Here is a 55,096-nt window from a genome sequence, read left to right as displayed (position 1 = left end):
CTGCCCGATCTGGCCGCGCCCGAGTCCCTGATCGGAGAGTCGTCGTCCGCCTGCGGGCACGAGCTCTCCTTCGAGCGACTGCTGCATGAGGCAGTCCATGGCATCGCCGCCGCGCGCGGCGTGCGCGACACGTCCCGTGCCGGCCGGTACCACAACCGGAGATTCCTCGCGATCGCCGAGGAGCTGGGCCTGGACCACCAGGAGGAGCCGCACCCGAGCAGCGGTTTCTCGCTGGTCACGCTCAACCCCGAGGCCAAGCGCCGGTACCGCCCGACCATCGAGCGGCTCCAGCGCGCCCTCAAGGCCCACACCGCGGCCACGTCCTCGGACACCGGCCGCTCCTTCCGCGGTCCGGCCGCCCGCCACGGCTCCTCCGGGGGCGGCGTGCGGGTCAAGGCCGTGTGCGACTGCGGGCGGAACGTGCGGGTGGTCCCGTCCGTCCTCGCCCAGGCGCCGATCGTCTGCGGGGGCTGCGGGAAGCCGTTCCGGATCCCGGAGGTCGTGGGCGCGGCGGCCGGCTGACGGGTGCGGCTGCTCGTGGCGGCCGCACTCGGGACGGCGTAGTGGCGTGCGCAGCCCGAGGGCACCCGGCATGCCGGGTGCACCTCAGGCATGCCCCCGCACGCCCGGGGGCGAAGGGACCCGCAGGGTGTGGCACAATGGCTAGCTGTACTCGACAGCCGCACAGGAACCCTCTCGCCTCCGGCTGACGCGTCCATCGGGCACTCGGGTACCGCAACCCCACGCGGCCATCTGCCGTGCCCAACCACGTCAAATCCAGGAGAACCCACTCCCGTGGCAGTCAAGATCAAGCTGAAGCGTCTGGGCAAGATCCGTTCGCCTCACTACCGCATCGTCGTCGCCGACTCCCGTACCCGCCGTGACGGCCGGGCCATCGAGGAGATCGGTCTGTACCACCCGGTGCAGAACCCCTCGCGCATCGAGGTCGACACGGACCGCGCGCAGTACTGGCTGGGTGTCGGCGCGCAGCCGACCGAGCCCGTGCTCGCCATCCTCAAGCTGACCGGCGACTGGCAGAAGTTCAAGGGCCTGCCGGCCCCGGCGCCGCTGCTCGTGGCCGAGCCGAAGGCCGCGCGCCCGGTGTTCGACGCCCTCGGTGGCGACGACGAGGGCAAGGGTGAGGCCATCACCCAGAAGAAGAAGGCCGACAAGAAGGACGAGGCCGCGGCCGAGTCCTCCTCGTCCGAGTCGACCGAGGCCTGAGCATGCTCGAGGAGGCTCTCGAGCACCTCGTGAAGGGCATCGTCGACAACCCCGACGATGTGCAGGTCGCCTCGCGCACCCTGCGCCGCGGGCGCGTGCTGGAGGTCCGGGTCCACCCGGACGACCTCGGCAAGGTGATCGGCCGCAACGGCCGCACCGCACGCGCTCTGCGTACCGTCGTGGGCGCCATCGGCGGTCGCGGTGTCCGCGTCGACCTCGTCGACGTGGACCACGTCCGCTGACGCCAAAAGCAGCACCGGCTCGGGCCGGGGAGGGCCACTGGGCCGTCCCTGGCCCGTAGTCGTATCTGCAGTCGTAGAGGCTGCCGTAGATCAGGAGAAGCAAGCACGTGCAGCTGGTAGTCGCTCGTATCGGCCGGGCCCATGGGATCAAGGGCGAGGTCACCGTCGAGGTCCGCACCGACGAGCCGGAGCTCAGGCTCGCCCCCGGCGCCGTCCTGGCCACCGAACCCGCCTCCACCGGCCCCCTCACCATCGAGACCGGCCGGGTCCACAGCGGCCGTCTCCTCCTGCGCTTCGAGGGCGTGAAGGACCGCACCGGCGCCGAGGCCCTGCGCAACACCCTCCTGATCGCCGAGATCGACCCGGAGGAGCTGCCCGAGGAAGAGGACGAGTACTACGACCACCAGCTGATGGACCTGGACGTGGTCACCAAGGACGGCACCGAGATCGGCCGGATCACCGAGATCTCGCACCTGCCCTCCCAGGACCTCTTCATCGTCGAGCGGCCCGACGGCAGCGAGGTGATGATCCCCTTCGTCGAGTCGATCGTCGTCGAGATCGACCTGGAGGAGCAGCGGGCGGTCGTCGACCCGCCCCCCGGGCTGATCGACGACCGGGCCGAGGTCGCGTCCTCCAGGGACGAGGAGGCGTGATGCGGCTCGACGTCGTCACGATCTTCCCCGAGTACCTGGAGCCCCTGAACGTCTCCCTGGTCGGCAAGGCACGCGCGCGTGGACAGCTGAACGTGCACGTGCACGACCTGCGCTCCTGGACGTACGACCGCCACAACACGGTCGACGACACCCCTTACGGCGGCGGCCCCGGCATGGTCATGAAGACCGAGCCATGGGGCGACGCCCTGGACTCGGTCCTGGCCGACGGCTACGAGAGCGGCTCCCGCGCCCCCGCCCTCATCGTCCCCACCCCCAGCGGCCGCCCCTTCACCCAGGAACTCGCCGTCGAGCTCTCCGAGCGCCCCTGGCTGATCTTCACGCCCGCGCGCTACGAGGGCATCGACCGCCGGGTGATCGACGAGTACGCGACCCGGATGCCGGTATACGAGGTCTCCATCGGCGACTACGTGCTGGCCGGCGGCGAGGCGGCCGTACTGGTCGTCACAGAGGCCGTGGCCCGGCTGCTGCCCGGAGTCCTGGGCAACGCCGAGTCCCACCGGGACGACTCGTTCGCGCCCGGCGCGATGGCGAACCTCCTGGAGGGGCCCGTCTACACCAAGCCGCCCCTGTGGCGCGGCCGGGACATCCCGGACGTGCTGCTCAGCGGGCACCACGGGAAGATCGCCCGCTGGCGCCGCGACGAGGCACTCCGGCGCACGGCCGCGCACCGGCCCGACCTCATCGAGCGCTGCGAACCCAAGGCCTTCGACAAGAAGGACCGCGAGATGCTCTCCATCCTGGGCTGGGCACCGGACCCGGAGGGCGAGCCCTTCGGCCGATTTTGGCGCAGGCCCGAGGGCGTGGAAGAATAGGCCGCTGTTGTGCGCCGTCCGGCGTGCGCCCCTGCCACAGGGGGACACGACGCCCGCCCCGACCCGGACAACATCCTTCAGAGAACCTAGTACCGGTGATGACCTGTGGCATCAGCGAAGAAAGCAGACGAAATGTCCAACCTGCTCGACATCGTCGACGGCGCCTCGCTGCGCACCGACATCCCCGCCTTCCGCCCGGGCGACACGGTCAACGTGCACGTCCGCGTCATCGAGGGCAACCGCTCCCGTGTCCAGCAGTTCAAGGGCGTGGTGATCCGCCGCCAGGGTGCCGGCGTCCGCGAGACCTTCACGGTCCGCAAGGTCTCCTTCTCCGTCGGCGTCGAGCGCACCTTCCCGGTGCACACCCCGATCGTGGAGAAGATCGAGCTCGTCACCCGCGGTGACGTGCGTCGCGCGAAGCTGTACTACCTCCGTGAGCTGCGCGGCAAGGCCGCGAAGATCAAGGAGAAGCGCGACAACTGAGCGTCTTACGGCGGTCATATCGGGGCCGGATAACATCTGGCTCCGATGGACACCGAAGCACAGTCGACGGAGCGCGACCGCTCCTCCAGCCCTTCCGACTCCCCGGGAACATCCGGGGAGATCTCGGACACCGAGGGTGTGGAGGGCCGGTCGCGCTTCGCGTTGGTGGCGCGGATCACCGACTGGCTGCCCGGCGGGTTCATCACCCTGACCGCACTGGTCTGCCTGGTGTTTTTGCTGCTCCTCAACGCTTTCGTGGTCCAACCCTTCCAGATTCCCAGCGGATCCATGGAAAACGGATTGAGGATCGGCGACCGCGTTCTCGTAAATAAGTTGGCGTACCGTTTTGGTGCCGAGCCGCGGCGCGGTGATGTCGTCGTGTTCGACGGAACCGGGTACTTCGGGCACGCCGACTACATCAAGCGGGTAGTGGGTGTGGGGGGAGACCACGTGGTCTGCTGTGACAAGGAGGGGAGGCTCCAGGTGAACGGCCGGTCGGTCGACGAGTCGACGTTCCTGTTCCCCGGCGACGGTCCGTCCACGGTTCCCTTCGACGTCCGTGTGCCCGCCGGCACCCTCTTCGTCCTCGGCGACCACCGCAGCGACTCCAGCGACTCCCGCGACCATCTGGGCTCGCCCGGCGGCGGCATGATCCCCGTGGGGGACGTCGTCGGCCGCGCCGACTGGATCGTCTGGCCCACCGCCCACTGGACCCGCCTGCACCGGCCGAGCGCGTACGCGCGCGTGCCCGCCGCGGAGGCGACCGCGTCTGAGAAGGGGGACGGTGCGCATGGGTAACCGCGGCAGACCACGGGGCTCGGTGCCCAGCAACCCTTTCGGCACCGAGAACCTGCTTCCCACCGGCTCCCGGCGCACCAGCAGCGGCCCCGCGGTCGACGGCCGCTCCCGCGCCGACCGACGCAAGCTGCAGCGCAAGGTCAAGCGCCGACGACGGCGCAGCGCGGTCAAGGAGATACCTCTCCTCGTAGGCGTCGCCGTCCTCATAGCCCTGGTCCTGAAGACATTCCTCGTGCAGGCGTTCGTGATCCCGTCCGGCTCCATGGAGCAGACGATCCGGATCGGCGACCGGGTCCTGGTGGACAAGTTCACCCCGTGGTTCGGCTCCGAGCCCAAGCGTGGGGACGTCGTCGTCTTCAAGGACCCCGGCGGCTGGCTCGACGACGAGCAGACCACCACCAAGAAGAGCGACCCGATCGTCATCAAGCAGGTCAAGGAAGGGCTCACCTTCATCGGTCTGTTGCCGTCCGACAACGAGAAGGACCTGATCAAGCGGGTCGTCGGCGTCGGCGGCGACAACGTCAAGTGCTGTGACACGCAAGGCCGGGTCACCGTCAACGGCGTTCCCCTGAGCGAGACCGACTACCTGTATCCCGGAAACGCCCCCTCCATCCAGCAGTTCGACATCACCGTCCCCAAGGGGCGGCTGTGGGTGATGGGCGATCACCGTGCCAACTCCGCCGATTCCCGGGCACATCAGGACACCGACTACGGCGGAACCGTGTCCCTGGACTCCGTGGTGGGCCGCGCCAAGGTCATCGCCTGGCCCATGGGGCACTGGACCAGCCTCGACGAACCTAAAACTTTCGCCTCCGTTTCCAACTCGGTGCCGGGGACGACCGCCGCTCCCCAGCTGTCGCATAGGGTTGCCTCCGACGATCCGAACGGAACGATCCAACTCCCGAGCCCTGCGGAACTCCCGCTCGTTATGGGAGTGGTGGGCCTGCGCCGTAGATGGGGCAGGCGGCGGCACAGAGTAAGGAGTTGGCGTGGGGGATGTGGCGGTTGGCGCACGGTCCGGACACGACGGCGAGGAGCACCGCGGGCAGCCCGCGGAAGCAGCCGTCCCGGCCGCGGACAGCGCCGTGACCCCCGGGAGTGACTCCGGGGCGACCAGTGACGCCCCGGCGTCCGGCGAGCGGACCCGGGCCGATGACCAGGGTCCGGGCGATCCGACATCCGGACGAGGTCCTGGGGATCCGGCGCCGGGGCCGAAGAAGCCCCGCTCCTTCTGGAAGGAGCTGCCGATCCTGATCGTCATCGCGCTCGTGCTCGCGCTGCTGATCAAGACCTTCCTGGTGCAGGCGTTCTCGATCCCCTCGGACTCGATGCAGAACACCCTCCAGCAGGGCGACCGCGTCCTCGTCGACAAGCTCACCCCGTGGTTCGGGTCGGAGCCCGAGCGCGGCGAGGTCGTCGTCTTCCACGACCCGGACAACTGGCTGGCGGGCGAGCCCACGGCCGACCCGAACGCGCTGCAGAAGGTCCTCAGCTGGATCGGCCTGATGCCGTCCGCCGAGGAGAAGGACCTCATCAAGCGCGTGATCGGCGTCGGCGGCGACACGGTCTCCTGCAAGGGCACCGGGCCGGTGAAGGTCAACGGCAAGGCGCTGAACGACAGTTCGTTCGTCTACGCCGGCAACACGCCGTGCAGCGTGGACGATCAGGGCGGCCAGTTCACCGTGAAGATCCCCAAGGGCTACATCTGGGTGATGGGCGACCACCGCCAGAACTCCCGTGACTCCCGCTACAACCAGGACGACGCGCACCACGGCATGGTCCCGGTCAAGGACGTCGTCGGCCGCGCCATCGTCATCGCCTGGCCGATCAACCGCTGGGACACCCTCCCGGTCCCGGACACCTTCGACCAGCCGGGCCTGGGCGACCAGTCCTCGGCCTCCGGCGCCCTGACGAACGCGCCCGACGCGATCGCCGTCGCCGGGCTGGTGCCGGTGGCCCTGTGGCGCCGGCGGCGGATCGCACCCGCCGAGACTCGCTGAGGTGACTCGCCGGGGGCACTCGTACCGCCCCTTCGTGAAGCCATCGTGGAGCTGTGACCCCGGTCCCCTGGAGGGGCTGACCGGGTCAGGTACCGCCGGGTAGGGTGCGGATCCATGGGTGGCGAGAGCATGACGCGTACGGCCCCGCACAGCGGTGGCACAGGCACGGGCCCGGTGGGCAGCAAGACCGGACAGCGACTGTCCGGACTGGCGGTCGCACTGGGCATTGTGCTGTTCCTGGGAGGGTTCGCCTGGGGAGCGGTGGACTACCGGCCCTACACCGTGCCCACCAGCTCGATGACACCGACGATCGACGCCGGTGACCGGGTGCTGGCGCAGCGCGTCGACGGCGGCGACATACGCCGTGGCGACGTCGTCGTCTTCAACGACACGAGCTGGGTGACGGGCTCGGCGGTCGTCAAGCGCGTGGTCGCGGTCGGCGGCGACAAGGTCTCCTGCTGCACGGACGGCAAGCTGACCGTCAACGGCAAGGAGATCGACGAGCCGTATCTGCCCAAGGGCAGCCTCGCCGAGATCACGGACTTCCCCTCCGTCACCGTCCCCGAGGGCCGCCTGTTCCTGCTCGGCGACGAGCGCCAGGGCTCCCTGGACTCCACCGCCCACCTCACGGACACCGCGAACGGCACGGTCGCGCGCTCCGCGGTGACGGCCCGCGTCGACGCGGTCGTCTGGCCCATGAACGGCATGCTGAAGAAGCCGACCGGCTTCGAGAAACTGGGCGCCCTCTCCACGCCGGGGCCGCTGCGCCTGATCGTCGTCCTGATCGTCGTCGGCGCGGTGCTCGTCCTCGGCGGTGGCGCGTACGGCCCGATCGCCAAGCGGCTGGGCGGCCGGCGCGCCCGGACCCGGACGGAGCCCGTGGGTGCCCGCTGAGGCGACGGACACCTACGAGGGCGGACTGCGCAAGGTCGCCCGGGTCGTGCTCCTCGACCCCGACGACCGCATCCTGCTCCTGTACGGCCATGAACCGGACGACCCCTCCGACGACTGGTGGTTCACCCCGGGCGGCGGCGTCGAGGGCGAGGAGACCCGCGAACAGGCCGCCGTACGGGAACTCGCCGAGGAGACCGGCATCACCGAGGTCGAACTGGGCCCGGTGCTGTGGCGGCGGATGTGCTCCTTCCCGTTCGCCGGCCGCCGCTGGGACCAGGACGAGTGGTACTACCTGGCCCGTACGACACAGACGGCGACGCAGGCCCTGGGGCTGACCGAGCTGGAGCGGCGCAGCGTCGCCGGAGCGCGTTGGTGGACCTGTCAGGAACTGACCCGGGCCCATGAGACGGTGTATCCGACCAGACTCGCCGAGCTGCTGCGCAGGCTGCTCGACGAAGGTCCCCCGCCCGGCCCGGTGACCCTTGACCCAGAAATCGTCTAGGTGCATACGGGACTGGCGCACAATGGTGGGATCGCACGGCTGAAGGGGAACATGCCATGAGCGCCGAGGACCTCGAGAAGTACGAGACCGAGATGGAGCTGAAGCTCTACCGGGAGTACCGCGATGTCGTCGGTCTGTTCAAATACGTGATCGAGACCGAGCGGCGTTTCTACCTGACCAACGACTACGAGATGCAGGTGCATTCGGTCCAGGGTGAGGTGTTCTTCGAGGTGTCGATGGCGGACGCGTGGGTCTGGGACATGTACCGGCCCGCCCGCTTCGTGAAGCAGGTCCGCGTCCTCACGTTCAAGGACGTGAACATCGAGGAGCTGAACAAGAGCGATCTGGAGTTGCCGGGCGGGTGACGGGGGCTGTCGCCGGTGCGGGGGACGGTGACGGTCGTCCGTGCGGTGACGATGGATGCCGTCCGTGCGGGTGAGGGTCGCTCGTGTGGGTGACGGAGTTTTCCACAACCGGTGAGTAGCGCACCAAGATCAACTTGATCTGCCCGGTTGCGTGAGCGTTGGCGCCGGAGGTGGTGCCGACATGAACGCACGAAGCGCACTCGGCAAGTACGGAGAAGACCTCGCCGCACGGCGACTGGGCGAGGCCGGCCTGACCGTCCTGGAGCGCAACTGGCGCTGCGGGCGGACGGGCGAGATCGACATCGTGGCCCGGGACGGGGACGTCCTGGTGGTCTGCGAGGTGAAGACCCGCAGGGCGGGTCCCTTCGAACATCCCATGGCCGCGGTCACGCCGGTCAAGGCGGACCGGCTGCGCACCCTCGCGGAGCCTTGGGCCCAGGAACACGGGGGCGCACCGCCGGGAGGCGTCAGGATCGACCTGATCGGCGTCCTGCTGCCCGACCGCGGCGCACCCGTGGTCGAGCACGCGCGGGGGGTGGCCTGAGATGGGGTTCGCACGCACGTGCTCGGTAGCCCTGGTGGGCGTCGAGGGAGTGGTCGTCGAGGTCCAGGCCGACCTCGAACCGGGGGTCGCGGCGTTCACGCTGGTCGGCCTGCCGGACAAGAGCCTGACGGAGAGCCGGGACCGGGTACGGGCGGCGGTGGTGAACTCCGGGGGCGAGTGGCCGCAGAAGAAACTGACGGTCGGACTCAGTCCGGCGTCGGTACCGAAGGCGGGCAGCGGGTTCGACCTGGCTGTCGCGTGCGCCGTCCTCGGCGCCAGCGAGCGCATCGATCCGCGGGTGCTCGCCGACATCGTGATGATCGGGGAGCTGGGCCTGGACGGGCGGGTACGTCCGGTCCGGGGCATCCTGCCCGCGGTGCTGGCCGCGGCCGACGCCGGCTACGAGCAGGTGGTGGTGCCGGAGTGCGCCGCGGCCGAGGCCACGCTGGTGCCGGGGGTGTCCGTGCTGGGTGTCCGCAGTCTGCGCCAGCTGATCGCGGTGCTGACGGACGAGCCCGTGCCTGAGGAGGCGCCCGACGAACTGGGCCGCCCGGATCCGCTCCTGGCGGGGCTGCGGGTACCGGGCACGGGAGCGGCCACGGGCATGCACAGCATGGGCGCCGCGCAACACGACCACGGCCATGACCTCGCTGATGTCGTGGGTCAGATGTCGGCGCGCACGGCCGTGGAGGTGTCTGCGGCGGGCGGACATCACCTGTTCCTCGAAGGCCCGCCGGGCGCGGGCAAGACGATGCTGGCGGAGCGGCTGCCGGCCGTGCTGCCCCCGCTGGCCAGGGAGGAGTCCCTGGAGGTCACGGCGGTGCACTCGGTGGCGGGGCTGCTGCCGCCGGGCAAGCCACTCGTCGACACGGCTCCCTACTGCGCCCCGCATCACTCGGCGACGATGCAGTCGCTGGTGGGCGGCGGCCCGGGCATCCCACGGCCCGGCGCGGTCTCGCTGGCTCATCGCGGAGTTCTCTTTCTGGACGAAGCGCCGGAGTTCCACAGCCAGACGCTCGACGCCCTGCGGCAACCGCTGGAGGCGGGGCATGTGGTGATCGCGCGCAGCGCCGGGGTGGTCCGGTTCCCGGCCCGCTTCTTGATGGTGCTGGCGGCCAATCCATGCCCCTGCGGACGCTTCTCGCAGCTGAACTCCCTCTGCGACTGCCCGCCCTCGGCGATCCGCCGCTACCAGGCACGGCTGTCCGGCCCGCTGCTGGACCGGGTCGACCTGCGGGTCGAGGTCGACCCGGTGACCCGCGCCCAGCTCACCGCGCCGGGTGCCCGGGGCGAGTCCACGGCGACGGTCGCCGACCGGGTCAGGGCGGCACGGGAGCGAGCGACGGAACGGTTCATGGGCACGCCGTGGCGCAGCAACAGCGAGGTCCCCGGGCGCGAACTGCGCAGCCGTTTCCATGCGACCCCGGGGGCGATGGATGAGGCCGAGCGCAGCTTGGAGAGGGGAGTGCTCACTGCGCGGGGCATCGACCGGGTCTTGCGGGTGGCCTGGACTGTGGCGGACCTGGTGGGCCACGACCGGCCGGATGCGACGGATGTGGCTTTGGCGCTGCAGCTCCGTACCGGGGTGCCGCGAGGGGTGCCGATGGCTATTGGGGCGTTGGCGTGAGGGCGGGGGAGGAACCTGGGGCTGGGCTCGCGGGCGGTGGCTCTCGGGCGGCGCCTGCGGGCAGTGGCTTTGGGGTCGAGTTGACGGGCGGGGGTGCCGGGGGCGGGGCTGCGGGCGGTGGTTCTTGGGCTGAGCCGGCGGGTGGCGGCCCCGAAGGCGGGCAGGCGGGCGGCGGTGTCGGGCCCGAGTCTGCGGGCGGCGGCCCCGGAGCCGGGCAGGCGGGCGCCCGCCTTGGGGCCGGGCAAGCGGGCGGAGGTGCTGGAGGCGGAGGTTTGGCAGCCGGTGGTTCTGTGGCCGGGTCGGCAGGCGGCTGTCCCGGGGCTGAGCCTGCGGGCGGCCGCCCCGATCCCGAACTGCTCGCTCTCGTTCATCTCACCCGGGTCATCGAACCGGGGGACGAGACCTGCGGGCGGTGGGTGCGGGAGTTGGGTGCAGAGGAGGTGGTGGAGCGGTTGCGGGGGCATGGGGCGCAGTTGGCCGGGGTGACGCATAAACGGTGGGGCGGGTTGCGGGCTCGGGCCGAGCGGGCCGAGCCTGAGCGGGATCTTGCCGTGGCGCGGGACGCCGGGGTGCGGTTCGTGCGGCCCGGCGGCGCCGAGTGGCCCGCGCAGCTCGATGACCTCGGGGACGCGCGGCCGCTCGGGCTGTGGGTGCGCGGGCCGGCGAGCCTGCGGATGTGGGCGCTCAGGTCTGTTGCCGTTGTGGGAGCGCGGGCCTGCACCGAGTACGGGGCGCACATGGCCGCCACCCTGGCCTCGGGGCTCGCCGAGCGCGGCTGGGTGGTCGTGTCCGGCGGTGCCTACGGGGTCGACGCCGCCGCACACCGGGGCGCGCTCGGTGCGGGCGGTGCCACCGTCGCGGTGCTGGCCTGCGGGGTGGATCGGCCCTACCCGCGCGGGCACATCGAGTTGATCGGGAGGATCGCGGAACAGGGGCTGGTCGTGGGCGAGTTGGCGCCCGGTGAGCATCCGACCGCGAGCAGATTCATCGTCCGCAACCGCGTGATCGCCGCGTTGACCCGGGGCACCGTGGTCGTCGAGGCCGCCTACCGCAGCGGCTCGCTGGTCACCGCACGGGCCGCACGGCGGTTGGGGCGCCACACGATAGGAGTGCCGGGGCCGGCGACCAGCGCGCTCTCGGCCGGCGTGCACGAACTGCTGCGCGGCGACGCCGTGCTGGTCACCGACGCCGCGGAAGTCGTCGAACTCGTCGGCGACATGGGGGAGCTGGCTCCGGAGCGGCGCGGGCCGGTGCTGCCCCGGGATCTGCTGGACCCCGGGGCCCGGCACGTCCTCGCCGCGCTGCCCGCCCGCGGCGCCGTGCCTGCCGACGGAATCGCCCGCGACGCGCAGACCACGCGGGACGACGCGATCGCGAGACTGTACGAACTCCGATCACTCGGTTACGTCGAACGACACGGCGACGGCTGGAAGTTGACACGCCAGGCGATGTCGTCCGTCGGAGCGGATCGGGGCCGATGCTGACCGAGCGTGTTCGGCCGTCCGGGGGAAGCCGGACACCTTTGGAAATCCCGGCAGTTGGCGCTCCGTGATGATCACTTAGAGCGACTGTCGTGACGCGGTGAGTCGTCGACGGGACGCCTTCGGGTGCACCTCGACCACCCGTCCTCGCTCACCGCGACACTCCAGTCACGCTACGCTCACCTGAATTCCGACGCAGACAGGCAACTCGACATCAGACCGACAGCTCACCCACGCAGCCCCGATTCGCGGCAGAACGGCACAAGGCGACGAATGCCCCAGCACACTTCCGGGTCCGACCGGGCGGCGATCCCGCCAGCCGCCCGCGACGGTGGCAGCGTGCGACCGCCCGCTCCCTCGACGCTCGACGAGCTGTGGCGGTCGTACAAGTCGACGGGAGACGAGCGGCTGCGGGAGCAGCTGATCCTGCACTACTCGCCCTTGGTGAAGTACGTGGCGGGACGGGTCAGCGTCGGGCTGCCGCCCAACGTGGAGCAGGCCGACTTCGTCTCCTCGGGAGTGTTCGGGCTCATCGACGCGATCGAGAAGTTCGACGTCGACCGGGAGATCAAGTTCGAGACGTACGCGATCACGCGGATCCGGGGCGCGATGATCGACGAGCTCCGGGCGCTGGACTGGATCCCGCGGTCCGTGCGGCAGAAGGCGCGGAACGTGGAGCGGGCGTACGCGACCCTGGAGGCGCGGCTGCGGCGGACCCCGTCGGAGGGGGAGGTGGCCTCCGAGCTGGGCATCCAGGTGGACGAACTCCACGCGGTGTTCAGCCAGTTGTCGCTGGCGAATGTGGTGGCGCTGGAGGAGTTGCTGCACGTCGGCGGCGAGGGCGGCGACCGGCTCAGCCTGATGGACACCCTGGAGGACACCGCCGCGGACAACCCCGTGGAGGTGGCCGAGGACCGGGAGCTGAGACGGTTCCTGGCGCGGGCGATCAACACCCTGCCCGACCGCGAGAAGACCGTCGTCACGCTCTACTACTACGAGGGCCTCACCCTCGCCGAGATCGGGAACGTGCTCGGCGTCACCGAGAGCCGGGTCAGCCAGATCCACACCAAGTCGGTGCTGCAACTGCGCGCGAAGCTGGCGAGTTTCGGCCGCTGAGGGGTGGGGTGCCGCCCGCTGGACCGAGCCGCGAGTGACGTCCGTCCCGGCGGAGAGACTCCCGCCCGGGGAGGCACGTCCGTAGAGTGGTTGACGTGCCAAGGATTCGAGCGGCCTCCGTGGCCGAGCACCGGTCGATGCAGCGAGCCGCCCTGCTGGACGCGGCGCGGTCCCTGTTGTCCGAGGGCGGCACGGAGGCGCTGACCTTCCCCGCGCTCGCCGAGCGGACGGGGCTCGCGCGCTCGTCCGTGTACGAGTACTTCCGTTCGCGGGCCGCCGTGGTCGAGGAACTGTGCGAGGTCGACTTCCCGGTCTGGGCCGCGGAGGTCGAGGCGGCCATGGAGCGCGCGGGCTCGCCCGAGGGCAAGGTCGAGGCGTACGTCCGCCGGCAGTTGGCCCTGGTCGGCGACCGGCGCCACCGGGCCGTCGTGGCCATCTCCGCGAGCGAACTGGACGCGGGTGCCCGGGAGAAGATCCGCGCGGCACACGGTGGCCTCGTCGCGATGATCGTCGAAGCGCTGGCGGAACTGGGCCACGCCCAGCCCCGCCTCGCGGCGATGATGCTCCAGGGCGTCGTGGACGCGGCCGTCCGCCGGATCGAACTCGGCGCGGCGGAGGAGCCGTCGGTGATCACGGACGCGGCGGTGAGCATGGCGCTTCGGGGCGTGCGGGGCTGACAGGTCCCTGCGGGGCTGAGAGGTACGTGGCGTCCGAGTCCATGGGTTGACCAGGCGCGACGTCCGTCACCCCGCGTACGAGACCGACTCCGGCGGCAGCGGTACGCCCAGTACCGGCAGCAGGCGGGACGGGCCCGTGCGTAGGAGCCATGGTGGTAGCAGGGTGAGTGGGTCCAGGTAGGCCTCACCTCGCAGCAGGCCCCAGTGGACGCAGGTGACCGGGCAGTGTGTGGTCGTCGGTTCCACCGTCCCGACCGTCTCGCCGGGTGCGACCTCGTCGCCCTTTTTCACCGACGCTCGTACCGGCTCGTAGGTCGTGCGTAAGTCCGTGCCGGTCAGTTCCACGGAGACCACGCCTCGGCCGGCCACCCGGCCGGCGAAGGAGACGCGGCCTGCGGCGACCGCGCGTACCGGAGTGCCCGGGGGCGCGGCCAGGTCCACGCCCCGGTGACCCCGGCCGTACACCGTCGCCGGTGGCTGCCAGCCTCGTAGGACGGAGGGGCGGGTGCCCACCGGCCAGGCGCGGGCGATCGTCGGCGCCCGCTCGCCCGGGGCGGGGGGTGGTGGCTGGGTGTCCGCTCGGGCCCACGGGGCCAGGAGGGCTGTTGCCGAGGCCAGTAGCAGGGCTCCCACCAGGCGCACGTATCGCTTCCACTGCCGTACATCTCGCGTCTCTCGCATGCGAGAACGGTCTCGTGATCCCGCGATCATGGCCGGGATCTGTGGACTACTCACCGGTTGTGGACAGCGGCGTCACCCGGTACCTCCGGGGTCCCGTACACTTCTTCTGGCGATCCGGGTCACCGGGTCGACTTCGCACGCCCCGACACGCGGCCGGCAACGGTCCCTGTCAGCGCCCCTCGGTCCCTCGTGGCACGGCGCATGTGGGCGTCAGGCGCGGAAGCCGTCCGGCATCCGCGGCACAACCGAGAACACCAAGGAGTACGGCCATGGCCGTCGTCACGATGCGGGAGCTGCTGGAAAGCGGCGTCCACTTCGGTCACCAGACCCGTCGTTGGAACCCGAAGATGAAGCGCTTCATCTTCACGGAGCGCAACGGCATCTACATCATCGACCTGCTCCAGTCGCTGTCGTACATCGACCGCGCCTACGAGTTCGTCAAGGAGACCGTCGCCCACGGCGGCACGGTCATGTTCGTCGGCACGAAGAAGCAGGCGCAGGAGGCCATCGCCGAGCAGGCCACCCGCGTCGGCATGCCCTTCGTCAACCAGCGCTGGCTGGGCGGCATGCTCACCAACTTCTCCACCGTCTACAAGCGTCTGCAGCGCCTCAAGGAGCTTGAGCAGATCGACTTCGAGGACGTCGCCGCGTCCGGTCTCACCAAGAAGGAGCTTCTCGTGCTCTCGCGCGAGAAGGCCAAGCTGGAGAAGACCCTCGGCGGTATCCGCGAGATGTCCAAGGTGCCCAGCGCCGTCTGGATCGTGGACACCAAGAAGGAGCACATCGCGGTCGGCGAGGCCCGGAAGCTCAACATCCCGGTCGTCGCCATCCTCGACACCAACTGCGACCCCGACGAGGTCGACTACAAGATCCCGGGCAACGACGACGCGATCCGCTCCGTCACCCTGCTCACCCGTGTGATCGCGGACGCGGTCGCCGAGGGCCTCATCTCCCGCTCCGGTGTCGCCACCGAGGGCAAGGGCGACAAGGCCGCGGGCGAGCCGCTGGCCGCGTGGGAGCGCGACCTGCTCGAGGGTGAGAAGAAGGCGGACGAGGCCGAGGTGCAGACCTCTGCCGAGACCGAGAAGGTCGCCGACGCCGAGCAGGCCGAGGCTCCGGCTGCCGCCGAGGCCGCTGTCGAGGCCCCCGAGGCGCCGGCCGCCGAGGCTGCTGCTGAGGCCCCTGCGGCCGAGGCTCCGGCTGCCGAGGCCCCGGCCGCGGACGCCGAGCAGGCCTGACCGTAAGCGTCAGTGTTGACGGCGGGAGCGGTACTGCATCGGAAGCGCCTTCGGGCGCGGTGAAGTCCGCTCCCGCCGTTCACCTGTAGGTCGGCGGAGAGTCAGCGGCCCCCGACTAGATGGGGGCCCTAGACCCCGTAGATCTTCGATCTTCCAGACTTCCAGAAAGATTCACAGACTCATGGCGAACTACACCGCCGCCGACGTCAAGAAGCTTCGTGAGCTCACCGGCGCCGGCATGATGGACTGCAAGAAGGCGCTGGACGAGGCCGACGGCAACGTCGAGAAGGCCGTCGAGGCGCTCCGGATCAAGGGCCAGAAGGGCGTCGCCAAGCGCGAGGGCCGCTCCGCCGAGAACGGCGCCGTGGTCTCCGTCATCGCCGACGACAACTCCTCCGGCGTGCTGGTCGAGCTGAAGTGCGAGACGGACTTCGTCGCCAAGAGCGAGAAGTTCCAGGTCGTCGCCAACCAGATCGCCGAGCACGTCGCCAAGACCGCTCCGGCCGACCTGGCGACCCTGCTCGCCTCCGAGATCGAGGCCGGCAAGACCGTCCAGGCGTTCGTGGACGAGGCCAACGCCAACCTCGGCGAGAAGATCGTCCTGGACCGCTTCGCGGCCTTCGCCGACGGCTTCGTGACGGCGTACATGCACCGCACGATGCCCGACCTGCCCCCGCAGATCGGTGTCCTGGTCGAGCTGGACAAGCCGAACGCCGAGGTCGCCCGCGGTGTCGCCCAGCACATCGCCGCCTTCGCGCCGAAGTACCTCTCCAAGGAGGACGTGCCGGCCGAGGTCGTCGAGTCCGAGCGCCGCGTCGCCGAGGAGACCACCCGCGCCGAGGGCAAGCCCGAGGCCGCGATCGCGAAGATCGTCGAGGGTCGCGTCAACGGCTTCTTCAAGGACGCGACGCTGCTCGGTCAGCCCTACGCGCTCGACCCCAAGAAGTCCGTCCAGAAGATCCTGGACGAGGCCGGTGTCACCCTGAAGCGCTTCACGCGCATCAAGGTCGGCATCTGAGTCCGTGCCGCGATCGGCGCCCGGCCCCGATAGGGTCGGACGCAGTCGTCCGGTACGCCGTCACGCGCGCGCGTGACGGACGACAGCAGATCTGACGAGGAGGCCATTGCCGAGCATGGGATGCGATCGACACCCCACCGGCAGTGGCCTTCTTTGTATGTGCACGACGTGAAAGAGGCGGGATCTCCCATGACCACCAAGCCCCAGAAGAGCGACGACGGCAAAGTACGCGGCCGGTTCATGTTGAAGCTGTCCGGAGAAGCCTTCTCCGGCGGCGGGGGCCTGGGCGTCGACCCCGACGTCGTGCACAAGATCGCGCGCGAGATCGCGGCCGTCGTGCGGGACGGCGCCCAGGTCGCCGTCGTCATCGGCGGCGGCAACTTCTTCCGCGGTGCCGAACTCCAGCAGCGCGGCATGGACCGGGCCCGCTCGGACTACATGGGCATGCTCGGCACGGTCATGAACTGCCTCGCCCTCCAGGACTTCCTGGAGAAGGAGGGCATCGACAGCCGGGTGCAGACCGCCATCACCATGGGCCAGGTCGCCGAGCCCTACATCCCGCTGCGCGCCGTGCGCCACCTGGAGAAGGGCCGCGTGGTCATCTTCGGTGCCGGTATGGGCATGCCGTACTTCTCCACCGACACCACCGCCGCCCAGCGCGCCCTGGAGATCGACGCCGAGGCGCTGCTGATGGGCAAGAACGGCGTGGACGGCGTCTACGACTCCGACCCGAAGGCCAACCCCGAGGCCGTCAGGTTCGACTCCCTCAGCTACGGCGAGGTCATCACCCGCGACCTCAAGGTCGCCGACATGACCGCCATCACGCTGTGCCGCGACAACAAGCTTCCGATCCTGGTCTTCGAGCTTCTGGCCGAGGGCAATATCGCCCGCGCCGTCAAGGGTGAGAAGATCGGCACCCTGGTGGGTGAACAGGGCAGCCGGGACTGACGGGCAACACCACCCACGGACCCTGACCGGGGGATGGACAATGTCCTGCCGGTCGGGAACCGTGCAGAAAGAAGACGCGACGCAGCCGGCCGCCGCCCCATCAAGGAACCGCAGCCGGGCCTCACTCAAGACACGCAGGAGCAAGTGGTGATCGAAGAGACCCTCCTCGAGGCCGAGGAGAAGATGGAGAAGGCCGTCGTGGTCGCCAAGGAGGACTTCGCCGCGATCCGTACCGGTCGAGCGCACCCGGCGATGTTCAACAAGATCGTGGCCGACTACTACGGTGCGCCGACGCCGATCAACCAGCTGGCTTCGTTCTCCGTGCCGGAGCCGCGCATGGCCGTGGTGACCCCGTTCGACAAGACCGCCATGCGCAACATCGAGCAGGCGATCCGCGACTCGGACCTGGGCGTCAACCCGAGCAACGACGGCAACATCATCCGGGTGGTGTTCCCCGAGCTGACCGAGGAGCGCCGCAAGGACTACATCAAGGTCGCCCGGACCAAGGCCGAGGACTCCAAGATCTCGATCCGCTCGGTGCGCCGCAAGGCCAAGGACACCATCGACAAGCTGATCAAGGACGGCGAGATCGGTGAGGACGAGGGCCGCCGTGCGGAGAAGGAGCTCGACGACACCACGCACAAGTACGTCGCCCAGGTGGACGAGCTCCTGAAGCACAAGGAAGCGGAGCTGCTCGAGGTCTGATGAACGACTCTTCCTGGGGGGCGCCGCCACAGACCGGGTACTGGGGGCCGTCCGACCAGGGGCCTGTCCAGGGGGCTGCCCCGGCGGGTCCCGCCTACGATGCGCCTGAGGCGCAGCAGACTCGCCCCATGCCCATCGTGCCCGACGGACCCGCGTACGGCGGAGACCAGGATGACGACCAGGGGGCCGCTCGCACGGGCGGTCCCTTGTTCCGCGACGAATCGCCGCAGGCGCAGCCCTACGCCGCGCCGCAGAATCCGGAGCCCATGTCCGACGCCCCGCAGCCGGCGCCCCGCCCGCAGAAGAAGAGCGCGGGACGCGACCTGGGTGCGGCCATAGGAGTCGGCGTCGGGCTCGGTGCCGTGATCGTCGCGTCCCTGTTCGTCGTCAAGGCCGCCTTCGTCGGGGTGATAGCTGTCGCCGTCGTCGTCGGTCTCTGGGAGCTGACCAGTCGGCTCCAGGAGCGCAAGGGCATCAAGGCACCCTTGGTCCCGCTGGCGCTCGGCGGCGCGGCGATGGTCGTCTCCGGGTACGTCCGGGGCGCCGAGGGGGCCTGGGTCGCCATGGCGCTCACGGCGCTCGCCGTCCTCGTATGGCGTATGACGGAGCCGCCCGAGGGTTACCTCAAGGACGTCACGGCGGGTGTCTTCGCGGCCTTCTACGTGCCTTTCCTGGCCACGTTCGTCGCGATGATGCTGATGGCCGACGACGGGCCCTGGCGGGTCCTGACGTTCCTGGTGCTGACCGTGGTGAGCGACACGGGCGCGTACGCCGTCGGCTGGCGCTTCGGCCGGCACAAGCTCGCCCCGCGCATCAGCCCCGGCAAGACCCGCGAGGGGCTGCTCGGCGCGGTGGGCTTCGCCATGGTGGCGGGCGCGCTGCTCATGGAGTTCCTGATCGACGACGGCACCTGGTGGCAGGGCCTGCTGCTGGGTCTCGCGGTCGCGGCCAGCGCCACGCTGGGCGACCTCGGCGAGTCGATGATCAAGCGGGACCTCGGCATCAAGGACATGGGCACGCTGCTGCCCGGCCACGGCGGCATCATGGACCGCCTGGACTCCCTCCTGCCGACGGCTCCGGTGGTGTGGCTGCTGCTGGTGCTGTTCGTGGGGTCCGGCTGACGGATCGAACCGCTGGAGCCCCTGCCCTGTTTGCCGGGCGGGGGCTCCCGTGCGTTCTACGAGGCGTTCCAGAGACGTTCTACGAGCAGACGTCCTTGAACTTGTCGGCCGCCTTGTCGATCTTGTCGGAGTCGGGGTGCTCGCCGTCGAGAATCGCCTTGTTGTAGTCGGCGATCGCCTTGTTCAGGTCGCGCACGGCCTTCCCGACCTTGCTGTCGTCGCTCCTGACCTCGATCTCGTCGAGCTTCTCGGAGTCGGGTGCGTCATGGATCGCTCTGAGGCTGTCGACGAAGTCGTCGTAGCTCCGCGCGCAGTCCAGGGAGTTGTCGATGGAGTCGGGGTCGTCGGGGTCGCATCCGGTGGCGAGCCCGGCGGTCAGGGCGACCGCTGCCACGGCGGTGGCGATGGTGGTGATACGGCGTCGGCGTCGGAGGTCGGCGGCCATGGGAGGGTCCCCTCGTGGATGGCTCGGGTGCTGCTCTGTGGGGTCCACGATTCCGGGGCGAGGGGTGCCGGGACGATGGCGTACGTACCCGTATCCACAGTGGAGCGGGCTACACCGGGGGATCTGCGACACTGGATGGGTTATGCCTGCACCCGGAGAACTCACTTTCGTCGCCCCGCGCGGAGCCAAGAAGCCGCCGCGGCATCTCGCCGATCTCACTCCCGCCGAGCGCAAAGACGCTGTGGCCGAGGTCGGGGAGAAGCCGTTCCGTGCCAAGCAGCTCTCGCAGCACTACTTCGCGCGGTACGCGCACGACCCGGCGGAGTGGACCGACATCCCGGCCGGCTCGCGGGAGAAGCTGCGCGAGGCGCTGCTGCCCGAGCTGATGACCGTCGTACGGCATCTGTCGACCGACGAGGGCACCACGCGCAAGACGCTGTGGCGGCTGTTCGACGGGACGCTCGTCGAGTCCGTGCTGATGCGGTACCCGGACCGGGTGACCATGTGCATCAGTTCGCAGGCCGGGTGCGGGATGAACTGTCCGTTCTGCGCCACCGGGCAGGCCGGGCTCGACCGGAATCTGTCCAGTGCCGAGATCGTCCACCAGATCGTGGACGGGATGCGGGCGCTGCGAGATGGAGAGGTGCCTGGGGGGCCCGCGCGGCTGTCCAACATCGTCTTCATGGGGATGGGCGAGCCGCTCGCCAACTACAAGCGGGTCGTGCAGTCCATTCGCGCGCTCACCGACCCCGCCCCCGACGGGCTCGGGCTGTCGCAGCGCGGGATCACCGTGTCGACGGTCGGCCTTGTGCCCGCGATCCACCGGTTCGCCGACGAGGGCTTCAAGTGCCGGCTCGCGATCTCGCTGCACGCGCCCGACGACGAGCTGCGCGACACCCTCGTCCCCGTGAACACGCGGTGGAAGGTGCGCGAGGTCCTCGACGCCGGGTTCGAGTACGTGCAGAAGAGCGGGCGCCGGCTGTCCATCGAGTACGCGCTGATCCGGGACATCAACGACCAGGCGTGGCGCGGGGACCGGCTGGGCCGGCTGCTCCGGGGCAAGCCCGTGCACGTCAATCTGATTCCGCTGAACCCGACCCCGGGCTCGAAGTGGACCGCGTCCCGGCCCGAGGACGAGAAGGCGTTCGTCGAGGCCATCGCGGCGCACGGGGTGCCGGTCACCGTCCGGGACACCCGCGGTCAGGAGATCGACGGGGCCTGTGGCCAGCTGGCGGCCACCGAGCGGTAATCTTTACTCCGTACGTACATCTTCATATCCGACAGGGGAGCGCGACAGCGCTGAGAGTGCGGCAACCGGGCCGCAGACCCTCTGAACCTCGCCCAGGTCATTCTGGGTAGGAAGTTCGGTCATCACCGTGAACACCAATAAATATTGGGCTGCCGTCGTCTGTCTCGGTCTCGGCGCGCTCTCCGCGTGCGGGTCCTCCGACGGCGGCAGCGGCTCGTCCGCCGACTCCAAGAGCGTCACGCTCGTCAGCCATGACTCGTGGGCCGTCTCCAAGAGCGTGCTCCAGGACTTCGAGAAGAAGTCCGGCTACAAGGTGCGGGTCCTCAAGGACGGCGACGCCGGGCAGGCCGTCAACAAGGCCATCCTCACCAAGGACAACCCCCAGGGCGACGTCTTCTTCGGCGTCGACAACACCCTGCTCTCCCGGGCGCTCGACAACGGACTGTTCCAGCCGTACGAGGCCAAGGGGCTCGGCCAGGTCGACACCGCGTACCAGCTCGACGCCGGCAAGCACCGGGTCACGCCGATCGACTACGGCGACATCTGCGTCAACTACGACAAGAAGTACTTCGCCGACCACAAGCTGGCCCCGCCCACGTCCTACGACGATCTGGTCAAGCCCGCCTACAAGAACCTCCTCGTCACCGAGAACGCGGCCACCTCCTCGCCCGGCCTCGGCTTCCTGCTCGGGACCGCCGCGAAGTACGGCGACGACGGGTGGGAGGGCTACTGGAAGAAGCTCAAGGCGAACGGCGTGAAGGTCGTCGACGGCTGGGAGCAGGCCTACAACGAGGAGTTCTCCGGTTCCGCCGGCGGCAAGAAGGCCAAGGCGGACCGGCCGCTCGTCGTGTCGTACGCGTCCTCGCCGCCCGCCGAGGTGATCTACGCCGACCCGAAGCCGACGACCGCGCCGACCGGTGTCGCGACGGGCACCTGCTTCCGGCAGATCGAGTTCGCGGGCCTGCTCAGCAACGCGAAGAACACCACGGGCGGCAAGGCGCTCATCGACTTCCTGGTCACCAAGGAGTTCCAGGAGGACATGCCGCTGAACATGTTCGTCTACCCGGTGCTCAAGGGGGCGGCCGTGCCCGCCGAGTTCACCAAGTACGGGCCCGCCGCGAAGGATCCCGAGACCGTGGCCCCCGACAAGATCGCCGCCGACCGCGACCAGTGGGTCAAGTCGTGGACCTCACTCGTACTGAAGTAACCGATGTAGCCGGCCCGGCGGTTCACGCGAGCTGTACGGGGAACGCGGCGCGGCTCGGGCTGATGGCCCTGCCCGTCGCGTTCTTCGGCGCCTTCTTCGCCTGGCCGGTCGCCGCGATCGTCGCGCGCGGCCTCAAGGTCGACGGGGTATGGCAGTTCGGCCGGATCACGGACGTCCTCGGACAGTCCGACATCCGGCACGTGCTGTGGTTCACCACCTGGCAGGCCCTCGCCTCCACCGCGCTCACCCTCGCGATCGCCCTGCCCGGCGCCTACGTCTTCGCCCGCTACGACTTCCCCGGCAGACACGTCCTGCGCGCGGTCGTCACCGTCCCCTTCGTGCTGCCGACGGTCGTCGTCGGCACGGCGTTCCTGGCGCTGGTCGGGCGCGGGGGAGTGCTCGACGAGTGGTGGGGCGTACGCCTGGACACGACCGTCTGGGCCATCCTGCTGGCGCACGTCTTCTTCAACTACGCGGTCGTCGTACGGACCGTGGGCGGGCTCTGGGCGCAGCTGGACCCGCGGCAGGAGGAGGCGGCCCGGATGCTCGGGGCCTCGCCGCTGCGGGCCTGGCGCAAGGTCGTGCTGCCCGCGCTGGCGCCCGCCGTGGCCGCCGCCGCGCTGATGGTCTTCCTGTTCACCTTCACCTCCTTCGGGGTGGTGCAGATCCTCGGCGGGCCGACCTTCTCCACCCTGGAGGTGGAGATCTACCGGCAGACCTCCGAGATCTTCGACCTCTCCACGGCCGCCGTCCTCACGATCGTCCAGTTCGTCGCGGTCGGCGCGATCCTCGCCGTGCATGCCTGGACCGTACGGCGGCGGGAGACCGCGCTGCGGCTGGTGGACGCGTCGACGACGGCACGCAGGCCGCGCGGAGCCCGGCAGTGGGCGCTGCTGGCCGGGGTCCTCGCCACCGTCCTGGTCCTCCTCGTGCTGCCGCTGGCCGTGCTGGTGCAACGGTCCCTGGACGCACCGGACTTCGGCTACTACCGGGCCCTCACCTCCGACGACGGCGGGACCTTCCTCGTCCCGCCGATCGAGGCCATCGGCAACTCCCTCGAATACGCCCTCGCCGCGACCGGGATCGCCGTACTGATCGGAGGCCTGGCCGCCGCGGCCCTCGCGCGCAGGGACGCGGGTCGACTGGTGCGGGGCTTCGACGCGCTGCTGATGCTGCCGCTCGGGGTGTCCGCGGTGACCGTCGGGTTCGGCTTCCTGATCGCCCTGGACGAGCCGCCGTTGGACCTCAGGAGCAGCTGGATCCTGGTGCCGCTGGCGCAGGCACTGGTGGGCGTGCCGTTCGTCGTACGGACCATGCTGCCCGTGCTGCGGGCCGTGGACGGACGATTGCGGGAGGCGGCGGCGGTGCTCGGGGCCTCGCCCTGGCGGGTGTGGCGCGAGGTCGATCTGCCGTTGGTGCGGCGGGCGTTGCTGGTCGCGGCCGGGTTCGCGTTCGCGGTGTCGCTGGGGGAGTTCGGCGCGACGGTGTTCATCGCGCGGCCCGACAACCCGACCCTGCCGGTCGCGGTGGCGCGGCTGCTCGGGCGGCCCGGCGACCTCAACTACGGGCAGGCGATGGCCCTTTCGACGATTCTGATGGTGGTGTGCGCGGTGGCGCTGCTGGTCCTTGAGCGGCTCCGCACCGACCGGACGGGGGAGTTCTAGATGCCGCCGAACACGCAGGTGAACATGCCGCCGAACATGCTGCTGAGCCTTGAGGACACGACCGTGCGGTTCGGCGAGCGGGCCGTGCTCGACGCCGTCGGGCTCGATGTCGCCGAGCACGAGATCGTGTGCGTGCTCGGGCCCAGCGGCAGCGGCAAGTCGACGCTGCTGCGGGCGGTGGCCGGGCTGCAACCCCTTACCGCCGGGCGCGTGTTGCTCGACGGGAGCGACCAGGCGGGTGTGCCGGCGCATCGGCGGGGCGTCGGCCTGATGTTCCAGGACCACCAGCTGTTCCCGCAGCGGGACGTCGGCGGAAACGTAGCCTTCGGGTTGCGCATGCACGGCGCCTCGAAGAGCGAACAGGCGGAGCGTGTAAGGGAGTTGCTCGACCTCGTCGGGCTGCCGGGTGCGGGGCGCCGGGCCGTCGGCTCGCTCTCCGGCGGTGAGCAGCAGCGCGTGGCGCTCGCCCGTGCGCTGGCGCCCCGGCCCAGGCTGCTGATGCTGGACGAACCGCTCGGACAGCTCGACCGCTCGCTGCGGGAGCGGTTGGTCGTCGAACTCCGGGAGCTGTTCGGCCGGTTGGGCACCACCGTGCTCGCCGTGACCCACGACCAGGGCGAGGCCTTCGCGCTCGCCGACCGGGTCGTGGTGATGCGGGACGGGCGGATCGCGCAGTCCGGTACGCCCCTTGAGGTGTGGCAGCGGCCGGTGGACGAGTTCGTGGCCCGGTTCCTCGGCTTCGACAACGTGGTCGAGGGCACGGTGGCCGGGCAGGTCGCGGTCACGCCCTGGGGCAAGCTCCCCGTGCCCGAGAGCGCCCTCCAGGGGCCGCGCACGCTCCTCGTACGGCCCGCCGGCGTACGCCTGTTGCCCGCCGACGAGGGCCTGCGCTGCACGGTGACCGCGCGCACCTTCAAGGGCACCCACGTCGCCCTGCACCTGCAGCCGGCGGACGCGCCCCGGCTGGAGGCGGCGTGCGCGCTGCGGGAGGCGCCGGAGGTGGGGGACGCGGTCGGGGTGGAGTTCGACGGGGCCGAGATCGTCGTGCTCGGCTGATCCTCGTACGTGGTCGGTCGTCGTGCTCGGCCGACCCTCGTACTCGGCCGATCCGCGTACCCGGAAAATTGTCGTGCTCGGCCGATCGGAGTCTCCGTAGGGTGCGGGGCATGACGCTGCTCGCACATGACCGCTACTGCGCCGAGATCGCCCACCAGGTGGCCGAGTTGAGAGCCGTGGTGACGTCCGCCGCCGACCTGTCCGCGACCGTACCGACCTGCCCGGACTGGTCGCTGGAACAGCTCGTACGGCATACGGGCGTGGCCCTGCGCTGGACGGAGTACCTGGTGCGCACGCGGGCCCAGGAGCCCGTCCCCGGCGAACAGGTGCCCGGGGTCGGCGGCCCCGAGGCGCGGGGGGATGCCGCCGCGCTGGACGCGTGGCTCGCGGAGACCGGTGAGAGGGTCGTGGAGACGCTGCGGGAGGCCGGGCCGGACACGGAGGTCTGGGGGTGGGCCGGAGTCCTCGACGCGGGCTTCTGGGCCCGTCGTATGACCCACGAGATCACCGTCCACCGTGCCGACGCCACGCTCGCCGCCGGGCTGCCCTACGAGGTCGCTCCGGAGGTGGCCGCCGACGCGCTCGACGAGTGGCTGGACATCGTGACGTACATCCAGCGGAACCGGCCGCACCCGGCGGCCGAGGAGCTGCGCGGACCCGGCCGCCGCAGCCTCCACCTGCACGCCACCGACACCGCTCCCGAACTCGACGCCGAGTGGCTGGTCGAGCTGACCGAGGACGGGGTGTCCTGGCGGCGCGGGCACGAGCGCGCGACGGTCGCCCTGCGCGGGCCGCTCACCTCCGTGCTGCTCGGCTTCTACCGCCGGCTGCCGCTGGACAGCCCGGAGTTGGAGGTGCTCGGCGAGCGGGAGCTGCTGGAGTTCTGGCTGGAGCGGGCGACGTTCTGAGACCGCGGCCCGCCCCTGGCACCGGGACATGCCGCGGGCACCGTGACATGCCTGTGGCCCGCCCCCTCGATGTTCGGGGACGGGCCACACACATGACCTACGGGAGGCTTCAGCGACCGCTGTTGGCCCCACGACGGCGCATGCCGAAGAAGACGGCTCCGCCACCGACGACGACGAGGGCACCGGCGACACCGGCGATCATCGGGGTGTTGGAGTTGGCACCGGTCTCGGCGAGGTTGGAGTCACCGACCGCCGGGGACGGCGCGTTGCTCGACGTGTCGGCCGGAGTGGTGGTGCTCTCCGACGGCGACGGAGTCGGGCTCTCGGACTCCTCGGCCGGGGGAGTGGTCTCCTCCGACGGCGGCGGCGTGGTGGCCGGCGGGGTCGTCTCGTCCTTCGAGCAACCGGCGGACGGGGTGGTCAGGGGCGAACCCTTGACGTCCTCGTCGATCTGGGTCCGGCCGCTGTCGACCTTCACGTGGACGCGGTACTGGGCGTTGGGCTTCCAGTCCTCGTCGAAGGTGACGGTCGTCCCCTGGGCCGAGCCCTTGACCTCCTGCGGCTGACCGACCGGGGTCTCGCTGCCGGCGGGGCTCTTCAGGAAGACGGTGATGGTCGCGGGGGTACCGGAGGCGTCCTTGTCGGTGACGGTGATGACGCCCTTGTTGCCGTCGCACTTGGCTTCGGCGGAGAACTCACTGATGTTGCAGGCGAGCGCGTTACCGGCAACACCCAGCGCGAGAGCGGTGGTGGCGGCGGCAACGCCCAGGACGCGCGCTGAACGGCGTGCGGTGCGGCGAGATATGGACACGTTTGCCCTTCACGGATGAGCAACTGCGGGGGGCTTGAAAGAGAACTGGGGCGACGTGGTGATGAGTCTTCACGTTCCCCAGGAGACTCACAGGTCTATAAGCGTTCCATAAGGAGTGTCAATGCATATGCACACTTGGAGCGTTGGCTTTGCCGTCTTATTAACCTGCGAGACGTTTCAAGGCCTCCGGAGCCTCCTCGATCCGGTCAACGAGGGCGATACGGGACTCCATCGACCGTTCCCGGGCGAGCGCCCGCAAGAGGGGCCACGCCGGCAGCCGCTCCGTCCAGTGCGCGCGATCGACCAGCACCATGGGCGTCGGTTCGCCGCGCGACTCGTAGTAGTTGGGCGTCGCGTTGTCGAAAATCTCCTGTACGGTCCCGGCGGCGCCCGGCAGGAAGACCACGCCCGCGTTGGAGCGGGCCAGCAGGCCGTCCTCGCGGGTGGCGTTGGCGAAGTACTTGGCGATGTGCGAGGCGAAGGGGTTCGGCGGCTCATGGCCGTAGAACCACGTAGGGATGCCGATCGAGTGGTTGCCCTTGGGCCAGCGGGCGCGCACCTCGAAGGCGCGCTGGGCCCAGTCGGTGATCGAGGGGCTGAACGACGGGGAGGCGGCGAGCAGTTCGCACGCCTCGACCAGCATGGCGTCGTCGTAGGGCGCCGCGTACGCGCCCAGGTTGGCCGCCTCCATCGCGCCGGGTCCGCCGCCGGTCGCCACGGTGAGGCCGGCGCGGCTCAGCTCGCGCCCGAGGCGCGCGGCACCGGCGTACGCCGTCGTCCCGCGCGCCATCGCGTGGCCGCCCATCACGCCCACCACCCGCGCGCCGCGCAGGAGTTCGTCGAGGGCGTCGGAGACCGAGTCGTCGTGGACGGCGCGCAGCATCGACGCGTATATGTCGCCGTCGGCCTTGGTCCGCTGGAACCAGGCGTACGCGAGCGCGTCCGGGGTCCGCTCGTACCCCTTGTCGAGCGAGGCGAACAGCTCGTCGGGTGTGTAGAGCCGGCCGCGGTAGGGGTCGAAGGGCAGGTTCGGGACCGGCGGGAAGACCAGGGCGCCGTCGGCGCGGACCTTCGCGGCGGCCTCCTCGCGCATCGGGCAGCCGAGGAACACGGCGCCCGCGGTGTCGGTGGCGAGCAACTCCCGCGTACGGTCCGTCAGATCGACGGCCTGGACACGGTGTCCGGCGAGGGTGCCGCGGGCCGAGACGGTCGCGTCGAAGTCCTCGACCGTCTCGATCTCGCGTTCGTCGTGGGGGGCCGCATGGGCCGGGCTCGTCTGCACGGGCCCATGCTAGGGGCGTCGATCAGCCCTCGATCGCGGCCGGGTCCATCCACACGATCTCCCAGGAGTGGCCGTCGAGGTCGTCGAAGGAACGGCCGTACATGAAGCCCTGGTCCTGGACGTCGTCGTTGGCGGTGCCGCCGGCCGCGACCGCCTTGTTCACCAGTTCGTCGACCTTCTCGCGGCTCTCGGCGCTCAGACACAGCAGCACCTGGGTGCTCTTGGTCGCGTCCACGATCTCCTTCTTGGTGAAGGTCGAGTAGAACGGCTTGGTGAGCAGCATCGCCACGATCGTCTCGCTGATCACGACGGAGGCCGCGTTCTCGTCGCTGAACTGGGCGTTGATCGAGTAGCCGAGCTCCGTGAAGAACTTCTTGGAGGCGTCGAGGTCGGACACGGGCAGGTTCACGAAGATCATCTGCTGGTACATGGCTGGAAGGCTCCCGTCGAGTGTGTGTCGTTCGGTGGGGTAGACCGGGGGCCGGCGCACAACTCATCGGTGCCGGGAGATTTTTTTCGCGGGTTCGTGGGGCAGCGGGTCAGTGGTCAGCGGGTCAGCGGCAGTGCCGCCAGTTCGGCCACGACCAGGGTCAGCGGGACGAACAGCGTCAGCAGGGCGCCGGCCCGGATCGCGGCGGCGCTGCGCAGCATCGTGGCGGGGGCGCCGAGGCGGACGAGTGCGGCGGTGGTCTCGGCGCGGGCGTGTTTCGCCTCGACGGCTGCCGTCAGCAGGGTCGCCATGGTGCAGCCGGTGACCAGGAGGGTGCCGAGGGTGGTCAGGGGGCCGAAGTCGGGGCCGTTCGTGTCGTAGAGCGCGGTCATGGCGTACGCGCCGGCGGCTACCGCGCAGACGATGCCGAGGGGGCGGCCGATGCGGGTGGACTCCTCCATGAGGACGCGGCCGGCGAGGAGGCGGAGTGCGCCGGGGCGGGCGGACTGGAGCAGGCGTCCGCAGAGGTGGGTGAGGCCGGGGGCGGCCAGGGCGAGGCCGAGGGCGGCGAGTGCGAAGCCGGTGAGGATGGCGGGGGTGCCGGTGGTGACTCCGCCGGGGAGGGCGAGGCGGGGGGTGGGGGTGGTGCGGCTTGCGTATGCCTCTACTGCCAGGCCTGCGGCGAGGATGGCGATGCCCCAGGGGAGGCCGGCGGTTGCGCTGCGCGGTGGGGTGGAGGAGAGCTGGGAGGGCGTTGGGGTGTCCGGCGTTTCTGTGGTGCTGTCCGGTGACGCTGTGGGGGTGGGTTCGCTTGCCCGCGCTTGCGGGGTGCCGCCTCTCTGTGGGACGGGTGCCGCCCTAGCGGCACGACTGCCCGCAGGCTCAGGGGAGTTGGGGGCCGTGGCCTCCCCGTCGAGCGCCGCCCCAGCGGCACGACTGCCCGCAGGCTGAGCCTGTGCTCGCAGACGGGCGCCGAAGCGGCCGTAAGCGCCGAAGGTTTCTCGGTCGTTCGAGCGGGTGTACGCGCCGAAGCGGCCGTATGCCCGGCCAGGGGTGCGGTCCTGGGGTGGGCGGACGTCTCGCGGGCGTAGGACCAGTGCCACCGTCGCCGATGCGAGTGCCGGGACCAGGGACAGCAGAGTCAGGGCTGCCGGGAGCGGCAATGAGCTGTCAGCCGCGAGGAATTGGGAGGCCGCGCCGTCGAACGGCATACCCGTGAGGTCGCCGCGGAGGTGGAGGAAGACCAGGAGCGCGAGCAGCGAGCCGAGGACGCAGGACAGGGCCGTGGTGAGGGCCGAGACGGCCATCAGGCGGGCCGGGCCCAGGCCGATCGCCGCGAGGCCCGGGCGCGGCCTCGTGCCGGGGTCCGTGCGGGCCACCGCCACGGCGAAGTGGACGGTGGCCGCGAGCGGGGTCAGGCACCAGGCCAGCCGCAGCAGCGAGGCGCCGGGGTCGCCCGGGTGGGACATCGCGTAGCCGAGGGTGCACAGGAGCAGGAACCCGGTGCCCGCCGAGGCCACCGCGACCAGCAGACGGCGCAGTTGTACGGCCGGGTGGGCGCCGCGGCTCAGACGGAGAGCGAGCACTCGGGCCGGCCTTCCGACTCGGTGACCGGGGGCAGGTGGACGGTGTTCACGCGCCGTCCGTCAAGGAGGGTGACCGTGCGGTCCGCCAGGGCGGCCGTGTCCGCGTCGTGGGTCGCCAGGACGACCGTGATGCCGTGCGAACGGGCCGCCGTGGTGAGCGTGCGCAGCACCTGGGCGCGGTCGGCGCGGTGCAGCGGGGCCGTCGGCTCGTCCGCGAACAGGACCGTCGGGGCCGGCGCGAGCGCGCGGGCGATGGCGACGCGCTGGCGTTCCGACTGGAGGAGTTCGTGCGGGCGTTTGCGGGCCCGGTCGCCGATGTCCAGGCGCTCCAGCCACTCCAGTGCGGCGACCTTGGCGCGCCGGCGGCTGGTGCCGCGCAGCATCAGGGGGAGGGCGGCGTTCTCCCAGACGTTCAGTTCGGGCACCAGCAGGGGTGCCGGGTCGATCCAGCCGAAGCGGTCGCGGCGCAGCCGTTCGCGGGTCATCGGGCCCATGGTGTGCACCGGCACGCTGTTGAACCACACCTCACCGCGCTGCGCGGGCACCAGCCCCGACAGACAGCGCAGCAGCGTCGTCTTGCCGCTGCCCCGGGGGCCGCTGACGGCGAGGATCTCGCCCTGCTGGACGCCGAGCGAGACACCGCTGAGCGCGGGCGAGCCGTCCTTGTGCTGGAAGTGCAGGGCGCGTGCCCAGAGCACGTCGTTGTCCGGCGGGGCCACCATCCGCGTACACCTCGTTCAGATCCGTATTTCCCGTGCGAATCCCCCGTGCGGGGGAACGAGAGGAGGGCCGATCGGTTACCAGGCACGCTAGGGAGCCGGGCGTACGACCCCGGACAGCACACGGCCCGGGGTGCGCCCATCTCACTCGCATGGGCGCACCCCGGGCCGTATAAACGGCTGAACGGCTGAACTGCCGGAGGCTAGAGCTTCGTCCACGCCTCCGTGAGGACCTGGCGGACGATTCCCTCGATCTCGTCGAAGGTCGACTGGTCGGAGATCAGCGGCGGCGACAGCTGGATGACCGGGTCACCGCGGTCGTCGGCGCGGCAGTAGAGGCCGTACTCGAAGAGCTTCTTGGAGACGAAGCCGTAGAGCACGCGCTCCGACTCCTCGTCCGTGAAGGTCTCCTTGGTGGCCTTGTCCTTCACGAGCTCGATGCCGTAGAAGAAGCCGTTGCCGCGGACGTCGCCGACGATCGGGAGGTCGTGCAGCTTCTGCAGGGTCTGCAGGAAGTTGGCCTCGTTGTCGAGGACGTGCTGGTTGAGGCCCTCGCGCTCGAAGATGTCGAGGTTGGCGAGGCCGACCGCGGCGGAGACCGGGTGGCCGCCGAAGGTGTAGCCGTGCAGGAAGGTGTTGTCGCCCTTGTAGAACGGCTCGGCCAGGCGGTCGGAGATGATGCAGGCGCCGATCGGGGAGTAGCCCGAGGTCATGCCCTTGGCGCAGGTGATCATGTCCGGTACGTAGTCGAACTTGTCGCAGGCGAACATCGTGCCGAGGCGGCCGAAGGCGCAGATGACCTCGTCGGAGACCAGGAGTACGTCGTACTGGTCGCAGATCTCGCGGACCCGCTGGAAGTAGCCGGGCGGGGGCGGGAAGCAGCCGCCCGCGTTCTGGACCGGCTCCAGGAAGACCGCGGCGACCGTCTCCGGGCCCTCGAACAGGATCTGCTGCTCGATCTGGTCGGCGGCCCAGCGGCCGAAGGCCTCCGGGTCGTCGCCGAAGAGCGGGGCGCGGTAGATGTTGGTGTTCGGGACCTTGTGCGCGCCCGGGACGAGCGGCTCGAACGGGGCCTTCAGAGCCGGGAGTCCGGTGATGGACAGGGCGCCCTGCGGGGTGCCGTGGTAGGCGACCGCGCGGGAGATGACCTTGTACTTGGTCGGCTTGCCCTGGAGCTTGAAGTACTGCTTAGCCAGCTTCCAGGCGGTCTCCACGGCCTCGCCGCCACCGGTGGTGAAGAAGACCTTGTTCAGGTCGCCGGGCGCGTGGTGGGCCAGGCGCTCCGCCAGCTCGATCGCCTTCGGGTGGGCGTACGACCAGATGGGGAAGAACGCCAGCTCCTGCGCCTGCTTGGCGGCGGTCTCGGCCAGCTCGGCGCGGCCGTGACCGGCCTGGACCACGAACAGGCCCGCGAGACCGTCGAGGTAGCGCTTGCCCTTGTCGTCGTAGATGTAGGTGCCCTCGCCCCGGACGATGGTCGGGACGGGCGCGTTCTCGTACGAGGACATGCGGGTGAAGTGCATCCACAGGTGGTCGTACGCGGTCTTGCTGAGGTCCTTCTGGCTCACGGTTATCGGGTTCCCCACATGTAGGTCTGCTTCTTCAGCTTCAGGTAGACGAAGCTTTCGGTGGAGCGCACGCCGGGCAGTGACCGGATGCGTTTGTTGATGACGTCCAGCAGGTGGTCGTCGTCCTCGCAGACGATCTCGGCGAGGATGTCGAACGAGCCCGCGGTCATCACCACGTACTCGACTTCCGGCATGTCGGTCAGCGCTTCCGCTATGGACTCGACATCACCCTCCACGTTGACGCCCACCATCGCCTGCCGGCGGAAGCCCACGGTGAGCGGGTCCGTGACGGCGACGATCTGCATCACGCCCTGGTCGAGCAGCTTCTGGACGCGCTGGCGCACGGCCGCCTCGGACAGGCCGACGGCCTTGCCGATCGCGGCGTACGGCCGCCGGCCGTCCTCCTGGAGCTGCTCGATGATGGCGAGGGAGACGGCGTCCAGGTGCGGACTGTTGCCGTTCCTGGACTCGCGGGAGTCCCTGTGCTCTGCGCTTCGACTGGCCACGACCTCACTGTGCACGAGGTCTCAACGGTTCCGCAAGGGCGGACCGATGAAATTCGTTGTTTACGCGACGGAGACCTACGGATTTCGCAGTAATGCGGTGACCAGGGGTGTTGAAAACGTGGGGCGGCGGATTAGGGTGGGTGTCTCAGTCAATGGACGGTTCGACCCTGACAGGAGGCCGGCAGTGAGCACGGAGCTGCGTCGTCTGCGCAATTACATCGACGGTGAGTTCAAGGACGCCGCCGACGGACGGACCACCGAGGTGGTCAACCCCGCGACGGGCGAGGCGTACGCGACCGCGCCGCTGTCCGGACCGGCGGACGTGGACGCGGCGATGACCGCCGCTGCCGCCGCCTTCCCGGCCTGGCGCGACGCCACCCCGGCCGAGCGGCAGAGGGCCCTGCTGAAGATCGCGGACGCCTTCGAGGAGCGCGCCGAGGAGCTGATCGCGGCCGAGGTGGAGAACACCGGCAAGCCGATCGGGCTCACGCGGTCCGAGGAGATCCCGCCGATGGTCGACCAGATCCGCTTCTTCGCGGGCGCGGCCCGGATGCTGGAGGGGCGCTCGGCCGGCGAGTACATGGACGGGATGACGTCGATCATCCGCCGCGAGCCGGTCGGCGTCTGCGCGCAGGTCGCGCCCTGGAACTACCCGATGATGATGGCCGTATGGAAGTTCGCGCCGGCGCTCGCGGCGGGCAACACCGTCGTGCTGAAGCCGTCGGACACGACCCCCGCGTCGACCGTCCTGATCGCGGAGATCATCGGCTCGATCCTGCCCAAGGGTGTCTTCAACGTCGTCACCGGCGACCGCGACACCGGCCGGCTGATGGTCGAGCACCCCACGCCGGCGATGGCCTCCATCACCGGGTCCGTGCGGGCCGGCATGTCGGTCGCCGAGTCCGCGGCCAAGGACCTGAAGCGGGTTCACCTGGAGCTGGGCGGCAAGGCGCCGGTCGTCGTCTTCGAGGACACCGACATCGCCAAGGCCGTCGAGGACATCTCGGTGGCGGGCTTCTTCAACGCGGGCCAGGACTGTACGGCGGCCACGCGGGTGCTCGTACAGGAGGGCATCTACGAGGAGTTCGTGGCGGCCCTCGCCAAGGCCGCGGCCGAGACGAAGACCGGGCAGCCGGACGACGAGGACGTGCTGTTCGGCCCGCTCAACAACCCCAACCAGCTCAAGCAGGTCTCGGGGTTCATCGAGCGGCTGCCCGCGCACGCGAAGGTGGAGGCGGGCGGTCACCGGGTCGGTGACGTCGGCTACTTCTACGCGCCGACCGTCGTCTCCGGCCTCAAGCAGGACGACGAGATCATCCAGAACGAGGTCTTCGGACCGGTCATCACCGTCCAGTCCTTCACGGACGAGGAGCAGGCGGTGTCCTGGGCCAACGGCGTCGACTACGCGCTCGCCTCCTCGGTGTGGACCAAGGACCACGGGCGGGCCATGCGGATGTCCAAGCGCCTCGACTTCGGATGCGTGTGGATCAACACGCACATTCCGCTGGTCGCGGAGATGCCGCACGGCGGCTTCAAGAAGTCCGGCTACGGCAAGGACCTTTCGGGGTACGGGTTCGAGGACTACACGCGGATCAAGCACGTGATGACGTCGCTCGACGCGTAGGCCTCCGGCGGTTGTACGGGTATGGGGCGCGGCCCCGGACGCCTGTACGGGTGTGAGGCGCGGCCCCGGACGGTGAACTGCCGTCCGGGGCCGCGCTGTTCCCCCTCCGCGATGGTCTCGATGGTCGTGATGGTCAGGCGGTCCTGAAGCCGCTCTCGGTCAGCGACGGAAGTTCGTCACTCTGCTTGCCGGGTTTTCCGGGCTTGCCCGGGGTCGGCAGGGGCGGCAGGTCGGCCGGGTCCGGGAAGGTGATGCCGGCCTTCGCCAGGACCGGGCCGCAGGCCTTGAGCGCCTTGCGGTAGCTCTTGGACGTCGGGTCGAAGTCCGGGCTCTTGACGCTCACCTTCAGCATGATGCCGCCGTCCTCGCCCTTGGACGCCTCGAAGTCCGGGAAGACAGACTGGCCCTGCTCCTTCATGCAGGCGGCGAAGTCGTCGTTGGCGGCGTTGAGGTCGTCCGGGGCGTCCGCGGTCGGGTGGTACGCCACCGCCAGCCGGGCGCCCCGGGGCGGCTCGGTGGGCTTGCCCTTCTCCGTGCCCACGCTCACGCCGGCGATGGCGTGTTTGGCCACGGGGGCCTTGGTGGTCGAGGTGCCGGACGCCTGCGCGGCCGTCGCGCCGACCGTGCCGAGGGCGGCGGCCGTCAGGACGGCGATGCCGAGGGCGAGGCTCTGCGATCGGGTCGCCAGAGCGCGCATGGGGTTCCTCCTGTGATCAGGCCTGTGGTGAGGCGCTGTTGGGTGCGGCCGGTTGCGAGTGCTTGCGGCTGCTTTGCGGATCTCAGGCAACTCCCCGGACGGTTACAGCAGCGGAACGGCCTCCCTTATCCGTGTGTAACCCCCCGCCCGCCACACTGACGGCCATGCGTGTGCTGCTGGTCGAGGACCACGAAGAGCTCGCCGAGACGGTGGCGGCGGGGCTGCGCCGCGAGGGCATGGCGGTCGACCTCGCCTTCGACGGGCCGACCGCCCTGGAGCGTGCCGAGATCAACGGGTACGACGTCGTCGTGCTCGACCGCGATCTGCCCGGCCTGCACGGCGACCAGGTGTGCCGGCGGCTGGCCGCGGGCGGCAGTCGGGCCCGGGTGCTGATGCTCACCGCGTCCGGGACGGTGGCCGACCGGGTCGCGGGACTGGGGCTCGGCGCCGACGACTACCTCTCCAAGCCGTTCGCCTTCTCCGAACTCGTCGCGCGGATACGGGCGTTGGCGCGCCGTGCGCAGCCCGCGTTGCCGCCGGTGCTGGTCCGGGGCGAACTCCGGCTGGACCCGGCGCGGCGGGAGGCGACCCGGGCGGGTGGTGAACTCCCGCTCAGTCCGAAGGAGTTCGCCGTGCTGGAACTGCTCCTCGGGGCGCAGGGGGCGGTGGTGTCCACGGAGGAGTTGCTGGAGCGCGGGTGGGACGAGGCGGCGGATCCCTTCAGCCAGACCGTGAAGGTCACGGTGAGCAGACTGCGCCGGAAGCTGGGGGAGCCACCGTTGATCGAGACGGTGGACCGGGCCGGGTACCGGATCCGGTGAACGGCCCTATGAAGGTGCCCGGGTGGAACGGCCAGGCGAGGGTGTCCGCGTGGAACGGCCTTGCGAGGGTGTCCGCGCGGAACGGTCTTGCCAGGGTGCCCGCGTGGAGCGGCCTCAGGAGGGTGCCGCCCGCGTGGAAAGGTCTTATGAGGGTGCCCGCGTGGCGTCCGCGCAGCATCCGGTGGCGGCTGACGCTGCTCTACAGCGCCCTGTTCGTGGTGGCGGGCGCGCTGCTGCTGGGCTTCGTCTACTTCCTCGCCGCGAACAACGTGGGGGTCCACAAGACCGTCTCGTCGGTGGAGGCCCCCGGCCTGCCGGGCCCGGGCGCCGTACCCACCGCCCCGGCCACCATCAACGCCTTCGCCGAGGTCGTCCGCCAGGACCAGTTGCACGACCTGCTCGTCTACGCGGCCCTCGCCCTCGCCGCGATGGCGCTGGCCTCCGTCGCCCTGGGGTGGGTGATGGCCGGGCGGGTGCTGGCACCGTTGCGGACGATGACCGCGACCGCGCGGCGGATCTCGGCCGACAATCTGCACGAACGGCTCGCCGTGGCGGGCCCGGACGACGAGTTGAAGGCGGTGGCGGACACCTTCGACGACGTATTGGCGAGGCTGGCGGGGTCGTTCGAGGCGCAGAAGCAGTTCGTCGCCAATGCCTCGCACGAACTGCGTACTCCGCTCACGCTCCAACAGGCGGTCGTGGACGTGACGTTGGCCGACCCCGACGCCTCGGAGGATGAGTTGCGGGGTGCGTTGCGGCGGGTGCGGGCGGCGGGGCAGGAGCAGGAGCGGTTGATCGACGCGCTGTTGACGCTGGCGCGTAGTCAACGGGGCCTGGAACGGCGGGAGTTGGTGGACCTGACGGCCATGGTGCGGGAACGGCTGCCGGTGATGGACGGTTGTCGGGTCGAGGCGCGGCTGGAGCCGGCGCCCGTGCTCGGGGACCCGCAGTTGATCGAACGGTTGGTGGTCAACCTCACCGAGAACGCGGTGCGCCACAACTTGTCCACGAGGGAGGAGGGTTGGGTGAGCGTGTGGACGGGGGTGGACGCGGCGGGCCGGCCGGGGCTGCGGATCGAGAACAGCGGCCCGATGATCCCGGCGGATCAGGCGGCGGGGCTCTTCGAGCCGTTTCGGCGGCTGGGTCCGGAGCGGGTTGCTCCGCAGGGGAGGGGACGGGTGCGGGACGGGGTGGGGCTCGGGCTGTCGATCGTCGCGGCCGTCGTCGCGGCGCACGGGGGACGCGTATGGGCCAGGACCCGGCCTCGGGGTGGGCTGACGGTGGAGGTCAGTCTGCCGTGCTGGGGAGTGGGGGCGGGGGCGGGAACGCGGGCGGGACTGGGGGCGGCCGTGGCCGCGCCGGTTGCCCCGGGCTTGCCGCGGGCTTGACCCGCCGTATCGACAAGGTGTCGGACCTGTGCGGTGCCGCTCGACGCTGCGTCGATTGTCCGGGCACAGGTGGGGGCGGCATCCTTCGGTAATGGCGCTCTCACCGAAGACTTCCCCGCCCTCCCGCCGGACCCTGCTGCGCGCGCTCGGCGGGGCCGCGGTGCTGGGCGGTCTGGCCGGCTGCGGGGTGCCCGCCGCGTATGTGAGTCCCGGGGAGCGGGCCGGGGCCGATCTCTCCGCCTCGGACCACCGGCTGACCTGGTCGAACTGGCCGCTGTACATCGACACCGATGACGACGACTCGACGAAGCGGCCCACGCTGGACGCGTTCGAGAAGCGCACCGGGATCTCCGTCGACTACATCGAGGAGATCAACGACAACGACGAGTTCTTCGGCAAGATCAGCCCGGCGCTCATGAACCACCAGCAGACCGGCCGGGACCTGATCGTCATCAGCGACTGGATGTGCGCGCGGTTCGTACGGCTGGGCTGGGTCCAGGAGATGGACCGGGCCCGTCAGCCCAACGTGGCCAAGTACCTCGACCCGCTGCTGCGCTCACCCGCCTTCGACCCGGGCCGCAAGTACACGGTGCCGTGGCAGTCCGGCATCACCGGCATCGCGTACGACCGCCGCCGCCTCGGCCGCGAGATCCGGCACGTGAAGGACCTCTGGGCGAGCGACCTCAAGGGGCGGGTGACTCTGCTCTCCGGCCTCGACGAGGCGTTCGCGCTGCTCATGCAGGGCAACGGCGTCGACGTCACCAAGTGGACGGCCGACGACTTCTACGCCGTCTGCGACGAGGTCGAGAAGTACGTCAAGAACGGCCAGATCCGGCGCTTCACCGGCAACGACTACACGAAGGACCTGGTCAGCGGTGACGTACTGGCCTGTCAGGCGTACTCGGGAGACGTGATCCAGCTCCAGGCGGACAACCCCGACATCCGCTTCGTCGTCCCCGAGGAGGGCGCCGAGCTGTGGTCGGACTCCCTGATGATCCCCGACCTGGCCCGCCACAAGACCAACGCCGAGCGGCTGATCGACTATTACTACGAGCCCAGGGTCGCGGCGGAGTTGGCCGCCTGGGTGAACTACGTCTGTCCTGTTCCGGCTGCTCAGGATGTGCTTGCTTCGTCCAAGGACAAGGACACCGCCGCCCTCGCCGAGAACCCCCTGATCTTCCCGGACGCCACGATGCGCAAGCACCTCGCCATCGCGCGGGACATCACGTCGAAGGAGCGGGTGGGGTTCGCGAAGGAGTGGAACAGGATCGTGGGGTTGTGAGGCGGCGTGGGGCGGGCTGTTGATCGGTCGCGGGGGTAGGCGGAGCCGAGGATCGCGTACCGGCGGTCAGTTGGGTGCGGGGTCGGGCGGGAACGCGAGTCGGTTGATGATCTCCGCCTCCAGCTGTCCGGGTGGCGGCCACGGGAATCGGGGGATGCGGGCGCGGAGCATGATGAGGCCGTGCAGGGCCGCCCAAAGCGCGGTCGCCGTGGTGAACGCGTCCTCCGCACGGGACGAGCCGTCGCGCATCGCGTCGGCGACGTCGCGCAGCAGTATCGAGAATGCCTCGGCGGGAGCGAGCTGAGTCGCGACGGTCTCGCCGACGATGGGCGCGAGCCGGCGTACCGCCTGGTCGATGCGTTCTTCTGTGACGCTGCTGCCCTTGGGCCGCGGCCGGGAGAACAGCAGGGCGTAGAGCTCGGGCCGCTCGGCACCGAAGACGAGATAGGCGTGGCAGTCGGCCAGCAGTCGTTCACGCGCGTCTTTCGCTCCCGCCCGGGCGGTCTCGAGATCACGCACCAGCAGTGAGCGGGTCTCGGTGACCACGGCCTCGACGATCTGGTCGGGCGTGTCGAAGTGCGCGTAGATCGACGGTGGCGCGATGCCGACCTTGCGGGCGATCGCCCGCAAGGTCACCGCGCTGTCCGAGCCGGTCTCGACCAGCAGCTCGCGGGCCGCGGTCACGATCTCGTCGCGGAGTTGCCCGCCCTGACCTCGGGGGTTGCGTCTGCGGGATGCCGGTGGAGCCATGGCGATGACTTTACGGCCGTAAGTTCTCATGCTCTACTTACGGCCGTAAGGTTACGTGCGTAGCGCGAAGGAAGATGATCATGGACGTTTCCGCTCGAATACTCGGCGTCGACAGCCGCACGAACGTCGGCGCCGGCGCCGAAGCTGCGCGGTGCTCCGCATGAGCGCCACGACCGTCACCCCGCTGTCCATGGGCATCAGCAACGCCTATCTCCTGCGTGGCGAGCAGGCGGTCCTCGTGGACGCGGGCGGACCGGAGGACGGCGACCGCCTGCGTGACGCGCTGTCCGCGCAGGGCCTTCAGCCTCGCGACATCGCCCTGGTCCTCCTGACCCACGGCCACAACGACCACAGCGGCACGGCGGCGTCGTTCGCGGACGTCGGAGTTCCGATCGCGGTCGGCCTGGGTGACGAACAACTCCTGCGGACCGGACGCAACGGCGAACTCCAGATCAGTCATCCCGCCGGAGCGCTGCTGAAGTCCCGGGTCCTCCGCGCGAAGGCCCAGCCGGTCGAAGCCGACATCCTGGTGGAGGGCAAGCTCGACCTGAGTCCCTACGGTGTCGACGCGCACGCGGAGCGGTTCGGCGGCCACACACCCGGGTCGCTCGTCGTCCGCGTCGGCGACGACACGCTCGTCGGCGACCTGGTCCGCGGTGGCGTGCTGCGCCCCCGGAGCCCGAAGCGCCATTTCTTCACGGAGGACGCAGCCGGAGTGCGCAGGGTCCTCATGGCCGAACTCGACCGCCGTCCGCGGCGCCTGCTCCCCGGTCATGGCGGGCCTCTCGACGCGGACGAGACCCGACGACGCCTCGACAAGGTCGCTCCGGTGCCCGGTCGGGCCGCGGCGTCCGGGTGAGGCGGGTGGTACTACGGTCCGCGGCGCGGACGCACGTGTGTCGAGGCGTGGGTGGCGATCTGTACTGGTAACTCCCTTGCCAGGGCCCAGGGTTACGGTGCGACATGGGTGCGTGGGAGTCGTGAAGAGTTCTCGCATGGTTCTGGGGATTCGGTCACGGGAACGGAAAGATCGGGGGGCTCACTCGGCGCTTCCGAACAGGTCGGGCGCCGCTCCATGCGATGGGAGACCGATCAACGATGTTCACTCCGATGCGGAGCAGAATACGGACGGCCGCGCTCGCGCTGTCGGCCATTACGGCCCTCGCCTTAGGGGCGACCACCACGACCGGCGCGACAGCGGCCCCCGCGGCCGCTCTGGCCAAACAAGGACCGACCTCGGTGGCGTACGTCGAGGTGAACAACAACAGCATGCTGAACGTCGGCAAGTACACCCTCTCCAACGGCGGCGCCAACGTCTTCGATGTCGCCGTGATCTTCGCGGCGAACATCAACTACGACGCGGGCACGAAGGCGGGGACCCTGTACTTCAACCCGAACGTGCAGCGCGTCCTCGACAACGCCGCCACGCAGATACGGCCGTTGCAGCAGAAGGGCATCAAGGTCGTCCTCTCGGTGCTCGGCAACCACCAGGGCTCGGGCTTCGCCAACTTCCCGTCCCAGCAGACGGCTTCGACGTTCGCGAAGCAGTTGTCGGACACCGTGACCAAGTACGGCCTCGACGGCATCGACTTCGACGACGAGTACGCCGACTACGGCAACAACGGCACCGGCCAGCCCAACGCCAGCTCGTTCGTGTACCTGGTGTCGGCACTGCGCGCCAACATGCCGAACAAGATCATCAGTCTCTACAACATCGGTCCGGCCGCGTCGCGCCTGTCCTACGGCGGCGTCGACGTCTCGTCCAAGTTCGACTACGCCTGGAACCCGTACTACGGCAGCTGGCAGGTCCCCGCCATCGCACTGCCCAAGTCGAAGCTGTCACCGGCGGCCGTCCAGATCGGCGCGACCTCACAGAGCACGGCCGCCAGCCTCGCCCGCCGCACGGTCAGCGAGGGGTACGGCGTCTATCTGACGTACAACCTCGACGGCGCCAATCGCAGCGCCGATGTCTCCGCGTTCACGAGGGAGTTGTACGGCAGTGACGCCCGCTACACGCCGTAGGCCGACCACACCCTCCGGTCTCGGGGCGCGCCGCATCCCGTAGGGCTGCTCCCCGGGCAGGCCGCGCTTTCGACAACGATGTCGGAGGCGCGGCCTGCCACAGGTCGGTGACCTGTGACCTGCGCTGCACCAAAGCGCTGACTGGCAATCTCCGTCACGGTCCCGGGTCCTGGAACTCTCAGGCGCCAGTGAGCTGTTGAGAGATGGTCATGACTCGTTGCACTTCGAGTGGTGCTGCTTCGATACGGGTCCGGTCCTCGAACGCGCCCGGCTTTCCCCAGTACTGAGCGCCGGTCCAGTCGTCGCGCAGGGTGGCTTGGACGACGTTGTGAGCCGACTTCTCGACACTGCCAGCGAACAGTGCCGCGACGACTGTCGCCGTCATCTTCATCAGGCGGGACTGCATGCGCAGGAGGTCGGTCTTCACCACTCCCGCGTTGATCACTCCCGCTCTGATCTCCGGTTCGAAGCCGGTGAGGTGTGCGGCGTAGAAGTGGTTGGCGAGCTGGATCGGTTTCCGTGCCTGGAGGAAGTCGTAGGGCCGGAAGTCCGGGAACTTCTCGAAGCTCGTCCTGGTCGTGGGCGGAATGTGGGCCGTCATCATCAGAACCCTGCCGTCGTCGCCGTTTCGGAGCGCCGGCATCAGCAGCTGGGTGAGGTGATAGCGGCTCAGGTAGTTGACCGCGAAAACCTGGTGCAGGCCGTCCGTCGTGCGCAGGTCCTCGGACGTCATCACTCCCGTCGTGTGCACGAGGGCGTCGAAGTGGTCGTTCTCCCGCAGGACGTGCTGGGCGGCGGCGCGCACTCCGTCGTGCGTGGACAGGTCCACCGTGTGGAAGGAGGCATGTCCGGTGGCGTCGCCGAAGGAGGCCAGGGTCTCTTCGCCTTTGCGCCGGTCGCGCCCCAGGATGACGACGCGGTGGCCCAGGCCGACGAGTTCGGCGGCGACGCGTCGGCCGATGCCGCTGTTTCCTCCGGCGATCAGGACGGACTTCATGGACGGGAGCCTCCTTGGTTACGATTTGTTCGTAGCCCCATCATGAGTTATCGCGTGAGGCCGCACAAAAGGCACATTCGTGTGCCTCCAGCACAGGGGAGGAACCATGACCGGGACGCGAGGACCCGCAGCGGCACCCGGGACGTCGGCGGACTTCGCGGCGATGTGCCTTCAGACGAAGGACGGACGCGCGTTCCGCGAGCTCCTCGATCTCGTCGGCGACAAGTGGTCGCTGCTGATCATCGGCACGCTCAGCTCGGGACGGCTCCGCTTCAGTGAGCTGCAACGCTGCATCCCCGGCGTGTCCCAGCGGATGCTCACGCTGAAGCTCCGCGGCCTCGAACGGGACGGACTGGTCTCTCGTACCGTGCACGCCGAGGTGCCCCCGCGTGTGGAGTACGACCTCACGGCCATGGGACGCACGCTGATCGAGCCGGCCATCGCCTTGGCGACATGGGCGATCACCCACCAGCCGGAGACCGCCGCGGCGCGTCGGGCCTTCGACGAGCAGGACGAGTAGGAGGCGGTTATCCGCTCTGTCCGCCGTCGGTGGCCGCGGTGTTCGGCTCGTCGTCCTGGTTGTCTTGGCTGTCCAGGTCGTCCTGGTCGAGGGTGGCGGCCCAGCTGGCCAGCAGTTTGAGGCTGTCGTGGGACGGGGTGCCGGGTTCGGCGCTGAGGGCGGTGAGGGTGAGGCCGGGCTCGGTGGGGATGGGCATCGCCTCGAAGGGGAGGGCGAGTTCACCGACCGCGGGGTGGTGGAAGTATTTGACGCCGGTCTGGTGCAGTCGTACGTCGTGGGCGGCCCACAGGGCGCGGAACTTCTCGCTGCGGGTGGAGAGTTCACCGACGAGGTCGGTCAGGTCCCGGTTGTACGGGTCGCGGCCCGCCTCGGTGCGCAGCAGCGCCACCGCTCCGGCCGCCTGGCGTTCCAGCTGGGGCAGGAAGCCGGCGGCGCCGGGGTTGAGGAACTCGTAGCGGGCGAGGTTCACCGGCCGGGCCGGGTCGGCGAAGACCGGGTCGTACAGGGCGCGGCCCAGCCGGTTGGTGGCCAGGATGTCCAGGCGGCCGTTGCGGATGAAGGCCGGGGCCTCGGTCATCGCGTCGAGCAGGTGTTGGAGGCTGGGCCGGATCGGCTGCGGGGCACGTCGGCGCGCCGGCCGGCGGGTGGTGTTCGCCGTACGCGCGAGGTCGTCGAGGTGGGCGCGCTCGGCCTCGTCGAGCTGGAGGGCGCGGGCGAGGGAGTCGATGACGGTCTCCGAGACGCCGGAGAGGTTGCCGCGCTCCAGACGGGCGTAGTACTCGGCGCTGACGCCGGCGAGCAGCGCGACCTCTTCCCTGCGCAGCCCCTTCACGCGCCGGTTGCCGCTGTGGGCGGGCAGCCCCGCCTGCTGTGGCGTGATCTTGGCGCGACGGCTGGTCAGGAACTCGCGTACCTCGCTCCGGTTGTCCATGGCTTCGAGGCTACGTCGGCTGTCGGGTGGTGTCTCCGGGCGAAGGGTGTACTGGCAGTACACGTATCAACGAGTCCTTCTCCATGCGTGTGACCTGCGGTTTCATCGGTGGCAACGCAGGACGATCCCCCCGTTCCGGCCGCTCTGAGACGGCCGACGCAAGGAGTACGCACCACCATGGAGATCCTCAAGAAGTCCGCGACCGTGAAGCTGCCGCCCCACCTGTTCACCGGCGATGTCTGGGCGGACGTGATCCAACGGGGCGAGGAGCCCTCCCGGGTACGGGTCAACCTGGTCCGCTTCGCCCCCGGCGCCCGTACCGCCTGGCACAGCCACGGTCTGGGTCAGACCCTGCACGTCGTGTCCGGAGTCGCCCTGGTCGGCACCCGGGACGGCGTGATCATCGAGGCCCACCCGGGCGACACCATCGGCTGCCCGCCCGGCGAGGAGCACTGGCACGGCGCGAGTCCGGACCGGTTCATGGAGCACATCGCGCTGTGGGAGGGCGACGAGGTCGAGTGGCTGGAGCACGTCACCGACGCGGAGTACGAGGGCCCGCGCACCAGCACACGTGCACCCCGCTGACCACGCCCTCCCCCCTGCGGATCCGGCCCGATGCGAAGGAGCGTCACCATGGAGTACACCCGTCTCGGTACCACCGGTCTGAAGGTGAGCCGGCTCGCTCTCGGCTGCATGAGTTACGGCGATCCGACCGTTCCCCGTGCCCACCCCTGGGCGTTGACCGAGGACAAGGCCGCCCCGTTCTTCCGCCAGGCCGTCGAGCTCGGCATCACCTTCTGGGACACCGCCAATGTCTACCAGGCGGGCACCTCCGAGGAGTTCGTCGGCCGGGCGATCCGCGAGTACTCCCGGCGCGAGGACATCGTCCTGGCCACCAAGGTGCGCGGTCCGATGCACGAGGGTCCGGGCGGCGAAGGCCTCTCCCGCAAGGCGATCCTGGAACAGGTCGACGCCTCCCTGGCCCGGCTCGGCACGGACTACATCGACCTCTACCAGATCCACCGCTTCGACGACGAAGTCCCGGTCGAGGAGACGATGGAGGCGCTGCACGACGTCGTCAAGGCGGGCAAGGTCCGCTACCTGGGCGCCTCGTCGATGTACGCCTGGCAGTTCGCCAAGCTCCAGCACGCGGCCGAACTCGGCGGCTGGACCCGCTTCGTGTCCATGCAGAACCAGTACAACCTCCTGCGCCGCCAGGACGAGCCCGAACTCATGGCCATGTGCGGCGACATGGGGGTGGGGCTCGTGCCGTACTCCCCGAACGGCAAGGGCCGCCTGGCCCGCCCGGTCGGCGAGCAGAGCACCCGCTCCGCCACCGACCACGTCGTGCAGGCCTTCGACAGCGAGTACGACGAGCCGGTCATCGACGCCGTGCAGAAGCTGGCCGAAGCCCGTGGCGTCCCCATGGCCCAGGTCGCCCTCGCCTGGGTGCTGCGCAACCCGCTCGTCTCCGCGCCCATCGTCGGCGCGACCCGGTCCCACCATCTCCAGCAGGCCGTGGACGCCCTGGCCCTGCACCTCTCGGACGAGGAAGCGGCAGCGCTGCAGAAGCCGTACACCAACGCCGGGCCCTCCTGGTACTGAAGCCGGTCAACGACCCCCACCGCGGCCGGCCCATAGGATCGCCGGCATGCCACTGCGACCAGTTCAGGTGAACATCAAGGCCGTCGACAGTTCGGCGGTCGGTCGGTTCTGGGCGGAGGCACTCGGGTGGAGTGCCTACAGCCCCGGTGTGACCACATACGTCGGACCCGGCGGCGGTTTCGTCTGGCCGGACCCGGTCGTCGTCGGGGTCGACGTCGTTCCCGTCCCGGAGGGCAAGTCGGCGACGAAGAACCGTACGCACCTCGATCTCGCCACCAACTCCCCGGCGCATCAAGCGGAGTTGGTCGCGCGGCTGAGGGCTCTCGGTGCGACACCCGTCGACGTGGGGCAGGGCGATGTGCCGTGGACGGTACTCGCCGACCCCGAGGGCAACGAGTTCTGCGTGCTGGAGCCTCGGGAGGTCTACCGGGACACCGGGCCGATCGCCGCGGTGGTGGTCGACTGTGTGGATCCGCGGGTCGTGGGGCGGTTCTGGGGCGAGGCCCTGGACTGGACCCTGCTTGAAGTGACCGACGATCATGCGGTGTTGCGTTCGGCTGTGGGTGGTGGACCGTACCTTGAGCTTCTCCGCACGCCCGGTGAGAAGACCGTGCCGGATCGCGTGCATCTCGATCTGCTGCCGTATCCCGGTGACGACAAGGCGGCGGAGGTGGAGCGGCTGCGGGCCCTTGGTGCGACCGACCTCGATCTCGGCCAGGGGGATGTTCCGTGGACGTGTCTGGCCGATCCGGAAGGGCATGAGTTCTGCGTTCTCGCCCTCCCGCTCTAGTGCCAGCACGAGGGCGTACCGCCGTCGCCCTCGGTGCCGACCGTCACCGCGTAGGCCAGGCCCGTGCCGGCCTCGGGGGTCGGTGAGAAGCCTTCGGTGCGGAAGTCGACGTTGAGCAGCAGGTGGCGGCTCTTCTCGGTCTTGGTCCAGCAGGAGCCCTCCACGGTGGCGGGCGCTGCCGCGGGATCCGGGTCCGCCTCGGGGTGCCAGCCTTCGGCGGCGGCGGTCTTCGTGTAGTGGGCGAGGGCGTCGTCGGGGCTGCCCGGGAAGGCGTAGACACGGTCCGCGTGCAGCCAGGGCTTTCCGCTGCTGTCGTCGTCGCACCCGGTGGTCACGCCCACACCGCGGTAGTTGGCGGGCGCCGCGGCGCCGGTGGGCGCCGCGCCGAGCAGCGGCTGCGCGGCCAGTTGCTTGAGTTCGGCGGCCGTGTCGTGACAGCCGTCGTCGCCGCCGAGGGCGGAACATCCGCCGAGGAAGGCGGCAGGCAGGAGGAGGGCGGCCGCCAGCCCGACGCGGCTGACGGACGAGGAGGTGGGAGGCAAGACGTGCTCCTGGACTTGCGGCAACCGAGGGCCGGGCGGCCTAGCCGAAGGCCCCATGGTCCCCGAAGCCGCCCCCGTGTCCGCGCTCCTCCGATTCCGTCGGGGCCGTGGTCGGGGCCGTTGAGCCGTCGGCCGCCTTGAAGCCCGCCTTGTCCAGGGCCGATTGGAGGGACGCGGCGTAGCTCTGGCTGGTGATGGTCGCGCCGCTGACCGAGTCGATCGCGGCGCTCTGCTTGGACAGGGCGCTCTCCCGCAGGGTGGGTACGGCTCCGTTGCTGATCTGCACGGACTGCGGTTCGTTGGCGGGGAGTTGGAGCGTCTTCACGTCGGTGATCTTGCCGGCCTTGATGGTCACCTGGACCTGCGTGTTGCCGAACTGCGTGCTGATCGCGGCGCCGGTCGCGGTCGTCGTGGTGCCGCTCTTCGAGACGGTCGCGTCCTGGCTCGCCGACGAGGACGAGGACGAGGAGGACGACGACGCGATGGTCGGGGTGATCTCGTGGGGCTTGAACATCAGCACGCCGGTCGTGCCGATGACGGTCGTGACCAGGACGATCGGGGCTCGTCGCATGGGGTTCTCCAGGGATGTCGGAGGGTGCAGTCGGAACGCGAATGCAGAACGCGGATTCAGAACGCGAAGTCCTCGTGGTGGATGTGGGCCGCCGGTACCCCGGCGTCACGGGCCGCGGTGACGACGCGGCGGGTGAACTCGTCGGGGCCGCAGACGAAGACGTCCCGGCCGGCGATGTCGGGGACCAGGGTGTGCAGGGACGGTGCGTCCAGGCGGAGGGTGTCGCGGGGGCCGGTGAGGGTGTGGAGTAGGCCCCGGCGCTTGGCGAGCAGGCGCTCGAACTCGTCGAGGTGGGCGATGTCCTCGCGCTGCCTGCCGCGCAGCAGGACGACCACGTGGGTGTCCCGGGGCAGATCGTCGAGGAGGGCGCGGATCGGGGTCGTGCCCACACCGGCGCCGACGAGCAGGACGTTCCGGGACCGCCGCGCGTCGGCGGTGAAGACGCCGTACGGGCCCTCGAACGCCACCCTGGTGCCGGGGGTCAGGCAGGAGAGAGCCGTGCTGTGGTCGCCCAACTCCTTGACCGTGATGCGGAGATGACCCGCTTGAGGTGTGGCCGACAGGGAGTAGGGGTGGGCCTGCCACCACAACTCCCGGCGCAGGAAACGCCACATCATGAACTGGCCGCCCGCTGTGGGGAGTTTCTCCAGATGTCGGCCGGCGAGGACTATCGACCAGGTGTCGGGTCCCACGGACGCGATCTGGGCGATGCGCAGGTCGTGGCGGATCGATCGGTACAGGGGGAGGCCGATCCGGAAGGTGAGTACGACGATCAGGGTGCCCACCCACAGGGAGGTCCACCAGGTCGTGGCCAGGTGGTGGCCCACGAACGGGGCGCCCGTGTCGATCTGGTGGATGAAGGAGAGGCCCAGGCCCAGGTAGGTGTAGAGGTGGACGGCCCACCAGGTCTCGTACTTCATCCGGCGTCGCGCCCGCCGGTAGGAGGTGACCCCGGCGGCCAGCAGCAGGGCGCTGCCGACGGTGGCCGACAGGATTCCCGCGTAGCTCCACAGGAGTTGGCCGATCTCCGCGAGGATTCCCGTCTTCGCCGCGCGGGCGTATCCGACGGTGATCAGGACCGCGTGGGCCAAGAGCAAGTACAGGCCCCAAGGGGCGAGTCGGCGGTGCCAGAGGATCAACCGGTCCTGGCCCAGGGCGCGTTCGAGGGGCGGGATGCGGGCCGAGAGCAGGACGATGACGACCATGGCGTAGCCGCAGAGCATCCCGGTGACGCGGCCGAGCGCGGTGGCGATGCCGCCCGGGGCCTGGAGCGCGCTGACGGTCTGCGAACTGATGCCCAGGGCAAGGGAGATGCCCAGTCCGAGTCCGGCCGCAGCGGCCAGGGCGTCGACGACGAGCGGGCGGCGGCGGGCGGGGAACCTGCGAGGTGCCCGGATGACGCGCCGCGCCGACGGGGGGACGGACGGCGGGGGCCAGTTGCGCGGCCGCACGGGCGGCTTGGGCGGGGGCTGTTGAGAGAGGTGGGGTGCGGTCATCGTGACTCCTCCGCGGGGTCGGCCAGGGGGAAGCCCGGGGTGAGATACACGCGTTCGTCGTCCGTGACCGTCATCGCCTCGTATCCGTCGAGGGTCAGCGTCCAGTCGGCCGCCCGGCGCCCCATGGCGAAGGCTGCCGTCGCGTACGCGTCCGCCGTGCCCAGGTCGGGACCGCAGACGGTGACCGACAGCAGCCCGGTGGGGGCGGTGCCCGTGTGCGGGTCGATGATGTGCGCGCCGCGCTCGTACGTCCCCGAGGTCGCCACCGCGAGGTCGCCGGCGTGCACCACGGCGGCCAACGCGTCGCGGTCCTTGGGGTGTTGGACGCCGATCCGCCAGGGCGAGTCACCCTCTCTGCTGCCCCGGCTCACCACATCGCCGCCCGCCGTCAGACAGAAGTCGGTCAGGCCCCGGGCCACCAGCGCGTCCGCCGCCCGCTGCACCGACCAGCCCTTCACCAGGGCCGACGGATCCAGGACGCCGGTCGCCCATGCGTCGAAGTACCCGTCCGTGGCCCGGCGGAGTTCCGCGCACCTCTGGAGCACCCACGTCACCTCGGCGCCCGCGTTCTCCGGCGGCAACTCCCCGCGGTCGATACGGGAGACGGCACTGTCCGGCTTGTACGTGCTGAAGAGGGCGTCGACCTCGTGCAGCCAGCGCACCGCACTGGCGGCGCCCGCGGCAGCCTCCTTCGGGTCGCAGTCGCGCAGGTCGAGGGAGACCACGGTGCCCATGACGTGTTCCACGTGGACGTACCGAGCAGGCAGGTCGGTCGCGAAGGCGGCATGGCTTTGACCGCTGCTCGTCGCAGGGCCGGAAACGCTGCTCGCCGCAGGGCTGGAAACGCTGCTCGCCGCAGGGCTGGAAACGCTGCTCGCTGCACGGCTGTGAACGCTGCTCATGAGGCTCCTCGGGAGCGGAAGCGGTGGGCTGCCCTCACCTTCCTCAGCGGACCTCTCAGTTCCCTCTCAGACCAGGCCGGATACGGGCCCCGCGGCCTCTTTTAAAGAGGAATCTCAGGCAGCAGCACGGTGAACACCGTCGAACCCGGGACGCTCTCGAAGGTCAGCGTGCCCTCGTGGGCCGCCACGACGGCCGCCGCGATGGACAGACCGAGCCCTGCACCCGCACCCCGCGTCCCCGTGCCGGGGTGCCGGCGGTCGGCGCGGGTGAAGCGCTCGAAGAGCGTCTGCCGGAGCTCGGACGGAATGCCGGGCCCGTCATCCGCGACGGACACCCGGCACCACCCCGGCGCACTTTGCCCCAGCTCGTTCGGCCCCGACTCACTCCGCCCCGGCTCGCCCTGCCCAGACCCATTCCACCCCGACCCATTCCACCCCGGCCCGCTCCACGCCACGCGCACAGTCACCAGCGTGCCGGCCGGCGTATGCAGCCGGGCGTTGGCCAGGAGGTTGGTCAGCACCTGCGCCAGCCGGTGCGCGTCGCCGGTGACGGTGACCGGCGTCTCGGGCAGGTCGAGGACCCAGTCGTGGTCGGGGCTCGCCGCCCGTGCGTCGTCCGTGCAGTCGATGACCAGGCGGGTCACGTCGACCCGGTCGCGCTGCAAGGGCCGCCCCGCGTCGAGGCGGGCGAGCAGCAGCAGGTCGTCGACCATGGCACTCATCCGTGCCGCCTCGGCGGCCACCCGGTCCAGGGCCCGCTCGACCTTGGCGGGGACCGGTCCGGGGTGGCGCAGGGCGAGTTCGGCGTGGCCACGGATCGAGGCGACAGGGGTACGCAGTTCATGGCTCGCGTCGGCGGCGAAGCTCCGTAGCCGCTCCTCGCTGGTGTGGCGTTTGGCCAGCGCCTCCTGGACGTGGCCGAGCATGCGGTCGAGCGCGGCGGCCACCTGGCCGGCCTCGCTGCGCGGATCGCCGGCTGCCGTCGGGCCCGGGAGGGTGACCTCGCCGCTGTCCAGCTTCAGCGCGGCGACGGCGGCCGCGGTGTCGGTCACCCGGCGCAGGGGGTGCAGTGAGTGGCGTACCCACAGGGCACCGGCGACCCCGGTGATCACCAAAGCCCCGCCGAAGACCAGGGAACAGACCAGGGCGAGGCGTCGGACCGTCTCCTGGAGCGGGGCCAACGGCAGGCCGCTGACCAGGACGTCGTCGTCCTTTCCCGCGCAGGCGTACACGCGGTAGGCACCGAGCGTCGAGAACGTGACGCTGTGGGCCTTTCCGTCGGTGGGCAGGGCGTTGAGCGTCGCCGCGTCGGCCGCGTCGAGGGTGACGGCGGTGCCTCTGTTGGCCCGGACGACGGCGGCATCGGTGATCTGTCCGTCGTTGAGCCGCGCCCCGAAGGTGCCGATGCTCTGCCCGCGGGTGTCGGCACGCCAACGCGCCGCCAGGTCGCCGTAGTCGGCGTCCCCGCCCGACTGCCGCTGGGCTTCGGCGGATTGCCGGAGCGAGGAGGGGAACAGGCAGCCGGAGTCGGCGAGTTGGTGATCGAGTTGGTCGGTGAGGTAGCTGCGCAGGGCGAGGACGCTCGTCACGCCGACGGTCGCGCAGCTCAGCGCGAGCAGGACGACAAGGCCCCAGGTGAGCTTGGCGCGCAGGGTGCGGGGGCGCAGCCGGTCCAGGCGGGCACGCGCCACCGCGTTCATGAGGTGGTGGGGGGTTTGAGGACGTATCCGACACCGCGCACGGTGTGGATCATGGGCGGCCGACCCGCGTCCACCTTCTTGCGCAGATACGAGATGTACAGCTCGACCACGTGCGCGTGGTGGCCGTAGTCGTAGGACCAGATCCGCTCCAGGATCAGCGTCTTGCTGAGCACCTGGCGCGGATGGTTCATGAGCAGCCGCAGCAGTGCGTACTCCGTGGGGGACAGGGCGATCACCTCGCCGGCCCGGGTCACTTCGTGGGCGTCCTCGTCGAGCACCAGGTCGCCGACGGTCAGCGCGGTCTCGCCCGCGCTGCGGCGCGCCATGCCGGCCCGGCGCAGCAGGCCGTGCAGCCGGGCGGTGACCTCGTCCAGGCTGAACGGCTTGGTGACGTAGTCGTCGCCGCCCGCCCGGATCCCGGCGACCCGGTCCTCGACCGCGTCCCGCGCGGTGAGGAACAGCACGCACACGGTGGGGAGTTCGGCGCGGATCTCGCGCAGCACGGTGAGCCCGTCGGCGTCCGGCAGCATCACGTCGAGGATCACCGCGTCCGGCCGGAACTCGGTCGTGGCCCGCACCGCCGACGCCCGGTCCGCGGCGGGGCGCGCGTGGTAGCCCTCGTAGGCCAGCGCGCCGCACAGCACTTCGGTGAGGTCCGGCTCGTCGTCGACCACGAGCACCCGGACGCGCGAGCCGTCGGGGCGGACCAGGGGATGCGCCGGGGCGGCGGGGTCCGTAGGGCGTGAAGTCACCGTGCCATCACACCGCCCGAATCTGAGATTCGCCTGAGATGTACGGGCCCGGGGTGCGGGTGGGGTGCGGGGCGCGGAGCCGTCGACTCCGCCGGGGCCCGCTGTCCTTCCTGGTCAGCGATACCGCGCGGCCTTCGGGAGCGCCGCTCGCACACCTCGCCGCGGCCCGGCGCTGAGAGGGGGCTGAGAAGTCGGCCGTGCAGGGTGACGGCCGCACCGAGGACGGACTTCGACGTCCCGACGGCCCCACAGTGCCTCACCATGCCCCCACGAGGAGAGACATGACCACGCTCAACCCCTCAGTCCTTGAGGGCCCGTTGCCACCCCGAACGGCCGCGGCCACCGACCGCACCGCCAGTCCACCATGGGAACGCCCCGCCTTCTGGGCCCTGTTGATCGTCGCCGCGATCGCCTTCCTCTGGGACCTGGGCGCGTCCGGCTACGGCAACGAGTTCTACTCGGCGGCCGTGCAGGCGGGCGGCGAGAGCTGGAAGGCCGCGTTCTTCGGGGCCTCGGACGCGGGGAATTCCATCACCGTCGACAAGCCGCCGGTCGCGCTGTGGCCCATGGACCTCTCCGTACGGCTCTTCGGCGTCGGGTCCTGGCAGATCCTCGCCCCCGAGGCGCTGATGGGCGTCGCCACGGTCGGCGTGCTGTACGCGGCGGTACGGCGACTGTACGGACCGGCCGCCGGGCTGCTGGCCGGCGCGCTCCTCGCGCTGACCCCGGTCGCGGCGCTGATGTTCCGCTTCAACAACCCCGACGCGCTGCTCGCCCTGCTCCTGGTGTGCGCGCTGTACTGCTTCCAACGCGCTCTGGAAGGACACCGGGTGGCCCGCTGGATGGTGCTGACCGGGGTCTGCTTCGGTCTCGCCTTCCTGGTCAAGACCCTCCAGGCGTGGCTGATCCTGCCGGCGCTGACGGCGGTCTACCTGGTGTGCGCGGCGCAGCCCCTCACCAGGCGGATCGGTCAAGTCCTGCTGGCCGGGGCCGCGATCGTGGTCAGCGCCGGCTGGTGGGTGGCCCTGGTCGAGCTCTGGCCGGTCAACTCCCGCCCCTACGTGGGCGGTTCCACGGACAACAGCTTCCTGGAGCTGACCCTCGGCTACAACGGGCTCGGGCGCATCACCGGTGACGAGGGCAGGAGCGGTGGGGGCGGCCACGGTGGCGAGGGCGGCATCACGCGCATGTTCGACAGTGCGCTGGGCGGCCAGATCTCCTGGCTGCTGCCCGCCGCGCTGATCCTCCTGGTCGCGGCGCTCGTGGTCACCCGCCGGGCCGCCCGAACCGACCCGCACCGCACGGCATTTCTGACCTGGGGCGGCGCGTTGCTGTGCACCGCGGTGACGTTCAGCTTCATGTCCGGGACCTTCCACGAGTACTACACCGTCGCGCTCGCGCCGTACATCGCCGCATTGGTCGCCATGGGTACGGTCCTGTTCTGGCGCCTCCGAGGCCGTGCCGTCGCGGCTGTGGTCCTGGCGGTGACGGTCGCGGCGACGGCGGTGTGGGCGTTCGTGCTGCTCGGCCGCGCGGACGGCTGGACCGCCCAACTGCGTTGGTCGGTACTGGTGGTTGGGCTGGCGGCGGCAGCCGGCATGGCGCTCGCGCGTCTCCTCCCGCGCCGACTCGCGCTCGGCGCGACGGGCCTCGCGCTGGCCGCCGTACTCGCCGGACCGGCCGCCTACACGTGGGCCACGGTCACCACGGCCCACACCGGGCAGACCCCGCTCGCGGGCCCCGCCTCGGCGGCCGATGCGCAGGGACACGGCGGGCCCACCGGGGGAGGCACACGAGGTGGCGGGGGTACCGGCGGCACGGGCGGCACGGGCAAGAGCGGTGCCGGCCGCCTGGGCGGCATCGACGCCGTCACGCCTCAACTGCGCGCCACGCTGGTCGAGAACGCCCAGGCCTACACCTGGATCGCCGCGACCGTCGCCTCCGACAACCAGACCTGGCTCCAACTCGCCACCGGCCGACCGGTCATGCCCATCGGCGGCTTCAGCGGCGGGGACCCGGCACCGACGCTCGCCCGCTTCAAGCAGTACGTCGCCGACGGGGAGATCCACTACTTCGTGGCCCAGGGCGGCCAGGAGGGCGGCTTCGCCCGCGAGGGCGAGGACAGCACCGGTGCGCGGATCTCGGCCTGGGTGACCGCGTCCTTCACCCCGCGGACGGTGGGCTCGACGGTCGTCTACGACCTGACGGCACCCAAGAGTTGAGGCCCGGGGGCCGAGCGGTTCAGTCGTTGGGTACGGTCCGGATCGCGGCGATGTCGAACTGGAGCCGGACCTTCTCGCTCACCATCGCGCCGCCCTCCGCGAGCCGCGCGTTGTAGGCCAGGCCCCATTCGGAACGGTTGATGGTGGTCGTGCCGTCGAAGCCCACCCGGTCGTATCCGAAGGGGTCGGTGACGTGTCCTATGTAGGTGAGTTCCAGGTCCACGGGACGGGTGCGGTTCTTGATGGTGAGGTCGCCGGTCATGCGGTAGACGTCGTCCCCCGCGAGCCGAACGGCCGTACTGGTGAAGCGCATGCGCGGGTAGTTCCGGGCGTCCAGGAAGTCGCGGCCGATCAGATGGGTGTCGCGTTGTTCGACGCCGGTGTCGACGGACGCGGTCGACAGGACGATCTCGGCGCTCGATCGGGAGGGGTCGCGGCCGTCGAAGTGGAGCCGGCTGTCGTACTCCGTGAAGGCTCCGCGCACGGTCGTCACCAGGGCGTGGCGTACGGAGAAGCCGATACGGCTGTGCGCGGGGTCGATCAGCCAGTCACCGGTCAGGCCCGCCAGGCCGGGGTCGGGGGCGGGCGGGGCGAAGGCCGGGGGTTCGGCGGGGGGTTGGGGGAAAGCCGTGGGGGGTGCCGGGCGGCGCAGGGACGCAGCACGGTTGAACAGGTTCATGATCCATGTTGTTACGTCACGACCGTGGCCGCCGCAAGGGTTCCTCGGGCCCTTCGGTGGCGTGTGAACCTATCCACACGCCACCGCCACGAATAACCCCCGTAAATCCGCTGGTTGTGTCAGCCGGAGTTCGCGTTCGACGGGCCGAAGAACTCTATTTCGGCGATGGCCACCTGCTTGGTCGAGGAGATCAGGTACGCCGACTCGATGGTGAAGCGGACCTT

At 70.3% G+C, this 55,096-nt stretch carries 59 protein-coding genes (2 of these 59 only partly in view); 38 read left to right on the top strand and 21 right to left on the bottom strand.

Annotated features, from left to right (window positions below):
- The 17 genes from ACWDR3_RS08065 to ACWDR3_RS07985 all read left to right on the top strand — a co-directional run.
- A protein-coding gene (locus ACWDR3_RS08065) for a hypothetical protein (protein ID WP_123997471.1) crosses the window boundary here: on the top strand, positions 1–522 show its 3' portion. It extends 81 nt beyond the left edge of the window; 522 of the gene's 603 nt are visible here — the last part of the coding sequence; its start codon lies beyond the left edge, outside the window; it ends in the stop codon at positions 520–522.
- A gap of 273 nt (positions 523–795) precedes the next feature.
- Entirely contained in the window at positions 796–1,224 is a 429-nt protein-coding gene (gene rpsP / locus ACWDR3_RS08060) for a 30S ribosomal protein S16 (protein WP_123997470.1), read from the top strand.
- A gap of 2 nt (positions 1,225–1,226) precedes the next feature.
- On the top strand, positions 1,227–1,466 hold the full coding sequence (locus tag ACWDR3_RS08055; protein WP_007384965.1) for an RNA-binding protein: 240 nt from the start codon (positions 1,227–1,229) through the stop codon (positions 1,464–1,466).
- A 107-nt stretch (positions 1,467–1,573) separates the two neighbouring features.
- Positions 1,574–2,119 (top strand): ribosome maturation factor RimM, encoded by a 546-nt coding sequence (rimM, locus tag ACWDR3_RS08050; protein WP_450351610.1) that lies wholly within the window; start codon positions 1,574–1,576, stop codon positions 2,117–2,119.
- Positions 2,119–2,952 (top strand): tRNA (guanosine(37)-N1)-methyltransferase TrmD, encoded by an 834-nt coding sequence (gene trmD, locus ACWDR3_RS08045; protein ID WP_450351609.1) that lies wholly within the window; start codon positions 2,119–2,121, stop codon positions 2,950–2,952. The genes rimM and trmD overlap by 1 nt, the downstream gene beginning before the upstream one ends.
- A gap of 132 nt (positions 2,953–3,084) precedes the next feature.
- Positions 3,085–3,435, top strand: a complete 351-nt coding sequence (rplS, locus tag ACWDR3_RS08040) for a 50S ribosomal protein L19 (RefSeq protein ID WP_123997467.1) — start codon at positions 3,085–3,087, stop codon at positions 3,433–3,435.
- A gap of 45 nt (positions 3,436–3,480) precedes the next feature.
- Positions 3,481–4,233 (top strand): signal peptidase I, encoded by a 753-nt coding sequence (gene lepB / locus ACWDR3_RS08035; RefSeq protein ID WP_450351608.1) that lies wholly within the window; start codon positions 3,481–3,483, stop codon positions 4,231–4,233.
- Positions 4,226–5,335, top strand: a complete 1,110-nt coding sequence (gene lepB / locus ACWDR3_RS08030; protein ID WP_450351607.1) for a signal peptidase I — start codon at positions 4,226–4,228, stop codon at positions 5,333–5,335. Before lepB (ACWDR3_RS08035) ends, lepB (ACWDR3_RS08030) begins: the two co-directional genes overlap by 8 nt.
- Positions 5,223–6,233: a signal peptidase I gene (gene lepB, locus ACWDR3_RS08025; RefSeq protein ID WP_450351606.1), complete on the top strand. Its 1,011-nt coding sequence runs from the start codon at positions 5,223–5,225 to the stop codon at positions 6,231–6,233. The genes lepB (ACWDR3_RS08030) and lepB (ACWDR3_RS08025) overlap by 113 nt, the downstream gene beginning before the upstream one ends.
- 114 nt (positions 6,234–6,347) lie before the next feature.
- Entirely contained in the window at positions 6,348–7,127 is a 780-nt protein-coding gene (gene lepB, locus ACWDR3_RS08020) for a signal peptidase I (RefSeq protein WP_450351605.1), read from the top strand.
- On the top strand, positions 7,117–7,629 hold the full coding sequence (locus ACWDR3_RS08015; protein WP_123997462.1) for an NUDIX hydrolase: 513 nt from the start codon (positions 7,117–7,119) through the stop codon (positions 7,627–7,629). The genes lepB (ACWDR3_RS08020) and ACWDR3_RS08015 overlap by 11 nt, the downstream gene beginning before the upstream one ends.
- Positions 7,630–7,685: 56 nt before the next feature.
- On the top strand, positions 7,686–7,994 hold the full coding sequence (locus ACWDR3_RS08010) for a DUF2469 domain-containing protein (protein WP_003965949.1): 309 nt from the start codon (positions 7,686–7,688) through the stop codon (positions 7,992–7,994).
- Between the two features lie 181 nt (positions 7,995–8,175).
- Entirely contained in the window at positions 8,176–8,538 is a 363-nt protein-coding gene (locus ACWDR3_RS08005; RefSeq protein WP_450351604.1) for a YraN family protein, read from the top strand.
- A 1-nt stretch (position 8,539) separates the two neighbouring features.
- Positions 8,540–10,165 (top strand): YifB family Mg chelatase-like AAA ATPase, encoded by a 1,626-nt coding sequence (locus ACWDR3_RS08000; protein ID WP_450351603.1) that lies wholly within the window; start codon positions 8,540–8,542, stop codon positions 10,163–10,165.
- A gap of 290 nt (positions 10,166–10,455) precedes the next feature.
- Positions 10,456–11,649: a DNA-processing protein DprA gene (gene dprA / locus ACWDR3_RS07995; protein WP_450351602.1), complete on the top strand. Its 1,194-nt coding sequence runs from the start codon at positions 10,456–10,458 to the stop codon at positions 11,647–11,649.
- Between the two features lie 270 nt (positions 11,650–11,919).
- The gene (whiG, locus tag ACWDR3_RS07990) at positions 11,920–12,762 is read left to right on the top strand and encodes an RNA polymerase sigma factor WhiG (RefSeq protein WP_123997457.1); all 843 of its coding nucleotides are present in this window, start codon (positions 11,920–11,922) and stop codon (positions 12,760–12,762) included.
- 119 nt (positions 12,763–12,881) lie between these two features.
- Positions 12,882–13,439, top strand: a complete 558-nt coding sequence (locus ACWDR3_RS07985) for a TetR/AcrR family transcriptional regulator (RefSeq protein ID WP_450351617.1) — start codon at positions 12,882–12,884, stop codon at positions 13,437–13,439.
- Positions 13,440–13,505: 66 nt separating this feature from the next.
- Here ACWDR3_RS07985 and ACWDR3_RS07980 read toward each other — a convergent pair whose 3' ends face one another.
- The gene (locus ACWDR3_RS07980) at positions 13,506–14,120 is read right to left on the bottom strand and encodes a murein hydrolase activator EnvC family protein (RefSeq protein ID WP_450351601.1); all 615 of its coding nucleotides are present in this window, start codon (positions 14,118–14,120) and stop codon (positions 13,506–13,508) included.
- 269 nt (positions 14,121–14,389) lie between these two features.
- Between ACWDR3_RS07980 and rpsB the strand changes: the two genes are divergently transcribed.
- From rpsB to ACWDR3_RS07955, 5 genes are all read left to right on the top strand, one after another.
- Positions 14,390–15,358: a 30S ribosomal protein S2 gene (rpsB, locus tag ACWDR3_RS07975; RefSeq protein ID WP_450351600.1), complete on the top strand. Its 969-nt coding sequence runs from the start codon at positions 14,390–14,392 to the stop codon at positions 15,356–15,358.
- A 181-nt stretch (positions 15,359–15,539) separates the two neighbouring features.
- Complete coding sequence (tsf, locus tag ACWDR3_RS07970) at positions 15,540–16,376, top strand: translation elongation factor Ts (RefSeq protein WP_450351599.1); 837 nt, start codon at positions 15,540–15,542, stop codon at positions 16,374–16,376.
- Positions 16,377–16,565: 189 nt separating this feature from the next.
- Positions 16,566–17,324 carry a UMP kinase gene (gene pyrH, locus ACWDR3_RS07965; protein WP_450351598.1) on the top strand — a complete coding sequence of 253 codons (759 nt, stop codon included), beginning with the start codon at positions 16,566–16,568 and terminating at the stop codon, positions 17,322–17,324.
- 147 nt (positions 17,325–17,471) lie between these two features.
- The gene (frr, locus tag ACWDR3_RS07960; RefSeq protein ID WP_280880122.1) at positions 17,472–18,029 is read left to right on the top strand and encodes a ribosome recycling factor; all 558 of its coding nucleotides are present in this window, start codon (positions 17,472–17,474) and stop codon (positions 18,027–18,029) included.
- The gene (locus ACWDR3_RS07955) at positions 18,029–19,150 is read left to right on the top strand and encodes a phosphatidate cytidylyltransferase (protein WP_450351597.1); all 1,122 of its coding nucleotides are present in this window, start codon (positions 18,029–18,031) and stop codon (positions 19,148–19,150) included. Before frr ends, ACWDR3_RS07955 begins: the two co-directional genes overlap by 1 nt.
- Before the next feature lie 79 nt (positions 19,151–19,229).
- Here the strand turns inward: ACWDR3_RS07955 and ACWDR3_RS07950 are convergent, their stop codons facing one another.
- The gene (locus tag ACWDR3_RS07950; protein ID WP_450351596.1) at positions 19,230–19,595 is read right to left on the bottom strand and encodes a hypothetical protein; all 366 of its coding nucleotides are present in this window, start codon (positions 19,593–19,595) and stop codon (positions 19,230–19,232) included.
- Between the two features lie 142 nt (positions 19,596–19,737).
- Between ACWDR3_RS07950 and rlmN the strand changes: the two genes are divergently transcribed.
- The 5 genes from rlmN (at position 19,738) to ACWDR3_RS07925 (ending at position 25,679) form a co-directional block, all read left to right on the top strand.
- Entirely contained in the window at positions 19,738–20,844 is a 1,107-nt protein-coding gene (rlmN, locus tag ACWDR3_RS07945) for a 23S rRNA (adenine(2503)-C(2))-methyltransferase RlmN (RefSeq protein ID WP_450351595.1), read from the top strand.
- Between the two features lie 127 nt (positions 20,845–20,971).
- Entirely contained in the window at positions 20,972–22,051 is a 1,080-nt protein-coding gene (locus tag ACWDR3_RS07940; protein ID WP_450351594.1) for a thiamine ABC transporter substrate-binding protein, read from the top strand.
- Between the two features lie 62 nt (positions 22,052–22,113).
- Positions 22,114–23,715, top strand: coding sequence for an ABC transporter permease (locus ACWDR3_RS07935; RefSeq protein ID WP_450351593.1), 1,602 nt, complete (start codon positions 22,114–22,116; stop codon positions 23,713–23,715).
- Positions 23,716–23,751: 36 nt separating this feature from the next.
- Entirely contained in the window at positions 23,752–24,771 is a 1,020-nt protein-coding gene (locus ACWDR3_RS07930; protein WP_450351616.1) for an ABC transporter ATP-binding protein, read from the top strand.
- Between the two features lie 110 nt (positions 24,772–24,881).
- Positions 24,882–25,679 carry a maleylpyruvate isomerase family mycothiol-dependent enzyme gene (locus ACWDR3_RS07925; protein WP_450351592.1) on the top strand — a complete coding sequence of 266 codons (798 nt, stop codon included), beginning with the start codon at positions 24,882–24,884 and terminating at the stop codon, positions 25,677–25,679.
- 109 nt (positions 25,680–25,788) lie between these two features.
- Here ACWDR3_RS07925 and ACWDR3_RS07920 read toward each other — a convergent pair whose 3' ends face one another.
- The 7 genes from ACWDR3_RS07920 to ACWDR3_RS07890 all read right to left on the bottom strand — a co-directional run bounded on the left by ACWDR3_RS07920 (position 25,789) and on the right by ACWDR3_RS07890 (position 32,596).
- The gene (locus tag ACWDR3_RS07920; protein ID WP_450351591.1) at positions 25,789–26,490 is read right to left on the bottom strand and encodes an LAETG motif-containing sortase-dependent surface protein; all 702 of its coding nucleotides are present in this window, start codon (positions 26,488–26,490) and stop codon (positions 25,789–25,791) included.
- A gap of 160 nt (positions 26,491–26,650) precedes the next feature.
- Positions 26,651–27,772 (bottom strand): LOG family protein, encoded by a 1,122-nt coding sequence (locus ACWDR3_RS07915; protein WP_450351590.1) that lies wholly within the window; start codon positions 27,770–27,772, stop codon positions 26,651–26,653.
- Positions 27,773–27,794: 22 nt separating this feature from the next.
- Positions 27,795–28,202 (bottom strand): VOC family protein, encoded by a 408-nt coding sequence (locus ACWDR3_RS07910; RefSeq protein WP_450351589.1) that lies wholly within the window; start codon positions 28,200–28,202, stop codon positions 27,795–27,797.
- Between the two features lie 116 nt (positions 28,203–28,318).
- Positions 28,319–29,788, bottom strand: a complete 1,470-nt coding sequence (locus ACWDR3_RS07905; protein ID WP_450351588.1) for a hypothetical protein — start codon at positions 29,786–29,788, stop codon at positions 28,319–28,321.
- Positions 29,770–30,510, bottom strand: coding sequence for an ABC transporter ATP-binding protein (locus ACWDR3_RS07900; RefSeq protein WP_450351587.1), 741 nt, complete (start codon positions 30,508–30,510; stop codon positions 29,770–29,772). The genes ACWDR3_RS07905 and ACWDR3_RS07900 overlap by 19 nt, the downstream gene beginning before the upstream one ends.
- Before the next feature lie 200 nt (positions 30,511–30,710).
- Positions 30,711–32,093: an aspartate aminotransferase family protein gene (locus ACWDR3_RS07895; protein WP_401722859.1), complete on the bottom strand. Its 1,383-nt coding sequence runs from the start codon at positions 32,091–32,093 to the stop codon at positions 30,711–30,713.
- Positions 32,078–32,596, bottom strand: a complete 519-nt coding sequence (locus ACWDR3_RS07890) for an Lrp/AsnC family transcriptional regulator (RefSeq protein ID WP_123997433.1) — start codon at positions 32,594–32,596, stop codon at positions 32,078–32,080. The genes ACWDR3_RS07895 and ACWDR3_RS07890 overlap by 16 nt, the downstream gene beginning before the upstream one ends.
- A gap of 169 nt (positions 32,597–32,765) precedes the next feature.
- Between ACWDR3_RS07890 and ACWDR3_RS07885 the strand changes: the two genes are divergently transcribed.
- Positions 32,766–34,205, top strand: coding sequence for a gamma-aminobutyraldehyde dehydrogenase (locus tag ACWDR3_RS07885; RefSeq protein ID WP_450351586.1), 1,440 nt, complete (start codon positions 32,766–32,768; stop codon positions 34,203–34,205).
- 133 nt (positions 34,206–34,338) lie between these two features.
- On the opposite strand, the gene ACWDR3_RS07880 is transcribed toward ACWDR3_RS07885, so the two are convergent.
- A complete protein-coding gene (locus ACWDR3_RS07880) occupies positions 34,339–34,902 on the bottom strand; it encodes a hypothetical protein (protein WP_450351585.1) in 564 nt (187 codons plus the stop codon).
- 164 nt (positions 34,903–35,066) lie between these two features.
- Between ACWDR3_RS07880 and ACWDR3_RS07875 the strand changes: the two genes are divergently transcribed.
- The 3 genes from ACWDR3_RS07875 to ACWDR3_RS07865 all read left to right on the top strand — a co-directional run bounded on the left by ACWDR3_RS07875 (position 35,067) and on the right by ACWDR3_RS07865 (position 38,393).
- Positions 35,067–35,723, top strand: coding sequence for a response regulator transcription factor (locus ACWDR3_RS07875; protein WP_450351584.1), 657 nt, complete (start codon positions 35,067–35,069; stop codon positions 35,721–35,723).
- A gap of 146 nt (positions 35,724–35,869) precedes the next feature.
- Positions 35,870–37,111 (top strand): sensor histidine kinase, encoded by a 1,242-nt coding sequence (locus ACWDR3_RS07870; RefSeq protein WP_450351583.1) that lies wholly within the window; start codon positions 35,870–35,872, stop codon positions 37,109–37,111.
- Between the two features lie 91 nt (positions 37,112–37,202).
- A complete protein-coding gene (locus tag ACWDR3_RS07865; protein ID WP_450351582.1) occupies positions 37,203–38,393 on the top strand; it encodes a polyamine ABC transporter substrate-binding protein in 1,191 nt (396 codons plus the stop codon).
- A 66-nt stretch (positions 38,394–38,459) separates the two neighbouring features.
- Here ACWDR3_RS07865 and ACWDR3_RS07860 read toward each other — a convergent pair whose 3' ends face one another.
- Positions 38,460–39,143, bottom strand: coding sequence for a TetR/AcrR family transcriptional regulator (locus ACWDR3_RS07860; RefSeq protein ID WP_450351581.1), 684 nt, complete (start codon positions 39,141–39,143; stop codon positions 38,460–38,462).
- Between the two features lie 160 nt (positions 39,144–39,303).
- Between ACWDR3_RS07860 and ACWDR3_RS07855 the strand changes: the two genes are divergently transcribed.
- Entirely contained in the window at positions 39,304–40,002 is a 699-nt protein-coding gene (locus ACWDR3_RS07855; protein WP_450351580.1) for an MBL fold metallo-hydrolase, read from the top strand.
- Between the two features lie 239 nt (positions 40,003–40,241).
- Positions 40,242–41,165, top strand: a complete 924-nt coding sequence (locus ACWDR3_RS07850; RefSeq protein ID WP_450351579.1) for an endo-beta-N-acetylglucosaminidase H — start codon at positions 40,242–40,244, stop codon at positions 41,163–41,165.
- A gap of 178 nt (positions 41,166–41,343) precedes the next feature.
- Here ACWDR3_RS07850 and ACWDR3_RS07845 read toward each other — a convergent pair whose 3' ends face one another.
- Entirely contained in the window at positions 41,344–42,162 is an 819-nt protein-coding gene (locus tag ACWDR3_RS07845) for an SDR family NAD(P)-dependent oxidoreductase (RefSeq protein ID WP_450351578.1), read from the bottom strand.
- A 106-nt stretch (positions 42,163–42,268) separates the two neighbouring features.
- Here ACWDR3_RS07845 and ACWDR3_RS07840 point away from each other — a divergent pair, with 106 nt between their 5' ends.
- Positions 42,269–42,682: a winged helix-turn-helix transcriptional regulator gene (locus ACWDR3_RS07840; protein WP_450351577.1), complete on the top strand. Its 414-nt coding sequence runs from the start codon at positions 42,269–42,271 to the stop codon at positions 42,680–42,682.
- 7 nt (positions 42,683–42,689) lie between these two features.
- Here ACWDR3_RS07840 and ACWDR3_RS07835 read toward each other — a convergent pair whose 3' ends face one another.
- The gene (locus ACWDR3_RS07835) at positions 42,690–43,613 is read right to left on the bottom strand and encodes a helix-turn-helix transcriptional regulator (protein ID WP_450351576.1); all 924 of its coding nucleotides are present in this window, start codon (positions 43,611–43,613) and stop codon (positions 42,690–42,692) included.
- Positions 43,614–43,790: 177 nt separating this feature from the next.
- Between ACWDR3_RS07835 and ACWDR3_RS07830 the strand changes: the two genes are divergently transcribed.
- From ACWDR3_RS07830 to ACWDR3_RS07820, 3 genes are read left to right on the top strand one after another with little or no spacing between them, the layout of a single operon-like run.
- Entirely contained in the window at positions 43,791–44,198 is a 408-nt protein-coding gene (locus ACWDR3_RS07830; RefSeq protein WP_450351575.1) for a (R)-mandelonitrile lyase, read from the top strand.
- A gap of 48 nt (positions 44,199–44,246) precedes the next feature.
- Complete coding sequence (locus ACWDR3_RS07825; protein ID WP_450351574.1) at positions 44,247–45,218, top strand: aldo/keto reductase; 972 nt, start codon at positions 44,247–44,249, stop codon at positions 45,216–45,218.
- 46 nt (positions 45,219–45,264) lie between these two features.
- Positions 45,265–46,008, top strand: a complete 744-nt coding sequence (locus ACWDR3_RS07820) for a VOC family protein (RefSeq protein WP_450351573.1) — start codon at positions 45,265–45,267, stop codon at positions 46,006–46,008.
- Here ACWDR3_RS07820 and ACWDR3_RS07815 read toward each other — a convergent pair.
- The 6 genes from ACWDR3_RS07815 to ACWDR3_RS07790 all read right to left on the bottom strand — a co-directional run bounded on the left by ACWDR3_RS07815 (position 46,005) and on the right by ACWDR3_RS07790 (position 51,971).
- A complete protein-coding gene (locus ACWDR3_RS07815) occupies positions 46,005–46,550 on the bottom strand; it encodes a hypothetical protein (protein ID WP_450351572.1) in 546 nt (181 codons plus the stop codon). The genes ACWDR3_RS07820 and ACWDR3_RS07815 overlap by 4 nt on opposite strands.
- Before the next feature lie 40 nt (positions 46,551–46,590).
- Entirely contained in the window at positions 46,591–47,121 is a 531-nt protein-coding gene (locus ACWDR3_RS07810) for an FMN-binding protein (RefSeq protein WP_450351571.1), read from the bottom strand.
- Between the two features lie 56 nt (positions 47,122–47,177).
- Positions 47,178–48,617: a ferredoxin reductase family protein gene (locus ACWDR3_RS07805; protein WP_450351570.1), complete on the bottom strand. Its 1,440-nt coding sequence runs from the start codon at positions 48,615–48,617 to the stop codon at positions 47,178–47,180.
- Positions 48,614–49,351 carry an FAD:protein FMN transferase gene (locus ACWDR3_RS07800; RefSeq protein ID WP_450351569.1) on the bottom strand — a complete coding sequence of 246 codons (738 nt, stop codon included), beginning with the start codon at positions 49,349–49,351 and terminating at the stop codon, positions 48,614–48,616. Before ACWDR3_RS07800 ends, ACWDR3_RS07805 begins: the two co-directional genes overlap by 4 nt.
- A gap of 269 nt (positions 49,352–49,620) precedes the next feature.
- Complete coding sequence (locus ACWDR3_RS07795) at positions 49,621–51,219, bottom strand: sensor histidine kinase (RefSeq protein WP_450351568.1); 1,599 nt, start codon at positions 51,217–51,219, stop codon at positions 49,621–49,623.
- Positions 51,216–51,971, bottom strand: coding sequence for a response regulator transcription factor (locus tag ACWDR3_RS07790; RefSeq protein ID WP_450351567.1), 756 nt, complete (start codon positions 51,969–51,971; stop codon positions 51,216–51,218). Before ACWDR3_RS07790 ends, ACWDR3_RS07795 begins: the two co-directional genes overlap by 4 nt.
- 281 nt (positions 51,972–52,252) lie before the next feature.
- On the opposite strand from ACWDR3_RS07790, the gene ACWDR3_RS07785 reads away from it, so the two are divergent.
- Entirely contained in the window at positions 52,253–54,193 is a 1,941-nt protein-coding gene (locus ACWDR3_RS07785; protein ID WP_450351566.1) for an ArnT family glycosyltransferase, read from the top strand.
- A 19-nt stretch (positions 54,194–54,212) separates the two neighbouring features.
- On the opposite strand, the gene ACWDR3_RS07780 is transcribed toward ACWDR3_RS07785, so the two are convergent.
- Positions 54,213–54,872: a YceI family protein gene (locus ACWDR3_RS07780; RefSeq protein ID WP_450351565.1), complete on the bottom strand. Its 660-nt coding sequence runs from the start codon at positions 54,870–54,872 to the stop codon at positions 54,213–54,215.
- Between the two features lie 119 nt (positions 54,873–54,991).
- On the bottom strand, positions 54,992–55,096 hold the 3' portion of the coding sequence (locus tag ACWDR3_RS07775; RefSeq protein WP_450351564.1) for an NADase-type glycan-binding domain-containing protein. 1,584 nt of this gene lie beyond the right edge of the window; the window shows 105 of its 1,689 coding nt (coding positions 1,585–1,689); its start codon lies beyond the right edge, outside the window; its stop codon occupies positions 54,992–54,994.

Source organism: Streptomyces sp. NPDC001002 (genome assembly GCF_053599215.1).
The sequence above is the reverse complement of the archived record's forward strand: the minus strand, read 5'-3'. Positions and strand labels throughout refer to the sequence as shown.

What these genes read in the sequence shown, in the direction of transcription:
- ACWDR3_RS08055 (WP_007384965.1), top strand. Translation starts at nt 1,227, where the DNA reads ATGCTCGAGGAGGCTCTCGAGCACCTCGTGAAGGGCATCGTCGACAAC.
- trmD (WP_450351609.1), top strand. Translation starts at nt 2,119, where the DNA reads ATGCGGCTCGACGTCGTCACGATCTTCCCCGAGTACCTGGAGCCCCTG.
- rplS (WP_123997467.1), top strand. Translation starts at nt 3,085, where the DNA reads ATGTCCAACCTGCTCGACATCGTCGACGGCGCCTCGCTGCGCACCGAC.
- lepB (WP_450351608.1), top strand. Translation starts at nt 3,481, where the DNA reads ATGGACACCGAAGCACAGTCGACGGAGCGCGACCGCTCCTCCAGCCCT.
- lepB (WP_450351607.1), top strand. Translation starts at nt 4,226, where the DNA reads ATGGGTAACCGCGGCAGACCACGGGGCTCGGTGCCCAGCAACCCTTTC.
- lepB (WP_450351605.1), top strand. Translation starts at nt 6,348, where the DNA reads ATGGGTGGCGAGAGCATGACGCGTACGGCCCCGCACAGCGGTGGCACA.
- ACWDR3_RS08010 (WP_003965949.1), top strand. Translation starts at nt 7,686, where the DNA reads ATGAGCGCCGAGGACCTCGAGAAGTACGAGACCGAGATGGAGCTGAAG.
- ACWDR3_RS08005 (WP_450351604.1), top strand. Translation starts at nt 8,176, where the DNA reads ATGAACGCACGAAGCGCACTCGGCAAGTACGGAGAAGACCTCGCCGCA.
- ACWDR3_RS08000 (WP_450351603.1), top strand. Translation starts at nt 8,540, where the DNA reads ATGGGGTTCGCACGCACGTGCTCGGTAGCCCTGGTGGGCGTCGAGGGA.
- whiG (WP_123997457.1), top strand. Translation starts at nt 11,920, where the DNA reads ATGCCCCAGCACACTTCCGGGTCCGACCGGGCGGCGATCCCGCCAGCC.
- ACWDR3_RS07980 (WP_450351601.1), bottom strand. Translation starts at nt 14,120, where the DNA reads ATGCGAGAGACGCGAGATGTACGGCAGTGGAAGCGATACGTGCGCCTG.
- rpsB (WP_450351600.1), top strand. Translation starts at nt 14,390, where the DNA reads ATGGCCGTCGTCACGATGCGGGAGCTGCTGGAAAGCGGCGTCCACTTC.
- tsf (WP_450351599.1), top strand. Translation starts at nt 15,540, where the DNA reads ATGGCGAACTACACCGCCGCCGACGTCAAGAAGCTTCGTGAGCTCACC.
- pyrH (WP_450351598.1), top strand. Translation starts at nt 16,566, where the DNA reads ATGACCACCAAGCCCCAGAAGAGCGACGACGGCAAAGTACGCGGCCGG.
- ACWDR3_RS07955 (WP_450351597.1), top strand. Translation starts at nt 18,029, where the DNA reads ATGAACGACTCTTCCTGGGGGGCGCCGCCACAGACCGGGTACTGGGGG.
- ACWDR3_RS07950 (WP_450351596.1), bottom strand. Translation starts at nt 19,595, where the DNA reads ATGGCCGCCGACCTCCGACGCCGACGCCGTATCACCACCATCGCCACC.
- rlmN (WP_450351595.1), top strand. Translation starts at nt 19,738, where the DNA reads ATGCCTGCACCCGGAGAACTCACTTTCGTCGCCCCGCGCGGAGCCAAG.
- ACWDR3_RS07935 (WP_450351593.1), top strand. Translation starts at nt 22,114, where the DNA reads ATGGCCCTGCCCGTCGCGTTCTTCGGCGCCTTCTTCGCCTGGCCGGTC.
- ACWDR3_RS07930 (WP_450351616.1), top strand. Translation starts at nt 23,752, where the DNA reads ATGCTGCTGAGCCTTGAGGACACGACCGTGCGGTTCGGCGAGCGGGCC.
- ACWDR3_RS07925 (WP_450351592.1), top strand. Translation starts at nt 24,882, where the DNA reads ATGACGCTGCTCGCACATGACCGCTACTGCGCCGAGATCGCCCACCAG.
- ACWDR3_RS07910 (WP_450351589.1), bottom strand. Translation starts at nt 28,202, where the DNA reads ATGTACCAGCAGATGATCTTCGTGAACCTGCCCGTGTCCGACCTCGAC.
- ACWDR3_RS07900 (WP_450351587.1), bottom strand. Translation starts at nt 30,510, where the DNA reads ATGGTGGCCCCGCCGGACAACGACGTGCTCTGGGCACGCGCCCTGCAC.
- ACWDR3_RS07880 (WP_450351585.1), bottom strand. Translation starts at nt 34,902, where the DNA reads ATGCGCGCTCTGGCGACCCGATCGCAGAGCCTCGCCCTCGGCATCGCC.
- ACWDR3_RS07875 (WP_450351584.1), top strand. Translation starts at nt 35,067, where the DNA reads ATGCGTGTGCTGCTGGTCGAGGACCACGAAGAGCTCGCCGAGACGGTG.
- ACWDR3_RS07870 (WP_450351583.1), top strand. Translation starts at nt 35,870, where the DNA reads ATGAGGGTGCCCGCGTGGCGTCCGCGCAGCATCCGGTGGCGGCTGACG.
- ACWDR3_RS07865 (WP_450351582.1), top strand. Translation starts at nt 37,203, where the DNA reads ATGGCGCTCTCACCGAAGACTTCCCCGCCCTCCCGCCGGACCCTGCTG.
- ACWDR3_RS07860 (WP_450351581.1), bottom strand. Translation starts at nt 39,143, where the DNA reads ATGGCTCCACCGGCATCCCGCAGACGCAACCCCCGAGGTCAGGGCGGG.
- ACWDR3_RS07855 (WP_450351580.1), top strand. Translation starts at nt 39,304, where the DNA reads ATGAGCGCCACGACCGTCACCCCGCTGTCCATGGGCATCAGCAACGCC.
- ACWDR3_RS07850 (WP_450351579.1), top strand. Translation starts at nt 40,242, where the DNA reads ATGTTCACTCCGATGCGGAGCAGAATACGGACGGCCGCGCTCGCGCTG.
- ACWDR3_RS07845 (WP_450351578.1), bottom strand. Translation starts at nt 42,162, where the DNA reads ATGAAGTCCGTCCTGATCGCCGGAGGAAACAGCGGCATCGGCCGACGC.
- ACWDR3_RS07840 (WP_450351577.1), top strand. Translation starts at nt 42,269, where the DNA reads ATGACCGGGACGCGAGGACCCGCAGCGGCACCCGGGACGTCGGCGGAC.
- ACWDR3_RS07835 (WP_450351576.1), bottom strand. Translation starts at nt 43,613, where the DNA reads ATGGACAACCGGAGCGAGGTACGCGAGTTCCTGACCAGCCGTCGCGCC.
- ACWDR3_RS07830 (WP_450351575.1), top strand. Translation starts at nt 43,791, where the DNA reads ATGGAGATCCTCAAGAAGTCCGCGACCGTGAAGCTGCCGCCCCACCTG.
- ACWDR3_RS07825 (WP_450351574.1), top strand. Translation starts at nt 44,247, where the DNA reads ATGGAGTACACCCGTCTCGGTACCACCGGTCTGAAGGTGAGCCGGCTC.
- ACWDR3_RS07820 (WP_450351573.1), top strand. Translation starts at nt 45,265, where the DNA reads ATGCCACTGCGACCAGTTCAGGTGAACATCAAGGCCGTCGACAGTTCG.
- ACWDR3_RS07810 (WP_450351571.1), bottom strand. Translation starts at nt 47,121, where the DNA reads ATGCGACGAGCCCCGATCGTCCTGGTCACGACCGTCATCGGCACGACC.
- ACWDR3_RS07805 (WP_450351570.1), bottom strand. Translation starts at nt 48,617, where the DNA reads ATGACCGCACCCCACCTCTCTCAACAGCCCCCGCCCAAGCCGCCCGTG.
- ACWDR3_RS07800 (WP_450351569.1), bottom strand. Translation starts at nt 49,351, where the DNA reads ATGGGCACCGTGGTCTCCCTCGACCTGCGCGACTGCGACCCGAAGGAG.
- ACWDR3_RS07795 (WP_450351568.1), bottom strand. Translation starts at nt 51,219, where the DNA reads ATGAACGCGGTGGCGCGTGCCCGCCTGGACCGGCTGCGCCCCCGCACC.
- ACWDR3_RS07785 (WP_450351566.1), top strand. Translation starts at nt 52,253, where the DNA reads ATGACCACGCTCAACCCCTCAGTCCTTGAGGGCCCGTTGCCACCCCGA.
- ACWDR3_RS07780 (WP_450351565.1), bottom strand. Translation starts at nt 54,872, where the DNA reads ATGAACCTGTTCAACCGTGCTGCGTCCCTGCGCCGCCCGGCACCCCCC.